37 protein-coding genes and 1 riboswitch (1 of these 38 running past the window's edge) are annotated in these 41,096 nt (G+C 71.1%); of the genes, 15 read left to right on the forward strand and 22 right to left on the reverse strand.

Going from position 1 to position 41,096, the window contains the following annotated elements; genetic code table 11:
- Nucleotides 1-571, forward strand: the 3' portion of a protein-coding gene (locus JUB10_RS02950; protein ID WP_207454113.1) for a hypothetical protein. It extends 434 nt beyond the left edge of the window; the window shows 571 of its 1,005 coding nt (coding positions 435-1,005); its start codon lies beyond the left edge, outside the window; its stop codon occupies nucleotides 569-571.
- 50 nt (nucleotides 572-621) lie between these two features.
- On the opposite strand, the gene JUB10_RS02955 is transcribed toward JUB10_RS02950, so the two are convergent.
- Entirely contained in the window at nucleotides 622-1,770 is a 1,149-nt protein-coding gene (locus JUB10_RS02955) for a hypothetical protein (RefSeq protein WP_207454114.1), read from the reverse strand.
- Nucleotides 1,771-1,864: 94 nt separating this feature from the next.
- Nucleotides 1,865-4,180 (reverse strand): transglycosylase domain-containing protein, encoded by a 2,316-nt coding sequence (locus JUB10_RS02960; RefSeq protein ID WP_207454117.1) that lies wholly within the window; start codon nucleotides 4,178-4,180, stop codon nucleotides 1,865-1,867.
- 197 nt (nucleotides 4,181-4,377) lie between these two features.
- Here JUB10_RS02960 and JUB10_RS02965 point away from each other — a divergent pair, with 197 nt between their 5' ends.
- The 3 genes from JUB10_RS02965 to JUB10_RS02975 all read left to right on the forward strand — a co-directional run bounded on the left by JUB10_RS02965 (nucleotide 4,378) and on the right by JUB10_RS02975 (nucleotide 6,623).
- The gene (locus JUB10_RS02965; RefSeq protein ID WP_207454118.1) at nucleotides 4,378-5,526 is read left to right on the forward strand and encodes a zinc-dependent alcohol dehydrogenase; all 1,149 of its coding nucleotides are present in this window, start codon (nucleotides 4,378-4,380) and stop codon (nucleotides 5,524-5,526) included.
- Between the two features lie 11 nt (nucleotides 5,527-5,537).
- A complete protein-coding gene (locus JUB10_RS02970) occupies nucleotides 5,538-6,098 on the forward strand; it encodes a hypothetical protein (protein WP_207454119.1) in 561 nt (186 codons plus the stop codon).
- A gap of 93 nt (nucleotides 6,099-6,191) precedes the next feature.
- The gene (locus JUB10_RS02975) at nucleotides 6,192-6,623 is read left to right on the forward strand and encodes a hypothetical protein (RefSeq protein ID WP_207454120.1); all 432 of its coding nucleotides are present in this window, start codon (nucleotides 6,192-6,194) and stop codon (nucleotides 6,621-6,623) included.
- Here the strand turns inward: JUB10_RS02975 and JUB10_RS02980 are convergent.
- Nucleotides 6,620-7,978, reverse strand: a complete 1,359-nt coding sequence (locus JUB10_RS02980; protein WP_207454121.1) for a PP2C family protein-serine/threonine phosphatase — start codon at nucleotides 7,976-7,978, stop codon at nucleotides 6,620-6,622. The genes JUB10_RS02975 and JUB10_RS02980 overlap by 4 nt on opposite strands.
- Nucleotides 7,979-8,174: 196 nt before the next feature.
- Between JUB10_RS02980 and JUB10_RS02985 the strand changes: the two genes are divergently transcribed.
- Nucleotides 8,175-9,563 (forward strand): FAD-binding oxidoreductase, encoded by a 1,389-nt coding sequence (locus JUB10_RS02985; RefSeq protein WP_207454125.1) that lies wholly within the window; start codon nucleotides 8,175-8,177, stop codon nucleotides 9,561-9,563.
- Between the two features lie 34 nt (nucleotides 9,564-9,597).
- On the opposite strand, the gene JUB10_RS02990 is transcribed toward JUB10_RS02985, so the two are convergent.
- Complete coding sequence (locus tag JUB10_RS02990) at nucleotides 9,598-10,920, reverse strand: chromate transporter (protein WP_207454127.1); 1,323 nt, start codon at nucleotides 10,918-10,920, stop codon at nucleotides 9,598-9,600.
- The gene (locus JUB10_RS02995; protein WP_207454129.1) at nucleotides 10,917-11,831 is read right to left on the reverse strand and encodes an aldose 1-epimerase family protein; all 915 of its coding nucleotides are present in this window, start codon (nucleotides 11,829-11,831) and stop codon (nucleotides 10,917-10,919) included. The genes JUB10_RS02990 and JUB10_RS02995 overlap by 4 nt, the downstream gene beginning before the upstream one ends.
- A gap of 75 nt (nucleotides 11,832-11,906) precedes the next feature.
- Here JUB10_RS02995 and galT point away from each other — a divergent pair, with 75 nt between their 5' ends.
- Entirely contained in the window at nucleotides 11,907-13,007 is a 1,101-nt protein-coding gene (gene galT / locus JUB10_RS03000; protein ID WP_207454131.1) for a galactose-1-phosphate uridylyltransferase, read from the forward strand.
- The gene (gene galK, locus JUB10_RS03005; protein ID WP_207454133.1) at nucleotides 13,004-14,164 is read left to right on the forward strand and encodes a galactokinase; all 1,161 of its coding nucleotides are present in this window, start codon (nucleotides 13,004-13,006) and stop codon (nucleotides 14,162-14,164) included. The genes galT and galK overlap by 4 nt, the downstream gene beginning before the upstream one ends.
- 416 nt (nucleotides 14,165-14,580) lie before the next feature.
- Here the strand turns inward: galK and JUB10_RS03010 are convergent, their stop codons facing one another.
- The 3 genes from JUB10_RS03010 to JUB10_RS03020 all read right to left on the reverse strand — a co-directional run bounded on the left by JUB10_RS03010 (nucleotide 14,581) and on the right by JUB10_RS03020 (nucleotide 18,066).
- Nucleotides 14,581-15,456 (reverse strand): bifunctional methylenetetrahydrofolate dehydrogenase/methenyltetrahydrofolate cyclohydrolase, encoded by an 876-nt coding sequence (locus JUB10_RS03010; RefSeq protein WP_207454398.1) that lies wholly within the window; start codon nucleotides 15,454-15,456, stop codon nucleotides 14,581-14,583.
- A complete protein-coding gene (gene glyA / locus JUB10_RS03015) occupies nucleotides 15,453-16,751 on the reverse strand; it encodes a serine hydroxymethyltransferase (protein WP_307859063.1) in 1,299 nt (432 codons plus the stop codon). Before glyA ends, JUB10_RS03010 begins: the two co-directional genes overlap by 4 nt.
- Before the next feature lie 31 nt (nucleotides 16,752-16,782).
- Nucleotides 16,783-16,866: riboswitch (ZMP/ZTP riboswitch) on the reverse strand.
- Nucleotides 16,867-16,869: 3 nt separating this feature from the next.
- Nucleotides 16,870-18,066: an MFS transporter gene (locus tag JUB10_RS03020; protein WP_207454136.1), complete on the reverse strand. Its 1,197-nt coding sequence runs from the start codon at nucleotides 18,064-18,066 to the stop codon at nucleotides 16,870-16,872.
- A gap of 133 nt (nucleotides 18,067-18,199) precedes the next feature.
- Here JUB10_RS03020 and purU point away from each other — a divergent pair, with 133 nt between their 5' ends.
- From purU to JUB10_RS03035, 3 genes are all read left to right on the forward strand, one after another.
- Complete coding sequence (purU, locus tag JUB10_RS03025; RefSeq protein WP_207454139.1) at nucleotides 18,200-19,066, forward strand: formyltetrahydrofolate deformylase; 867 nt, start codon at nucleotides 18,200-18,202, stop codon at nucleotides 19,064-19,066.
- Nucleotides 19,063-19,407, forward strand: coding sequence for a YrdB family protein (locus tag JUB10_RS03030; RefSeq protein WP_207454141.1), 345 nt, complete (start codon nucleotides 19,063-19,065; stop codon nucleotides 19,405-19,407). Before purU ends, JUB10_RS03030 begins: the two co-directional genes overlap by 4 nt.
- 214 nt (nucleotides 19,408-19,621) lie before the next feature.
- Complete coding sequence (locus JUB10_RS03035; protein WP_207454143.1) at nucleotides 19,622-20,062, forward strand: Hsp20/alpha crystallin family protein; 441 nt, start codon at nucleotides 19,622-19,624, stop codon at nucleotides 20,060-20,062.
- A gap of 209 nt (nucleotides 20,063-20,271) precedes the next feature.
- On the opposite strand, the gene JUB10_RS03040 is transcribed toward JUB10_RS03035, so the two are convergent.
- Nucleotides 20,272-21,486 (reverse strand): NADP-dependent isocitrate dehydrogenase, encoded by a 1,215-nt coding sequence (locus JUB10_RS03040; protein ID WP_207454144.1) that lies wholly within the window; start codon nucleotides 21,484-21,486, stop codon nucleotides 20,272-20,274.
- A 119-nt stretch (nucleotides 21,487-21,605) separates the two neighbouring features.
- Between JUB10_RS03040 and JUB10_RS03045 the strand changes: the two genes are divergently transcribed.
- From JUB10_RS03045 to JUB10_RS03055, 3 genes are read left to right on the forward strand one after another with little or no spacing between them, the layout of a single operon-like run.
- Entirely contained in the window at nucleotides 21,606-22,058 is a 453-nt protein-coding gene (locus tag JUB10_RS03045) for a GNAT family N-acetyltransferase (protein WP_207454146.1), read from the forward strand.
- Nucleotides 22,059-22,102: 44 nt separating this feature from the next.
- Nucleotides 22,103-22,588 carry a GNAT family N-acetyltransferase gene (locus JUB10_RS03050; protein WP_207454148.1) on the forward strand — a complete coding sequence of 162 codons (486 nt, stop codon included), beginning with the start codon at nucleotides 22,103-22,105 and terminating at the stop codon, nucleotides 22,586-22,588.
- Nucleotides 22,585-22,923, forward strand: a complete 339-nt coding sequence (locus JUB10_RS03055) for an MGMT family protein (RefSeq protein ID WP_207454149.1) — start codon at nucleotides 22,585-22,587, stop codon at nucleotides 22,921-22,923. The genes JUB10_RS03050 and JUB10_RS03055 overlap by 4 nt, the downstream gene beginning before the upstream one ends.
- On the opposite strand, the gene JUB10_RS03060 is transcribed toward JUB10_RS03055, so the two are convergent.
- From JUB10_RS03060 to JUB10_RS03120, 13 genes are all read right to left on the reverse strand, one after another.
- Nucleotides 22,869-23,858, reverse strand: a complete 990-nt coding sequence (locus JUB10_RS03060) for a hypothetical protein (protein WP_207454150.1) — start codon at nucleotides 23,856-23,858, stop codon at nucleotides 22,869-22,871. The two genes, JUB10_RS03055 and JUB10_RS03060, sit on opposite strands and share 55 nt — an antisense overlap.
- Before the next feature lie 2 nt (nucleotides 23,859-23,860).
- Nucleotides 23,861-24,673 carry an LLM class flavin-dependent oxidoreductase gene (locus JUB10_RS03065; protein ID WP_207454152.1) on the reverse strand — a complete coding sequence of 271 codons (813 nt, stop codon included), beginning with the start codon at nucleotides 24,671-24,673 and terminating at the stop codon, nucleotides 23,861-23,863.
- A 128-nt stretch (nucleotides 24,674-24,801) separates the two neighbouring features.
- A complete protein-coding gene (locus JUB10_RS03070; RefSeq protein ID WP_207454154.1) occupies nucleotides 24,802-26,619 on the reverse strand; it encodes an ABC transporter ATP-binding protein in 1,818 nt (605 codons plus the stop codon).
- On the reverse strand, nucleotides 26,616-28,472 hold the full coding sequence (locus tag JUB10_RS03075) for an ABC transporter ATP-binding protein (RefSeq protein WP_207454156.1): 1,857 nt from the start codon (nucleotides 28,470-28,472) through the stop codon (nucleotides 26,616-26,618). The genes JUB10_RS03070 and JUB10_RS03075 overlap by 4 nt, the downstream gene beginning before the upstream one ends.
- 366 nt (nucleotides 28,473-28,838) lie before the next feature.
- Nucleotides 28,839-29,438, reverse strand: coding sequence for a hypothetical protein (locus tag JUB10_RS03080; protein ID WP_207454159.1), 600 nt, complete (start codon nucleotides 29,436-29,438; stop codon nucleotides 28,839-28,841).
- A 105-nt stretch (nucleotides 29,439-29,543) separates the two neighbouring features.
- Complete coding sequence (gene purH / locus JUB10_RS03085; RefSeq protein WP_207454161.1) at nucleotides 29,544-31,160, reverse strand: bifunctional phosphoribosylaminoimidazolecarboxamide formyltransferase/IMP cyclohydrolase; 1,617 nt, start codon at nucleotides 31,158-31,160, stop codon at nucleotides 29,544-29,546.
- Nucleotides 31,161-31,172: 12 nt separating this feature from the next.
- Nucleotides 31,173-31,754, reverse strand: coding sequence for a phosphoribosylglycinamide formyltransferase (purN, locus tag JUB10_RS03090; RefSeq protein WP_207454162.1), 582 nt, complete (start codon nucleotides 31,752-31,754; stop codon nucleotides 31,173-31,175).
- 32 nt (nucleotides 31,755-31,786) lie between these two features.
- Nucleotides 31,787-33,028, reverse strand: a complete 1,242-nt coding sequence (locus JUB10_RS03095) for a cell division protein PerM (RefSeq protein ID WP_207454164.1) — start codon at nucleotides 33,026-33,028, stop codon at nucleotides 31,787-31,789.
- Nucleotides 33,029-33,289: 261 nt separating this feature from the next.
- Complete coding sequence (gene sucD / locus JUB10_RS03100) at nucleotides 33,290-34,177, reverse strand: succinate--CoA ligase subunit alpha (RefSeq protein WP_207454166.1); 888 nt, start codon at nucleotides 34,175-34,177, stop codon at nucleotides 33,290-33,292.
- Between the two features lie 10 nt (nucleotides 34,178-34,187).
- On the reverse strand, nucleotides 34,188-35,351 hold the full coding sequence (gene sucC / locus JUB10_RS03105) for an ADP-forming succinate--CoA ligase subunit beta (protein WP_207454168.1): 1,164 nt from the start codon (nucleotides 35,349-35,351) through the stop codon (nucleotides 34,188-34,190).
- Between the two features lie 174 nt (nucleotides 35,352-35,525).
- Nucleotides 35,526-35,780, reverse strand: a complete 255-nt coding sequence (locus tag JUB10_RS03110) for a zinc-ribbon domain-containing protein (protein WP_207454169.1) — start codon at nucleotides 35,778-35,780, stop codon at nucleotides 35,526-35,528.
- A 35-nt stretch (nucleotides 35,781-35,815) separates the two neighbouring features.
- Entirely contained in the window at nucleotides 35,816-38,182 is a 2,367-nt protein-coding gene (locus JUB10_RS03115) for an ATP-dependent helicase (RefSeq protein ID WP_207454170.1), read from the reverse strand.
- Between the two features lie 6 nt (nucleotides 38,183-38,188).
- A complete protein-coding gene (locus tag JUB10_RS03120) occupies nucleotides 38,189-39,223 on the reverse strand; it encodes a glycerophosphodiester phosphodiesterase family protein (protein WP_207454171.1) in 1,035 nt (344 codons plus the stop codon).
- Nucleotides 39,224-39,260: 37 nt separating this feature from the next.
- On the opposite strand from JUB10_RS03120, the gene JUB10_RS03125 reads away from it, so the two are divergent.
- Nucleotides 39,261-39,809, forward strand: coding sequence for a DUF4190 domain-containing protein (locus tag JUB10_RS03125; protein ID WP_207454172.1), 549 nt, complete (start codon nucleotides 39,261-39,263; stop codon nucleotides 39,807-39,809).
- A 104-nt stretch (nucleotides 39,810-39,913) separates the two neighbouring features.
- Entirely contained in the window at nucleotides 39,914-40,729 is an 816-nt protein-coding gene (locus JUB10_RS03130) for a Bax inhibitor-1/YccA family protein (protein WP_207454173.1), read from the forward strand.
- Nucleotides 40,730-41,096 lie beyond the last annotated feature (367 nt).

The following is a 41,096-nucleotide window of genomic DNA, read 5'->3' on the forward strand; positions in this document are numbered from 1 at the left end:
CACCGGCGGGTACGGCAGTGCCAATCACGGCACCCTCGACCAGTGGCGCACCGCCTTCCCCGAGGCGAAGGTCATTGCCTTCGGCTTCTCGCTCGGCTCAGGCGTGAAGGGTGACGGCATCCTCAACGCCATCAACTTCGCGGGTACGCGCTACACCTTCCGTGCACCCGCGGCCGTCGTCCCGGCGGTTCCCTCGGCGGAGGCCGACATCAGCTGCGGCAAGGTCGAGCTGACGCTCGGCAACGTCACCGCTCAGCCGGGCACGACCGTAAACGAGGCGGCTTCCTTCCAGTTCGTCGTCGACGACCAGCCCGCCGGTTCGGCAGACATCGCGGCAGACGGCACGGCGAGCAAGGTCTTCGAATTCGCAGAAGACACCGGCACCCACGCGGTCAGCGTGCTGAGCGGAGGCGCAGTCATTCTGTCCTTCGCCGTCGAGTCCGATTGCCTCCCCACCGTGCTCAAGAGCAAGGACGAGTGCAAGCAGGACGGTTGGAAGACCAGCACCGCGCCCGTCTTCAAGAACCAGGGCGAGTGCGTGAGCTCGTTCGCCTCGGCGAAGAAGAGCTGATCGACCGATCACCGTGGAGGGCGTCGCCGAGAGGCGGCGCCCTTCGTCGTTCAGGCGGTGGTCAGAGGTGCGCTCTTCGTCGCGACCACGGGTGCGAACGGCATCCGGGCGTCTCCGCTCCAACGATGCAGCGTGACGTCGCTCGTCTGCAAGCCCTCACGGACGGATGACTCGGACAGGTAGAACAGCCCCTCGCCGACCGCCGCGATGCCGACGTCCGCGTGCTGGTACCAGCCTCGGACGCCCGTGTTCTCGTCCCACAGGCCGTCGTCGGCGAGCGCCAGGGTCAGCCCCAGTTCGCCGCCGAGTCCGGCGAGCGGGCCGAGGGTCGGAAGCGCCGCGGCGTCGACCGCGAAGAGGGTGAAGTTCGGGAAGTCCGGCTTCTCCCCCGCGTAGACGCCGAGGAACCAGCGCTCGGCGTGGGCGTCGAACTCGAGGTTCTGCACGCCGAAGCGGGTGTTGCCGGTGCGCACGAAGTACTTGCCGTCCGGATGACTCGGGCCGCTGCGGTGCGGGTCGAGCTCGTTCAGCGGGCGGGCGAGGTGCTCCCACCAGTCGTCCGTCGCGTACTGGAGCAGCACCTGGTGGTCGTTGTCGTCGCGGGCGAGGTCGGAGAACACGCCATAGGCGACGGTGAGGAGGAGCGGTCCGTCGGTGGAGCCGAAGCGAGGGCCGAAGGCGATGCCGTCGATGCCGCTGCAGCCGTAGCGGTGGCGGAGGGGTGAAGTGTCCGCGAGGGTGCTGAGGCCCCGATACGCGCCTTCGGCGCTACTCGACCGCCGAGAGTCGGCGCTACCCGACGCAAGGGACGGCTGCGCCGCGACCGCCGAGCTCCACGTGTAATCGGCCACCACCTCCGCGAGGTGCACCGTCCGCACGACGGATGCGTCCACGGCGAGCAGTCCCTCGCGGTCGATCGCGTCGACGTCGAAGATCGCCACGTAGAACGCGGCCGCCGCCTTGTACTCGAGCGATCCGTAGAGCCGGCGCGCGACGGGGTCGAACGTGATGTCGCCCAGGTGTCCGGAAAGGCCGCCGACGGTCCCGAGCAGGGTGCCGTCGAGGGCGGTCTTCACGAGCAGCGTCGTGAACGAGTAGTAGACGTGGCCGCGGTCGAGGTCGACGGCGACGCCCTGCACGTGACTGGTGGGCCACCGGCCCCCGTTGAGGCGGAGCGGTAGATCGGCGAGGAACTGCATCGCCGCCCAGCCCAGCCGCGCCGGGAGAACTCCGCGTCGCGCCCGGGTTGCCCGCGGGCGAACAGCACCGGTCGGCTGGGTTGCCGACCGTCAGCTACTCGTCCTCTTCCTCCTCCTGGCCCGGGAGCGGCGGGAAGAAGCCGCCGTTGCCGTTTCCGTTCCCATTGCCGTTGCCGTTCCCGTTGCCCTGATCCTCCTCGGGCTGCTCGGGCTGCGGCTGCTCGGGCGCGGGCGCCTGGGTCGGCGCCGGCGACGGCTCGGCGGTCTCGTCGGGAGCCGGGGCGGGCGCCGGAGCAGGCGCGGGAGCCGGGGCCGGCTCGGGCTCCGGGGCGGGCGCGTAGGTCAGGCCGGATGCCGGCGCGGCGAACGCCTCGCCCCCGTACTGCCCGATGGCGGCCTCGAGCAGCGCGCGCGTCACGCGGTGCCGCATCGTCGTGCCGCCCGAGACGTCCTGCAGGGAGTAGGCCCCGGTGATGTTGCCGACCCAGGTCGCGGTCGCCACCTCGGTGGTCGCGGCGACCATCCAGGTCTGCGCCGCGTCATCCGTCGTTCCGGTCTTGCCGAGCACGGGCGCCGAACCGCCAGGGTTCGAGGCCGTGCCGGTGCCGTTCGCGACGACCTGCTCGAGCGCGTACGCCACGGTGTTCGCCACCTCGGGCTCGATCGCTTGGCGGCACGACGGGGTCTGCCCGCCGAGCTCCTCGCCGTCGGCGCTCACCACGCGGTCGACGATGATCGGGTCGCAGAAGGTGCCCTCGTTCGCGAACGCCGCGATCGCCGCCGCCATCGTCAGAGGCGCGATCGTGTTGGTGCCGAGCGTCGCGGCGGGGTTCGTCTCGAGCGGCTCGCCGCCGGCGGTGTGCACACCGAGCGACTCGGCGGTCGAGCGGATGTCGCAGAGGTCGAGCTGCCGGGTCATGTCGATGTACGCGGTGTTGACCGACTGCATCGTGGCCTGCAGCACGCTGATGCGGCCGAAGGTGGCGCCGCCGGAGTTCTCCGGTGCCCAGGTGCCCGAGTGCCCATCGGTGCAGGAGTCCTCGAAGTCGGACAGGTCGAACGTCTGGTTGCGACCGTTGACGGTCTCGTAGAGGGTGTTGCCCGCCGCGAGCCACGACGCCAGCGTGAAGACCTTGTACGTCGAGCCGGTCTGGAAGCCGCTCGAGCCGCCGTAGGCGTTGTCCGTGGAGTAGTTGACCGCGGTGGAGGTCGGGTCCTCGGCGTCGCGGCCGGGGTCGTAGTCCTTGTTCTGCACCATCGTCAGCACGCGCCCGGTTCCGACCTCGACGGAGACGTTCGCGCCGCCCAGCTCCAGCTGAGTGCTGTCGTTCGGCACCGCCGCGTCCATCGCCTGCTGCGCCGTGGTGTTCAGGTCGGTGTCGAGGGTCGTGTAGACGTCGTAGCCGCCGAGGCGCCAGTTGGCGCGGCGCTCCTCGGGCGTCTCGCCGAACGCGGGGATGTCGGCGACGCTGCGCTGCACGTAGTCGCAGAAGAACTGCGCATCCGACGTCGCAGCGACGCAGCCGTTCCTAGGCTCGCTGAGCGTCGTCTCGATCGGCGTCGCGATCGCCTCGTCGTACTGCGCCTGGTCGATGTAGCCCTCGTCGAGCATCGAGTCGAGGATGAAGTCGCGCCGCTCGCGGTTGGCCTCGTAGTTGTCCTCGGTCGAGAGGTTGCGCGAGGCGGGGTACTGCACGATCGCGATCAGGCTGGCCGCCTGCGCGAGCGTCAGGTCCGCCGCGTTCACCGAGAAGTAGCGCTGGGCCGCGGCCTGCACGCCGTAGGTGGCGCGCCCGAAGTTCGCGATGTTGAGGTAGGCGAGGAGGATCTCGTCCTTCGTGTACGTCTTCTCGAGCGCGAGGGCGAGCCGCATCTCCTCGATCTTGCGGCTGGCGGTCTGCGCGACCGCGTCCTCGTACGCCTGCTCGTCGCCGGACTGCTCCGCCTCGACAATCCAGATGTTGCGTACGAGCTGCATCGTGAGCGTCGACGCCCCGGAGGTGACCTCGCCGGCGCTGAGGTTGCCGAGGATGGCCCGGGCGACGCCCGCCATGTCGACCCCGTTGTGCGAGTAGAAGCGCCGGTCCTCACCGGCGACGGCGGCGTCCTTGAGGAACTGGGAGACCTCGTCCCAGCCGAGCTCCTCGCGGTTCTGGTTGTAGACGGTCGCGATCTGCACGGGGCCGTCGGGACCATTCCCCCAGATCACGTTGCGCTGCGGCAGGGCGCCGACCTCGAGGTAGTCGGGGATGTTGTTGATCGCCGCGATGCCCGTGTTGGCGGCGACGCCGGTGACGGCGACCGCCGGCGCCATCATCGCGGTGACGAGCACCCCCGCGATCGCGCTCGTTCCGAGGAGGCCGAGCACCCCCGAGAGCACGCCTCGGCGGCGGCGATTCTCCGTAGCCATGCGGAGGAAGGTAACAACGAGTTACAAGAGAACGCTGGTAACGGCCACAAACCGGATGACTCGAAGCCGACGCACCTGGAGACATCCGGAGCCCTTCTGGACGCTCCGCCGAGAGGCCGCTGCGAAAGCGCGCCCGGTCCCTTGAGACTCCCAGCCAGCCGAATGAGCATGGCGAGGAGGACTCATTTGGAGGTCGCATGCGCGCGATGACGTATCGCGGCCCGTACAAGGTGCGGGTCGAAGAGAAGGACATGCCGAAGATCGAGCACCCGAACGACGCCATCGTGCGCGTCGATCTGGCCTCGATCTGCGGCTCGGACCTGCACCTGTACCACGGCCTGATGACCGACCTGCGCATCGGGCACACCTTCGGCCACGAGTTCATCGGCACCGTGCACGAGGTCGGCCCGTCGGTGCAGAACCTGAAGGTCGGCGACCGGGTGATGGTGCCGTTCAACATCTACTGCGGCTCGTGCTTCTTCTGCGCGCGCGGCCTGTACTCGAACTGCCACAACGTCAACGCCAACGCGACCGCGGTCGGCGGCATCTACGGCTACTCGCACACGACCGGCGGCTACGACGGCGGGCAGGCGGAGTTCGTGCGGGTGCCCTTCGCCGACGTCGGGCCCACGATCATCCCCGAGTGGATGGACCCCGAGGACGCGCTCATGCTGACCGACGCGTTCTCGACCGGCTACTTCGGCGCCCAGATCGGCGACATCCACGAGGGCGACACCGTCGTCGTGTTCGGCGCCGGCCCGGTCGGCCTCGCCGCCGCCCGGTCGTCGTGGCTCATGGGTGCGGGCCGGGTCATCGTCATCGACCACCTCGACTACCGGCTCGAGAAGGCACGGGAGTTCGCGTTCGCCGAGACGTACAACTTCAACGAGTACGACGACATCGTCGTGCACATGAAGAAGATCACCGGATTCCTCGGCGCCGACGTCGCGATCGAGGCGGTCGGCGCGGAGGCCGACGGCAACCTGCTGCAGCACATCACCGCCGCGAAGCTCAAGATGCAGGGGGGCTCCCCCGTCGCCCTCAACTGGGCGATCGACAGCGTGCGCAAGGGCGCGACGGTCTCGGTGATCGGCGCGTACGGACCGATTTTCAACGCGGTCAAGTTCGGCGACGCGGTGAACAAGGGGCTCACGCTCCGGATGAATCAGGCGCCGGTCAAGCGGCAGTGGCCCCGCCTCTTCGAGCACATCAAGAACGGCTACATCAAGCCGAGCGACATGATCACGCACCGCATCCCTCTCGAGCACATCGCCGAGGGCTACCACATGTTCTCGTCCAAGCTCGACGACTGCATCAAGACGGTCGTCGTCCCCAACGCTTCCTGAGAGGAGCACCCGTGGCCTACACCGCCGAGAAGCCGGTCCCCCCGCCCTCCTCCGACGAGCTGCGCGCGCGCATCCCGGGTTGGGGCGCCGACCTCGACCCTGCCGACCGGCCGTCGTTCCCCCGGGAGAGCCTCGACCTGCGCCCCGAGGGCGCGCACTGGGACTTCCCGGAGCGCCAGGAGCCCGACGGCCCCCGCGAGCGCTCGGTCGAGCACAAGTTCCTCACCCCCGTGTTCGGCACGGCGCAACCGCTGACCGGGATCTCCGGCGTGATCCGCCGCTACGCCTACGACCGCTTCAGCGAGGGGCGCGCCGCCCACTGGCTGCTCCTCATCGCCGGCGACCGGGTCGATGCGATCGAGTCGCACCTGAAGTCGTTCGCGACGTTCCGCCCCGACAATCCGATCACCGAGACGGGCCTGATGGCGGAAGTGAAGCGTCATCCGATCCGCTCCCGGTTCGGCCGCGGCCGTGCCGACCTGCGGCACACCTGGATCGACCCGATCCTCGTCGCCGGTCCGTGGGTGCTCACCGGATGGCTCGTGCTGAAGGTGCTGCGCCCCAAGCGGTGAGTTCGACCGATGGTGCGCCCCACGCCGGTCGGGCGGGACGCACCACCCGTTGTGGGGCGCGCCGCCCGGGCGGCTGCCGCTTAGCATGACGAGGTGATCGAGACGGTGGCGCAGCCCGGCGACGAGCAGCGCCCCGTGGTGCGGCGCACCTCCGTCTGGTTCGAGGTGATCGCCTTCGGGCTGCTCGCGGCCTGCGGCATCGCGATCACGGCCGCGGCGAGTCATCCGATCGACGCGCGGTTCACCCTCGCCCTCGACCAGTGCGGGGTGAACGACCGGCTGCGCGCCGTCGTCAGCGCGCAGGGGCGCTCGCTCTACCTCGACACCGCCGGCGAGACGATGGGCAACCCCGGACTCGAGATCGCCGAGACGCAGTGCGTGCTGGAGGCGCTCTCGGTGCCCGACAGCGTGCAGCAGCGCATGGCGTCGGAGAACGACGGCGAGCACAGCGCCATGTGGGCGGGGCTCGAGGCGAACTGGACGCACCGGCCCGGCACGGGCCTCGACGTGCAGCTCAGCTTCTAGGCGCTGCGCCGCAGCGCGACGACGGTCACGTCGTCGGGGTGATCGACCGAGCCGGTCAGGGTCGAAACGCGGGCGACGAGCTCGCGGGCGGAGCGCGACTCGGCGCTCATCGAGGCGACGGCCTGCAGCGCCGCCTCAGTCGTCGGGTAGAGGTCGAGCACGCCGTCGCTGACGCAGACGAGCGTCTCGCCCGGGTTGAGGGTCAGCGTCTCCGTCGTCCAGTCCAGGTCGAGCCCGAGACCGATCGGCGCACCGGTCGCCGGGAGGCTGCGCCAGCTGCCGTAGGGGCCGACGACGAGGGCGAGGCCGTGCCCGGCGTCGGCGTAAGTGATGCGCCCCTCGTCGGGCCAGAGCCGGGCATGGAACGCGGTGCCGAAGGTGGTGGCGTCGGCGAACTCGGAGGAGATGCCCTCGTCGGCGCGGCGGAGCGCGGCGACCGGGTCGGGCTCGTTCCGCGCGCTGCGCAGCAGCGAGCGGGCGGTCGCGGCGACGATGCCGGCCCCGACACCCTTGCCCATGACGTCGACGAGGGTGAACGCGTAGCCGCCCGCCACCGGATACCAGTCGTAGAAGTCGCCGCCGATGACCTTTGCGGGGAGGCACTCACCGACGAGCTCCCAGCCCGGCAGCGGCGGCTCGTCCTGCGGCAACAGCGCCTTCTGCGTCTCGGCCCCGCGCAGCAGGTTCTGCTCGTAGTCGCGCTCGCGCACCTCGAGCTTCTCGTACCGGCGCCGCGCCTGCGACGCGACCTCGTTGATGACCAGGGCGACGATCGTGTAGATCACCGCGGTGAAGAGGCTGCGGAGCAGCTCCGTCGGCGACGTCAGCCACGCGCCCGACGTGAGGATCGGCAGCAGCACCGTGATGAAGGCGCCGATCGCGGAGTACGCGATGTAGCGCCTACCTTCGTTCAGCGCGAGCCAGACGACCACGAGGATGACGATGCCGGCGTAGATCGAGCCGTTCGGGCCCGTGCCGGAGCGCAGCAGCGCGAGCGCGACGATGTCGAGGGCGAGCACGACGTTGTGCCAGTGCGCGAGGCGGGGAACGCGGTCGACGACGACCGCGAGCACGGTGGCGAGCACGAGCACGCCGAAGCCCCAGTACGCGGCATCCGGGAACGCGAAGCCGGCCGACGGCACGATGATCACGAGCACCGACGCGACGGCGATGAGCGCGAGCACCGGGATCTGCCGCAGCAGGCTGTAACCCTCGCCGCGCAGCGCCGACCGGATGACTCGCGCGATCACCCGATCGGACTTGCGGGCCGGAGCCTGCAGCGGGTGCGGCGGTGCCGGCGGAGCGGGCTCCGCCGAGGACGCCGAGTCGCGCGGCGCCTCGTGTTGCAACGCCATCCCCACCTCCGACGTCCTGGCTACCCGCCCGATCGTATCGGGCGCGCCTCTGAGGAACCGCCGCTTGACGCGGCGCACTACTGAATGTGTCGAGCGCAAGGGGATGTTGCGAAGTCCGCGGTACGCGGCAAAGTCCTCCCCAGAACCCCGAGGCCGGCCTCCTCGCGGCCGGCGCAACCCGAAACGAAGGATCGCCATGACACTCGACACTCCCCTCGCCGCCGGGCCCGGCGCGCTCAAGCAACGCTTCTCCGATCTCGTTTTGCTGCCGGGCGACGCCGGCTTCGACGAGGCCAACTCACCCTGGGACCTCTCCGCCCTGCAGCAGCCCGCCGCCGTCGCCGTCCCGCGCACACCGGACGACGTCGCGGCGATCGTCCGCGCCGCCGTCGAGGCCGGACTGCGGATCGCACCGCAGGGCACCGGGCACGGCGCCACTCCCCTCGCCCGCCGGGACCTCACCGACGCCGTGCTGCTGCGCACGACCGCGCTCACCGACGTCGCCATCAACCCCGAGCGCCGGGTCGCCCGCGTCGGCAGCGGCGCGATGTGGGACCAGGTGGTGAGCGCCGCGGCACCGCACGGACTCACCGCGCTGCACGGCTCCTCCCCCGACGTCGGCGTCGCCGGCTACTCCCTCGGCGGTGGCATCGGCTGGTACGCCCGCAAGCACGGGCTCGCCGCCGACAGCATCCTCGCCGTCGAACTCGTCACCGCCGACGGGCGCGAGGTGCGGGCGGATGCCGAGAGCAACCCCGACCTGTTCTGGGCGCTGCGCGGCGGGGGCGGTAACTTCGGCGTCGTCACCGCGCTCGAACTGCGCCTCTTCGAGATCCCCGACGCCTACGCGGGCATCATGCTCTGGCCGCTGACCCGGGCCGAGAACGTGCTGCGCGAGTGGGTCGACTGGACGCGCGCCGCGCCGGAGGAGGTCACGACGTCGCTGCGCTTCATGCGGATCCCGCCGCTGCCCTTCCTGCCCGACTTCCTGCGCGGCCGGGAACTCGTCGTGCTCGACGGCGCGGCCCTCGGCGACGACGCGTTCGGCGCGGAGCAGTTCGCCCGGCTGCGGGCCCTCGACCCGGAGATCGACACCTTCGGCGGCATGCCAGCCGCGGCGATCACCCGGCTGCACATGGACCCGGAGGAGCCCAGCGCCGCGATCGGCAACTCGCTGACCCTCGGCGAGCTCGATGCCGAGGCGCAGCGCACCCTGCTCTCGCTCGTGGGGCCGGGCGCCCGGTCGTCGCTCGTGTTCGCGGAACTGCGGCAACTGGGCGGCGCGCTCGCCCGGCGCAGCGAGAGCGCCGGCGCGCTCGGGTCGCTCCGCGGGCAGTACGCGGGCTTCTTCATGGGCATGGGGGTGACGCCCGAGATGGCGGCCGCCGCGGAGGCGGATGCCGCGGCGATCGTGCTCGCGATGGCGCCGTGGGCCGCGGGTGGGTGCTACCTCAACTTCGCCGACGAGGAGCTCGACCCGCGCAACGGATTCGACGAGCAGTCGTGGGACCGGCTGCGGCGCGTGCGTGCCGAGTGGGACCCGCGGGAGGTGTTCGTCGCGAACCACCTGATCCCCGCCGCCTGAAGCGCGGCTCGACGCTGCAGGGGTGGCCGCACGGTCACCCCTGCAGCGCGAGCAGCACCGCGAGGCTGAGGGCTCCCCCGGCGAGGATGATCGCGATGTCGGGCAGCCGGCCCGTGCGGTGCACGAGGGCCGCGAGGAGCGCGAGTGCGAGCACCCCCACGATCGCGAGAGGCCCCGGCACGCCCGCCTCCCCGGCGATGCGCAGTCCCGAGTGCACGATCGAGACCGCCACCGAGGCGAGCAGCCCGCAGATGACCGGGAGGATGTAGTCGCCGAGGTTGCGCACGAAGAGCGAGTTGCGCGCGCGGTCGTAGCCGGCGAGCGCCCCCAGCGCGACGACGCAGCACACGCCCGTCGTCGTGAGGAACGCGGCCGCCGCGAGCGCGATTCCGAGCGCCGCGCCGCCGACATCCGAGCCGACCGCGTACGACACCGCGGAGGCGAGCTTCACGAGCGTCGGGCCCGGCAGCGCGTTCGACACCGGCACGATCTGCCCGTAGAACACGCTCTGCTCGACGAGGCCGCCGCTGACGAAGAAGCCGTCCGCGACGCCCGTGTAGGCCTCGCCGCCGCCGAACGACGACAGCGTCGAGAACCCGACGAGCCCGAGCAGCGCGCCCGGTTCCGCGCCGAGCAGGAACGCCCCGCCGATCGCGACGACGACGAGCGCCGCGGCGAGTCCCGCGCCGACGAGCGCGCGTCGCGGGTCGGACGGCCGCCCCTCTTCGCGCTCCCCCGGCCCGCGGCGCAGCCGTTGCACGGCGGAGACGACCGCGATCACCGCGATCGCGAGCACGACGAGCTGCAGCGCCGAGAGTTCCGGCACGTCGGCAAGGCGCCGCCCGGTGACATCCGTGACCAGCAGGAGCACCTTCTCCGTGCCCGTCAGCGCGAACGCGGCGAGCGCGATCAGCGCGTATGCGACCCCTCGGCCGCGCAGCACCTTGGCGACGTAGCGGTAGAGCAGCACGAGGATGAACGCCGTGATGCCGATCGAGGCGTACTCGATCGTGCGGATGCCGGTCGGCCCGAGCGCCGCGAAGAACGCGAGCAGCGCGACGGTGAGCGCGGCACCCGGCAGGCTCACGAGGATCGCGCCGAGCACGGCCGTGACCGGACCGCCGACCTGCACCCCGGAGAGCGCCGCGAGCTTGGTCGGCAGGGCGCCGGGCGTGATGTTCGCGATGACCGTGTCCTGCGTGAACGTGCGCTCGTCGAGGCCGCCGCGACGGCCGACGAGCTCGCGCTCGAGCACGGGGATCAGCGCGCTGCCGCCGCCGAAGCCGATGACGCCGACCTTGAGCATGCTCGGCAGGTGGCGGTGGCGCGGACCCGTGGCATCCGCGCCCTCGGTCAAGCGGAGTACCGCACTCCCCACGAGCCCGACCACGAGTCGCCGGTGCGGAGCCAGCGCAGACCGAGGCCGCTGACGAGCGCGTTCGGCGGCGCGGTCATCGGCTCGATCGCGACGGCGAGGCCGCGGCCGTCGTGGCGGGGCCAGAGGCGCGTCGTGAACACCTGCATCCACGGCCACTCGGTTGGGTCCTGCAGCAGCGACACGCGACGGCCGTCGGGGGCCTCGAGCCAGGCGGTCGCGCCGTCCTCGGCGTGCACGTCGGCGAAGGCGGTGTCGAGGATGACGCCCCCGAGCCGCCTGCCCTCGCGCAGGTCGTACTTCGTGCCGTCGACCGGAGGCACCTCGCCGGTCGGGTTGAGCCGCTCGTCGACTTCGATGACCGAGTCGGCGAGCACCGTGAGCGTGAGGTCCTCGGTGCGCACGTCGCCGATGCGGAAGAACGGGTGGGTGCCGACCGCGAAGGGGGCCTCGACGTCGCCGGGGTTGCTCGCGCCGTGGGTGACGCGGATGCCGTCGTCCGTCAGCTCGTACGTGACGGTCGTGTCGAGCAGGAACGGCCAGCCGGCCTGCGGGTAGATCGTCGCGGCGAGGGTGACGGATGACTCGGTGCGCTCGACCTGCGTGTAGGGCGCGTAGGTCAGCAGCCCGTGCAGGGCGTTGAGGCGCGCCGGCTCGGTGAGCACGAGCTGCTGGTCGATCCCGTCGAGCTGCCACTTGCCGTCGCGCACGCGGTTCGGCCAGGGCACGAGCACCGTGCCGTTGCCGAAGGGCGGCGTCGACGTCTCGGGATGCGGCTCGATCACGTCCACGCCGCCGACCTGGAGGGTGCGGAGAGCCGCACCGACCTGGGACACGATCGCGCGGACGTTGCCGCGAGTGAGTTCGAACTGTTCGCCGGTGAGTGCCGTCACCCTTCGACCTTAGGGCCCGAGTCATCCGCACAGAACCGGTGCTTGCGTTTGCTTTCGTTTCGCTACGCTTGCCGCATGACCACGAACGGGGTGCGCAAGCTCGCCACCCGCCTCGCCGACGGCCGAGAGCTCATCTATTACGACGACGCCGACACCCAGCTCGGCGCCGAGCGGCGGGTCGACGCCCGCACCCTCGACCCGCGCCCCGCCACTGCGACCATGCGGCAGGACGTGCTGACGGGCGACTGGATCTCGATCGCGAGCGCCCGGCAGAATCGTGCCTTCCTGCCGCCCGCGGAGTTCGACCCGCTCGCGCCCCAGACCGAGACCAACCCGTCGGAAATCCCCGATCTCTACGACGTCGCCGTCTTCGAGAACCGCTCGCCGTCGTTCGGGCCCGACCTCGGCGACATCGACCCCGCCTACCTCGCGAGCGTCGGCTTCGAGCGCACCGCGCCGTCGTACGGCCGCACCGAGGTCGTCTGCTTCAGCCCGCAGCACGAGGGCTCGTTCGGGTCGCTGTCGACCTCCCGGGCCCGCACCGTGATCGAGGCGTGGGCCGACCGCACCGCCGAGCTCTCCGCGCTGCCCGGCATCCAGCAGGTCTTCCCGTTCGAGAACCGCGGCGAGGCGATCGGCGTCACCCTGCACCATCCCCACGGGCAGATCTACGCCTACCCCTACATCACGCCCCGCACCCGGAGGCTGCTCGAGTCGATCCGCGAGGTCGGACCCGACCTCTTCGAGCGGCTGCTCGAGCGCGAGCGCGCGTCCGAGCGCGTCGTGCTGCAGGGCGAGCACTGGACCGCGTTCGTGCCGTTCGCCGCGCGCTGGCCCATCGAGGTGCACATGCTGCCGCACCGCCACGTGCCCGACTTCGCGGCGACGAAAGCCGAAGAGCGCGCGGAGCTCGCCGAGCTGTACCTGCGCCTGCTGCGCGGCATCGACCGGCTCTACCCGACGCCGACGCCGTACATCGCGGCGTGGCACCAGGCCCCCGTCACCGAGGGCCGCGACGACGTGCGGCTGATGCTGCAGGTCACCTCTCCGCGGCGCGCGGAGACCAAGCTGAAGTACCTCGCCGGCTCGGAGGCCGCCATGGGAGCCTGGATCGGGGACCTTGTGCCCGAGGCATCCGCGGCCCTGATCCGCGAGGCCGTGGAGGGAGTGCGATGAGCGACGGGATCGAGCGGGCGACCGAGGGGTTCGTCTCCGCGTTCGGTTCGGCGCCCGAGGGCGTCTGGTCGGCGCCGGGGCGCGTCAACCTGATCGGTGAGCACACCGACTACAACGAGGGCTTCGTGCTGCCGTTCGCGATCGATCGCCGCACCGTCGCGGCGCTCGCGCAGCGCGACGACTCGCTGCTGCGGGTGGCGTCGAGCTTCACCGACGAGGTCGCCGAGATCGACCTGCGCTCGCTGACCGCCGACGCCGTCTCCGGCTGGTCGGCCTACCCGCTCGGCGTCGCGTGGGCGCTGTCGGCGTACGGCGCCGACCTCGCGAGCGCGCCGGGCGCCGACATCTACATCGACTCGGACGTGCCCGTCGGCGCGGGCCTGTCGTCATCCGCCGCCATCGAGAGCTCCGTCGCCCTCGCGCTCGACGAGGTGTGGGAGCTCGGACTCAGCCGCGAGACCCTCGCCAAGGTCGGCCAGAAGGCCGAGAACGAGGCCGTCGGCGCACCCACCGGCATCATGGACCAGTCCGCGTCGCTGCTCGGCCGCGAGGACGCGGCGGTGTTCCTCGACTGCCGCAGCCTCGACGCCGAGGTCGTGCCGCTCGGGTTCCGCGAGGCGGGGCTCGAACTCGTGATCATCGACACCAACGTCAAGCACGAGCACTCGACGGGCGGCTACGCGTCGCGCCGGGCGAGCTGCGAGCGCGGCGCCGCCGCGTTCGAGGTGCCGTCGCTGCGCTACCTCTCGGTCGACGACCTCGACCGGGCGCAGCAGATCCTCGACGACGAGACCTTCCGCCGCGTGCGCCACGTCGTGACGGAGAACCAGCGCGTGCTCGACACCGTGCGCACCCTGCGCGAGCAGGGGCCGCGGGCGATCGGCGCGTTGCTGGATGCCTCGCACGTCTCGATGCGCGACGACTTCGAGATCTCGGTGCCCGAGCTCGACCTCGCGGTCGAGACCGCTCAGGCGAACGGCGCGATCGGCGCGCGTATGACCGGCGGCGGCTTCGGCGGTGCGGCGATCGCGCTGACCCCGGCGGAACTCGTCGCGGACCTCACGACCGCGGTCGTCGACGCGTTCGCCGCGAAGGAGTACGCGGTGCCCGCGATCTTCGTGGTGAACGCGGCGGAAGGCGCGCGCCGGGACCGCTGAGGCGGGGCAGGGGCCCGGGCTGGGCTTGCTCGGACGTTGGGATCGGGCGGTCTCTTGATCGTCGCGCCGCGCGGCACCGCTCGACCGCCGCGCGCGACCCCGCCGTCGAACGGCGCGCCCGCCAACTGTTGGTGGCGGGGCTGCGGGTTCGATGCGGGGGTAGACGGCGCTGCGGCATCCGATCGCGGAACACGCTGGCGATCGCGTGCGTGTCGCGCGATCGGGTGCGTCTTGGGTCCCCGATAGGCACCGGGTCTCGATACGCGACGCGATGCGCCGCTACTCGACCGCCGGGTGGGGCCGACACCCGCCACCAGACTGCGACCCCGCCACAAGACTGCGACCCCGCCACAAGACGGCGACCCCGCCACCTGGTGGTGACGGGGTCGCGGGTCGAGTGCGGGGGCGAGGAGGCGCTACAGCCGCTCCGCCGCCTGCACGACGTTGGCGAGCAGCATCGCGCGGGTCATCGGGCCCACTCCCCCGGGCACGGGCGAGAGGTGTCCCGCGACCGTGGATGCCTCGGGGTCGACGTCGCCGACGAGGCGGGCCTTGCCGGTCGCGCGGTCCTCGATGCGGCTGATGCCCACGTCGAGCACGGCCGCGCCGTCCTTGATCCACGAGGCGCGCACGAGCCCCGGAACGCCGACCGCGGCGATGACGATGTCCGCGCGGCGGACCTCCGCCTCGAGGTCGACTGTGCGCGAGTGCGCGAGCGTGACGGTCGCGTCGAGGCCCTTGCGCGTGAGCAGCAGCCCGAGCGGACGCCCCACGGTGAGGCCGCGGCCGACGACCGTGACGTGCTTGCCGGCGATCGGCACCTCGTAGCGCTGCAGCAGCTCCACGATGCCGGCGGGGGTGCACGGCAGCGGAGAGGTCAGTTCCCCGCCCACGCCGAGCACGAGGCGGCCAAGGTTCGTGGGGTGCAGCCCATCGGCGTCCTTCGAGGGGTCGATGAGCTCGAGCATCTCGTTCTCGTTGATGCCGGCGGGCAGCGGCAGCTGCACGATGTAGCCGGTGACCCGCGGGTCGGCGTTCAGCTCGGCAATCGCACCGCGGATGTCGGCGGCCGACGCGGTGGCGGGCAGCTCGGCGCGGATCGACTCGATGCCGACCTCCGCGCAGTCACGGTGCTTGCCGGCGACGTACGACTGCGACGCCGGGTCCTCACCGACGAGCAGTGTGCCGAGCCCGGGCACGATGCCGCGCTCGCGCAGCGCCGCGACGCGCACCGCGAGCTCCTGCTTGATCGCGGACGCGGTCGCCTTGCCGTCGAGGACGACGGCCATCAGGCCCACGCCCCGTTCGCGCCGAGACCCGGGTAGAGCGGGAAGTCGTCGGTGAGCTTCTGCACGCGGGCGCGCAGCGACTCGATGTCGGCGCCCGGCTTGAGGGCCTGCGCGATGACATCCGCCACCTCGGTGAACTCCTCGTCGCCGAAGCCGCGCGTGGCGAGCGCGGGGGTGCCGATGCGGAGGCCGGAGGTGACGCGCGGCGGACGCGGGTCGAACGGCACGGAGTTGCGGTTGACGGTGATGCCGACCTCGTGCAGCGCGTCCTCGGCCTGCTGGCCGTCGATCGGGCTGTTGCGGAGGTCGACGAGCACGAGGTGCACGTCGGTGCCGCCCGTGAGCACGGAGACGCCGGCATCCGTCGCGTCCTTCTCCATCAGACGCTCGGCGAGGATCTTCGCGCCGCGGAGGGTGCGCTCCTGGCGGTCCTTGAACTCCGGCTCGGCCGCGAGCTTGAACGCCGTGGCCTTCGCCGCGATGACGTGCATGAGCGGGCCGCCCTGCTGGCCGGGGAAGACGTTGGAGTTGAGCGCCTTGCCGACCTCCTCGGTGCCGAGGATGAAGCCCGAGCGCGGACCGGCGAGGGTCTTGTGCGCGGTCGACGAGACGACGTCGGCGTGCGGCACCGGCGAGGGGTGCAGACCTGCGGCGACGAGACCTGAGAAGTGAGCCATGTCGACCCAGAACTTCGCGCCGACCTCGTCGGCGATCGCGCGGAACGCGGCGAAGTCGAGCTGGCGCGGATAGGCCGACCAGCCCGCGACGATCACCTGCGGGCGCTCGGCGAGGGCGCGCTCGCGCACCGTGTCCATGTCGATGAGGTAGGTGTCGGGGTTCACGCCGTAGGAGGTGGCGTTGTAGAGCTTGCCCGAGAAGTTGAGCTTCATGCCGTGGGTCAGGTGACCGCCGTGGGCGAGCTCGAGGCCGAGCATGGTCTCGCCCGGCTTGATCAGCGCCGACAGCACGGCGGCGTTGGCGGATGCCCCGGAGTGCGGCTGCACGTTGGCGAACTGCGCACCGAAGAGCGCCTTCGCACGGTCGATCGCGAGCTGCTCGGCGACGTCGACGTACTCGCAGCCGCCGTAGTAGCGCTTGCCGGGGTAGCCCTCGGCGTACTTGTTGGTGAGCACCGAGCCCTGCGCCTCGAGGATGGCGCGCGGGACGAAGTTCTCGCTCGCGATCATCTCGAGGTAGTCGCGCTGGCGGCCGAGCTCCTGCTCGAGCACGCGGGCGATCTCGGGGTCGACCTCGGCGAGCGGGGACGTGAAGGTCGATGGAAGGCGTGATTCGGACACGGATGACTCCTCAGCTGCGGACAGTGTGTTCCGTCGTGGCCCAGGCGCGCGGCCACCAACCGTGTCAGTCGCTTCCCGATGGTGACCCATCCGAACGCCAGTCGCGACGCCCGCCATCCTAGCGAACGGCGGCGACCTCGCGGGGCGCGCGGGCGGGCGCGAACGTCGTGACGAGCACGAAGGCGAGTGCGGTCACCCACAGGGCGACGTGCACCCAGGGCAGCGCGGGCACGCCCCAGCCGTCGATCACGATGCCGCCGATGAGGGCGCCACCGCCGATACCGACGTTGAAGGCGACGGTGAGGAACGCGGCCGCCTGGTCGCGGATGCGCGGCGACGCCGACGACAGCACGCGGGCGTGCATGAGGGCCGGGATGCCGCCGAAGGCCAGCGTCCACAGCAGCAGACCGCCGATGACGACCGGCTGCACGCCGCCGAGCAGGCCGAGCCCGACGATGCTGACGAGCACGCCCGCCATCGCGACCGGCAGCGTCGCTCGCGGATAGCGGTCGCCGAAGTAGCCCGCGATGAAGAGGCCGACGGCGCCCGCGATGCCCTGCATGAGCAGCAGTCCGCTGATCGACGTCTCCGGGAAGCCCGGTACGTCGAGCAGCCACGGCACGATGTAGGTCGAGTAGATGTTCTGCCCCGTCATGAACAGCAGCACGGTGAGACAGGCCACGATGACGATCGGCACGGAGCGGTCGTGCTTGATCGGCAGCGGGATCTCGCCGGTCGCGAGCTGCTCGCGGTGCTCGACGTGCGGCAGCGTGAGCGCGACCACGGCGGTCAGCGCGAGCACGATGCCCGCGATGACGAGGAACGCCAGCCGCCAGTCGAGCGCGTGACCGAGCGCCGTGCCCGCCGGGATGCCGAGCACGAACGCCGCCGTGCCGCCGAAGTTGGTGACGGCGACGCCCTTCGCGAGCTGGCTCCGGTCGACGAGCAGCGCCGTGTACGGGCCGATCACCGCCCAGAAGAGACCGTGCGCGGCACCGCCCAGGATGCGGGCGCCGGCGAGCACCTCGTACGTCGGCGCGACCGCGGCGAGCGCGTTCGCGGCCACGAAGACGAGCAGCACCGTCACGAGCAGCGCCTTGCGCGACACGTTGCGCGTCACCGCCGTGAGCGGGGCCGTCGTGATGACGACCGTCGCGGCGAAGAGCGTGACGAGGAAGCCGACGCGCGACTCGGAGACGCCGAGGCCCTCGGCCATGTCGGGGAGCAGCCCGGTGGGGAGGAATTCGCTCGTGACCGCGACGAAGCTGGTGGCGGTGAGCGTGAGCAGAGGGACCCAGGGGAACGCCTTGGTCACGGGGGCAGCCAAAAGAGGATCTCCCGGAGATGTGTCGATGCGTGAAGCCGCCGCTGGACCCTCAGGAACGTGAGGTCTCTTCGAGAGTAGTCCAGATGCGTCCGTGACCACAGGGTCACCATAAAGTTGTGCGGTGACCTCCCCCGTCGTCGACCCGACCCACTGGGTGCTGACCCTCGTCTGCCCCGATCAGCCCGGCATCGTGCACGCCGTCAGCGGGGCGATCGTCGAGGCGCGGGGAAACATCACCGAGTCGCAGCAGTTCTCCAGCGCCGACACGGGCCGCTTCTTCATGCGCCTGCAGGTCGAGTCATCCGCCTCCCGGGAGGAGTTCGAGGCTGCTCTCGCTCCCGTCGCCGAGCGCTACGGCGCCCAGATCGCGCTCGACGTGGTCGGCCGGCCCCTGCGCACCCTCGTGCTCGTCTCGAAGGCGGGGCACTGTCTCAACGACCTGCTGTTCCGCCAGCGCGGCGGCTCGCTCTCGGTCGACATCCCGCTCGTCATGAGCAACCACGCCGACCTCGGCGAGCTCGCGTCGTTCTACGGCGTGCCGTTCGAGCACCGTCCGATCGTGTCGCCCGAGGACAAGGCAGCGTTCGAGCGGCGCATCCTCGAGGCCGTCGAGGAGCACGGCATCGAGCTCGTGGTGCTCGCCCGCTACATGCAGATCCTCTCGCCCGAGCTGTGCGACGCGCTCGCCGGCCGGGCGATCAACATCCACCACTCCTTCCTGCCGGGCTTCAAGGGTGCGAACCCCTACCGGCAGGCGCACGCCCGCGGCGTGAAGATCATCGGCGCGACCGCCCACTTCGTGACGAGCGACCTCGACGAGGGGCCGATCATCGAGCAGAACATCGTGCGCGTCGACCACACCCACTCTCCCGCCGCGCTCGTGTCGATCGGTCAGGACGAGGAGTCGCGCACGCTGACGCAGGCCGTGAAGTGGTTCTCGGAGCACCGCGTGCTCCTCGACGGCGCGAGGACGATCATCTTCCGATGAGCGACGAGCGCCGCCTCACCGCGATCGACGTCGTCACGTTCGTGCTCGAGGTCGTGGCCCTCGTCGTGATGGCCTGGTGGGGGTTCGCCTCGTGGCCCTTCCCCGTCAACGTGCTGCTCGGCATCGCGACGCCGCTCTTCGCGGCGACGGTCTGGGGGCTGTTCCGCTCGCCGAAGGCCCGCTTCCCGCTCGACCCCATCGGCAAGGTGCTGATCGAGGCGGCCGTCTTCGGCTCGACCGCGGTCATGCTCGCGACACTCGGGCTGCCGATCGCCGCGGTCGTCTTCGGCATCGTCGCGGCCGTCGTCCGGTTCGTGGGCATCCGGCGCGAGATCGCCTGAGCCGAGCCCTGAGGCAGCCTTGGAATCGGGCGCCCGGCACCATCACGCCCGGCGGGAATCTGACCCGCGGATCTGCGGCCGAAGCACCTCTCATCAGCAATTAGCGCGCGGTTGACTCTTGGCACTCTCCTACGCAGAGTGCTAAAATCGGTACCGGTCGGAGCCGCAAGGCACGACTCTCGAGACCAACAGCAACCACAGACCGAAGGAGTGAATGGACATGTACTTCGACCCGTTCCGTGAGCTCGACCGCGTCGCCTCGTCGCTGCTCGACCAGGCTCAGGGCCCGCGCCTCATGCCGATGGACCTGTTCCGCGACGGAGACCACTACGTGCTCAACGCCGACCTGCCGGGGATCGACCCGGGCTCCGTCGACGTCGACGTCGACGGTCAGCTGCTGACGATCCGTGCCGAGCGCACCCCGCGCAGCCAGGAGGGCGTCAAGTGGCTCGCCCACGAGCGTCCCACCGGCTCGTTCCTGCGCCAGCTGACCCTCGGTGAGGGCATCGACTCCAGCCGCATCTCGGCCACGTATGAGAACGGCGTGCTGAGCGTCACGATCCCGGTCGCCGAGCGGGCCAAGCCGCGCAAGATCGAGGTCACGACGAGCACCCCCGCGCACAGCCAGGAGCAGCGCGAGGTCACGCAGGGCTAGCGTCAGCCTCACTCACGCAGAAGGGCCGGAGCATCGCTCCGGCCCTTCGTCTGTTCTCGGAGCCGTACTCAGAGCCGCTGTCAGCGCCGTTCTCAGAGCCCCTGCCAGTGCGGCTTCTCGCGGCACTCCGCGTTAGCGCCACCGGCGTTGCCACAAAAACCGAAAGGACCCCGCCTCCGAGCGGAGACGGGGTCCTTCGAACCCGTGGATCAGGCCAGGCGGGCCTTGAGGTTCTCGTCGAGCGTGCCGAGGAACTCCTCGGTCGTCTGCCAGGCCTGCTCGGGGCCGACGAGCAGCGCGAGGTCCTTCGTCATCGCGCCGGCCTCGACCGTCTTGATGATGACGTCCTCGAGCGTCTCGCTGAAGCCGATCAGCTCCTGGTTGTTGTCGAGCTTGCCGCGGTGCGCGAGGCCCCGGGTCCAGGCGTAGATCGACGCGATCGGGTTCGTCGACGTCGGCTTGCCCTGCTGGTGCTGGCGGTAGTGCCGCGTCACAGTGCCGTGGGCCGCCTCGGCCTCGACCGTACGGCCGTCCGGGGTGGTGAGCACGCTGGTCATGAGGCCGAGCGAGCCGAAGCCCTGGGCGACGGTGTCGCTCTGGACGTCGCCGTCGTAGTTCTTCGCGGCCCAGACGTAGCCGCCCTCCCACTTGAGGCTCGCCGCGACCATGTCGTCGATCAGGCGGTGCTCGTAGGTGAGGCCGGCGGAGTCGAACCGGTCCTTGAACTCGGCCTCGAACACCTCCTGGAACAGGTCCTTGAAGCGGCCGTCGTACGCCTTGAGGATCGTGTTCTTGGTCGAGAGGTAGACCGGGTAGTTGCGCGACAGGCCGTAGTTCAGCGACGCGCGGGCGAAGTCGCGGATGGAGTCGTCGAGGTTGTACATCGACAGCGAGACGCCGGGGCCGGGGGCCTTGAAAACCTCGTGCTCGATCGGCTCGGAGCCGTCCTCCGGCACGAAGCTCACGGTGAGCGTGCCGGGGCGGTCGAAGACGAAGTCGGTCGCGCGGTACTGGTCACCGAACGCGTGACGGCCGACGATGATCGGCTTGGTCCAGCCGGGCACGAGGCGCGGCACGTTCGAGATGATGATCGGCTCGCGGAAGATCACGCCGCCGAGGATGTTGCGGATCGTGCCGTTCGGGCTGCGCCACATCTTCTTGAGGCCGAACTCCTCGACGCGCGCCTCGTCGGGCGTGATCGTCGCGCACTTGACGCCGACGCCGTGCTTCTTGATCGCGTTCGCCGAGTCGATCGTGACCTGGTCGTCGGTCGCGTCACGGTTCTCGATGCCGAGGTCGTAGTACTCGAGGTTCACGTCGAGGTACGGGTGGATCAGGCTGTCCTTGATCTTCTGCCAGATGATCCGGGTCATCTCGTCGCCGTCGAGCTCGACGACGGTCCCCTCGACCTTGATCTTCGCCAATGAAAACTCCCTCAAGTGTCCGGAATTGGGCCGTCGTCAGCCTACTCCCTGCTCCAGGTATCTCGACATCGAGACAAATCCCGCTGTCCCCCGGATGCCGAGCCCATTAGCCTGAGTCCATGTCGGACCTCAGACTCGAAGACCTCTCCGCGAAGACGATCGTGGCGGCCAACAGTCTCACTCTGCGTCCCGGTCAGGAGCAGTTCGTCGTTCCCCCGTCCTACGCCCTCGCGGACGCCGCGATCAACCCCGCCACCACCTGGGGTCGCGTCGTGCTCGAGGACGACGAGGTCGTGGGCTTCATCCGCGGCAACTTCGACCCGGACTCCGACAAGCCCGAATTCCGCAGCGCCCTCTGGCGAATCAACGTCGCCGCCGACGCGCAGGGACGCGGTGTCGGCCGTTTCGCGATCGAGGAGCTCGCCAAGGAGGCCCGCCGCCGCGGCTTCGACCGGCTCACGTCGATCTGGGAGCCGGGCGAGGACGGCCCCGAGGCCTTCTTCCTCAGCGTCGGCTTCGAGATCGTCGGCGAGACCGAGTACGGCGAGCGCATCGGAGCACTGGCCCTCTGATCAACAGCACCGTCGAGATCCTGCGGGCGGATGACGCGGGCAGGATGCTTCCGGAGGTCGCGGCGCTCTACGCGGCGACGTTCGTCGAGCCGCCCTACCTGCGCACGCCCGAGTCGATCCGCGCCTTCACCGGCGACACCCTGTACCGCCACGCGTCGTACCCCGAGTACACGCTCGTCGTCGCGCGCGACGAGGGCGGCCGGTTCGCGGGCTTCGCGTACGGCTACGCGGGCGCCCGCGGCCAGTACTGGACCAACATGGTCACCGGTCTCGTCGACACCGGCACCGCGGAGCACTGGAACCTCGGCCGGCACCGCGAGGTGGCCGAGGTCGCGCTCGCCCCGTGGGCGCGCGGCTCGGGGCTCGGCCGCCGCGTCGTGACGACGCTCATGGAGCAGGCACCGCCCGGCACCACCCACCTGCTGAGCGCGCACGAGGACGCCACCCCCGCCCGAACGCTCTACGAGTCGCTCGGTTTCCAGTCCTTCGCCCGCACCGGCAGCTACCTCATCATGGGCCGCCGGCCGTGACCGAGACGCCGTCGCGGTCCGACGAGGACTTCGGCGCGCGGGTGCTCTCGCTCGTCGAGACGATCCCGCCCGGGCGCGTGATGACTTACGGTGACGTCGCCGCGGCCCTCGGCAGCCGGGCCGCCCGCGCGGTCGGCCAGACCATGGCGTACTCCGGGGGCGAGGTGCCGTGGTGGCGCGTCGTGCGGGCGAGCGGTCATCCTCCGCTGAACCACGAGCAGCGCGCGCTCGAGCAGTACCGGGTCGAGGGCACTCCCCTGCTCTGGTCGCGCGACGGCGTCTACCGGGTCGACTTCGCCCGTGCCCGCTGGTCGCCGGGCAGCGACACCGAGTAGAGCCACCGCTTCCACGGGAACTCGGTCACCGACCACAGTTCCCCGCGCTCGGGCCACACGGCGATGTCCTCCGGTCCCGGCGGCAAGGCGCCCGGCATCCGTTCGAGTGCCCCTTCCGGCCCGGTCCAGAGGTCGCCGTTCTGCTTGTCGCCCCGGCTCGCGGTGACGTGCCAGCGGCCCTCGTGCAGCACGGCCCCCTGCATCTCGCGAATGCCCGGCGCGAACGCCCCCTCGACCGCGAACCCGTCCTCACGCGGCACCAGCCGGACGAGGCGACCGCGCTCGTCCTTGCGGTACTCGCCCGCGGTGACGTCCTCCCCGACGGAGGCGAGGAAGGAGTAGCGCATCCGCTCACCCTCCTCCGGCTGCGTCGCCCTCGCCGTCTGCGGCAGCACGTAGCGGTGCCCGAACAGGCCGGGAGCGGGCACGGGCACGACGTCGTCGAGCACGAACTCGCGGATGCCGCCGAAGGTCGCCGCGACGAGCAGCGAACCGCCCACCCAGGCGAGCCCGCCCGCGTGCACGACGACCGGCTCGAGCGCGACCGACCCCGACCGCACCACGGGCTCGACGAGGAGCACGTGCCGGTAGCGCGGGCGCCGGGGATCGGAGAGGTCGACGACGCTGATCCGCGATCCCCTCTCGACGCCGCCCCGCTTCTGGGCGAACCAGCTGACGAGGGCGACCGGGCGCCCGTCGTGCTCGCCGATGGCGATGCCCTGCGGCCACCAGACCTGCGACCAGACGTCGCGCCAGCGCCAGCGGAAGGCGTGGGTGACGGCTGTGCCGCGACGGCGCGCCCGTCGCATCCGGTGTCCGCGCTCGGCCAGCAGGCCGCCGAGGCCGAGCCGCGCGCCCGCACCGGGCAGGCCGTGCAGGGGCGCGGCCGTCAGCCGGTCGGCGGTGAGCGCGGTCGGGGTGCGGGTGAGGTGCACGCTCAGCTCCCCCGCACCAGCGGCGCGACGTCCGCCGCGACGAAGCGGACGAAGCCCTCGGGGTCGCCCTCGTGCTCGTGGGGCTCGAGCACGACCCGCTGCGCGCCGGCGGCGTGCCACCGCCGCACCAGCTCCGCCGTGGCTGCGGCGTCGCGGCCGGCTGGGGTCAGGAAGATCGTGAAGACGTGCTCGCCCCCGCGACCGCTCGCCTCCCGGCCGCGGGCGACGAGCTCCCGGGCGCTGGCGAAGTCGTCGAGGGTCGTGCTCGAGACGAGGATGGTGCCGTCGCCGACCTCGCCGCTCGTCTCGAGGCTGCGCGGCCCGGTCGCCGCGAGGTGCAGGGCGGGCGTCGTCGACGGGGGCCACTCGAGCCGCACCCCGTCGAGTCGCACGTACTCGCCGTGCGCCGTGACTGTCTCGCCGGCGAGCAGCACGCGGAGCGCGGCGACGTATTCGCGCTCGAGCGTCAGCACCGAGCGCGGACGCACCCCCGCCTGCCGCATCCACTCCTGCACGCCGTGCCCGAGCCCCGCAACGAATCGACCGGGGAAGGCGCGGTCGAGCGCCGCGATCTCCATCGCCGCGAGGGCGACGTTGCGGAGCGGGAAGGGCATGACGCCGATGCCGACGCGCAGCCGCCGGGTCGCGCCGAGCAGGGCGCCGGCCATGGCGATGCCGCCCTCGTAGAACGAGTCCTCCCAGACCCACAGCTCCTCGAGGCCGGCCTCCTCGGCGGCGCGGCCGACGGAGAGGATGCGTTCGGGCGGCAGCTGCGGACGGGCGATGGCACCGAGCAGGGGCGTTCCGTGCGACATGACCCGATCGTCTCAGGCATCACTGACAAGGTGCCAGCCGCGGAGCGCCGGCGCGGCGAGGGGCCCTTCGAAGGCGAGGGGCGGGGCGCCGCGCACCATCCGCCCCTCCCCGACTCGAACGCTCCAATTCACACGAGCGAGTCGCGCCAGGCCGCGTGCAGCTGGGCGAAGCGCCCCTCGCCGCCGATGAGCTCGGCGGGCGAGCCGTCCTCGACGATGCGCCCGTGCTCCATCACGAGCACGCGGTCGGCGATCGCGACCGTCGACAGGCGGTGCGCGATGATCACCGCGGTGCGGTCGGCGAGCAGCGTCTGCAGCGCCTCCTGCACGAGTCGCTCGCTCGGGATGTCGAGCGATGCCGTCGCCTCGTCGAGGATCAGCACGGCGGGATCGGCGAGGAACGCGCGCGCGAACGAGACGAGCTGCCGCTGACCGGCCGAGACGCGGCCGCCGCGCTTGTTCACGTCGGTGTCGTAGCCGTCGGGCAGCGCGGCGATGAACTCGTGCGCCCCGACGGCCTTCGCCGCGGCGACGATCTCCTGCTGCGTGGCATCCGGCTTGCCGAGCGCGATGTTCTCGGCGACCGTGCCGCTGAAGAGGTACGCCTCCTGCGTGACCATGACGATCGCGCGGCGCAGGTCCTTCGGGTGCAGGTCGCGCAGGTCGACGCCGTCGAGCGTGACGCGGCCGTCGCTCGGGTCGTAGAACCGCGCGATGAGCTTCGCGAGGGTCGACTTGCCCGCACCGGTCGAGCCGACGAGCGCGATGGTCTGGCCTGCCGGGATGTCGAGCGTGAACCCCGGCAGCACGACGCGGCCCGACGTGTACGCGAACTCGACCTCGTCGAACCGTACGTGGCCCTTCGCCTTCCACAGGTCGACCGGCTTGATGGGGTCGGGCACGCTCGGGCGCTCCTCGAGCACGCCCGAGATCTTCTCGAGCGCGGCGGAGGCCGACTGGTACGAGTTGTAGACCTCGGCCATCTCCTCGGCGGGGTCGAAGAACCGGCGGGCGTAGAGCACGATCGCGAGCAGCGAGCCGACTGCGAGGGCGCCGTCGATCACCCGGAAGCCGCCGACGAGCAGCACGGCCGCGACGGTCATGTTGCCGATCAGCACGAGACCGGGGTCGTAGGTGCCGAAGAGCTGGATGACCTTCGTGTTGGCGTAGCGGTAGTCCTCGGTGAGCTGAGCGAACTCGCGCTCGTTGCGCTTCTCCTTGCGGAACGCCTGCACCGCCCTGATGCCGGTCATCGTCTCCACGAACTGCACGATGAGGCGGGCGGATGCCACGCGGGTGGCCCGGTACAGCTTCTGCGAGCGCACCTGGAACCAGCGCGTCAGGGCGGCGAGGGGCACGAGGGCGACGGCGAGCACGAGCCCGCTCACGGGGTCGAGCAGCACGAGGGCGACGGCGGTGAACACCATGTAGAGCAGGCCCTGCACCAGGTTGTTCAGGCCGGCGTCGAGCAGCTCGCGGATCGAGTCGAGGTCGCTCGTCTGCCGGGCGATGATCTTGCCCGACGTGTAGCTCTCGTGGAACTCGAGGCTCAGCCGCTGGGTGTGCAGGAAGACGCGCTTACGCAGGTCGATCAGGATCGCCTGACTCACGCGTGCGGCGAGCACCTGGTACCAGGCGATGAGCACGGCACCGATCGCCCCGGTCACGAGGTAGGCCGCGACGATCAGCGCGATCGGCATCCAGTCCTGCTCGTCGACGAGCGCGGGCAGGCCCTCGTTGATGCCGAGCGCGATGAGGGCGGGCCCGGCGACGCGGCCGGCGGTCGAGACGACGATGACGAGCATCGTGAGCACGACCTGCCAGCGCAGCGGATGCAGCAGCGACCCGAGCAGCCGCAGCGACCGCCGCCGCAGCGCGCGACTCTCCTCCTTGGTGAGGTCGTCGCGCTCCTCGCCCTGGACTCCTTCGACGGTGCGCGGGGTCATCGGCCGACCGTCCTCTCCGCGTCACGGGAGAGCTGTCTCTCCTCGCGTTCGCTCTCGCGGCGCTCGCGCGCCTCCTCGTCCTCGAGGGACGACAGCACGTAGCGGTAGTGCTCGTTCGTGGCGAGCAGCTCCGAGTGGCGGCCGACCGCGGTGATCCGCCCGTTCTCGAGCAGGGCGACGCGGTCGGCGAGGGTCACCGTGGACGGGCGGTGCGCGACGATCAGCGCGGTCGTCGTCGTGAGCACGCGGCGGAGGGCCGCCTCGACGAGGGCCTCCGTGTCGACGTCGAGGGCGGAGAGCGGGTCGTCCAGCACGAGCACGGCGGGGTTCGCCGCGACGGCGCGCGCGAGGGCGAGGCGTTGCCGCTGGCCGCCGGAGAGCGAGAGCCCCTCCTCGCCGATGAGGGTGTCGAGCCCGTCCGGCAGCTCGCGCGCGAATCCGGCCTGTGCGATGTCGAGGGCCTCGTCTAGCACGCGCTGCGCCTCCTCGCCCTCGAGCCCCGGGCGACCGAGCAGCACGTTGTCGCGGACGCTCGCCGAGAACAGCGTCGCGTCCTCGAACGCCATGGCGATGTGCGTGCGCAGCTCCTCCCGGGTCATGTCACGGATGTCGACGCCGTCGAGCGTGATGCGCCCGCCGGTGACGTCGTACAGCCGTGTCGTGAGGGCGGTGAGCGTCGACTTGCCCGACCCGGTGAGCCCGACGAGCGCCATCGTCTCGCCCGGTTCGATCTCGAGCCGGATGCCGTCGAGCAGGTCGGGGAACTGGGCGGGCGAGTCCTGGTAGCGGAAGTGCACGTCCTCGAACACGAGGCGGCCCTCCCGGGTGCCGAGCGACACGGGGTTCTCGGGGTCGGTCACGGTGTTCTCGGTGTCCATGACCTCGAAGAAGCGGTCGATCGCGGTGCGGGTGAGGAACGTCATCGACAGCAGGAAGCCGATCGACTCGATCGGCCAGCGCAGGATTGCCGCCGTGGCGAAGAACGCGAACAGCTGCCCGACGGTCAACTGGTCGGCCGCGGCCAGCCACACCCCGCCGAGCAGGCAGAGCGCGAAGGCGATGTCGGGCACGAGCAGCAGCCACAGCCAGATGCCCGCGATGGCCTTCGCCTTCTCGATCTCGGTGCCGCGCAGCGTCTCCGCCTGCTTGGCGAACTTCTGCAGCGAGAACTTGCCGCGCCCGAACGCCTTGAGCACCCGGATGCCGTGCACGCTCTCCTCCACGGCGGTGGCGAGGTCGCCCTGCTGGTCCTGGCTCAGCCGCGCGACCTTCGAGTAGCGCTGCTCGAACACGTAGCCGTAGATCCACACCGGGATGCAGCTCACGAGGAACACGACGCCGAGCAGCGGATGCCAGTAGAACAGCACCGCGGTGCCGATGACGATCGTCACGATGTTGACGACCAGCAGCACGATGCCGAACGCGATGTACCGGCGGATGAGGCTGAGGTCGCTGATGACGCGCGAGAGCAGCTGCCCGCTCTGCCAGCGGTCGTGGAAGGCCACCGGCAGGTCCTGCAGCTTGCGGTAGAACGCGTTGCGCATGTCCGCCTCGATGTGCGTGCTCGGGGTGAGCACGAACAGGCGGCGCAGCGCGATGAACACGGCCTCGGCGACACCGAGGGCGAGCACGATCAGCACCGCGGGCCAGAGCCGCGAGACGTCGCCCGAGCGCATCGGCCCGTCGACGATCCACTGCAGCACGAGCGGGATCGCGAGCGCGACCACGCCGGCGAGCAGGGCGGAGACCCCGCCGAGGATGATGCGGTTGCGCGCCGACTTCGCGAACGGATAGACGCGCATCAGCGTGCGCGCGGTGGAGAGCTTCTTGTTCTCGCGGGTGCGCGAGGTCATGGTCGTCCCTGTGATCGATCGCCCCGGGGTCGCCGGGGCAGGGCGTGCGTGGTGGAGCGCCCCTCGTGGGGCGTGGTCCGCCGCTGGCGGTGGCCGTCGGGCGGATCAGGGACGCGGCGCGGTCAGCGCCCGTCGCGGGAGGCGGAGCGGCGCGGGCGGGCGGCGAGCGCCACCGGGGCCGCGGGGATGAAGACCGCGTGGGTGTCGAAGCTCGTCATGATGTCCTCCCGGTTCCGTGCATCCGTCGTGCCGCTCGCGCAGCCTTTCACCGTAGTCCCGCTCCGACGAGCGGGGCAAGGGGTTCTGGTGAGGTGTGCCGGAACCAGCAGGCCCGTGCGCGCGGCGCCGACCGGGCCGGGAGCGACGTCACGCTTGGCGGACGGACGCCGGCGTCGCCTTTCCGGGCTGCGGCGGTGAGAGGGCCGTCCGGACGCCGAGCACGACCCAGGCGAGGCCGATCGGCAGATCCAGCAGCACCCGGTGGTCCTGCACGTTCACGAACAGCCCGACGGCCGCCGCCCCGAGGAACAGCAGCGCGAGCCGGCGCGACGCCTCCCCCCACAGGGCGAGGCCGGCCGCGAACGCGCCGGCGACGGGCAGTAGGCGCCCGAGGGTGTCGGAGTCATGGAGCCACCACAGCGGCGAGCCGTCGGAGGCGCCGCGATTGACGAACAGCCCGACCACGAGCAGGGCAGCGCCGGCCAGGAGAAGCAGCAAGCTCGCCGTCCATCGCCGTCGGGCCCGACCCGAGCGGGCCGCGACGCCGGCGGCCGCCGCCAGGAGCAGCACCGCGACGAGCAGCAGCCAGGCGATGTCCTCGCTTTCCCGGTGCCTCAGCACGCCGGCGAAGCACGCCCCGCCGACGCAGCCGAGCGGCCGCACGGCGAGCAGCAGCGCGTGGACGACCCAGGCCAGCCCGCCGAGCAGCGCCGCCGCACCGGGCAGGATTCGGAGGGAGGACCGCACGGGCCCATGATGCACCGGTCGGGCGGACCGCCGCGACGGCAGCGAGCCCGGCACCCTGATCGGTGTGCCGGGCTCGCGTCGCGTCGAGGACACAGCGGCGCTGCGTCAGTGGAAGAAGTGCCGCTCCCCGGTGAAGTACATCGTCACGCCCGCCTGCTGCGCCGCGGCGATCGTCTCGTCGTCGCGGAGCGAGCCGCCCGGCTGCACGATCGCGCGGACGCCGGCCTCGATGAGGATGCCGGGGCCGTCGGCGAACGGGAAGAACGCGTCGGATGCCGCGACGCTGCCCTTCGCACGGTCGCCGGCACGGCTCACGGCGAGCTTGCACGAGTCGACCCGGTTGACCTGTCCCATGCCGACGCCGACCGAGGCGCCGTCGTCGGCGAGCAGGATCGCGTTGCTCTTGACCGCGCGGCAGGCCTTCCACGCGAACTCGAGGTCGCGCCGGGTGACCTCGTCGGCCTCCTCCCCCGCCACGAGGGTCCAGCTCGACGAGTCGAAGTCCTCGAACGTGTCGGGCTGCTGCGCGAGCAGGCCGCCGGAGATCTGGCGCACCTCGAGCTCGGCGCGGGCGAAGTCCGCCGGGAGCGTGAGCAGGCGGATGTTCTTCTTCGCCGTCAGCAGCTCGACGGCCTCCGGCGCGAAGCCGGGCGCGACGACGACCTCGGTGAAGATGTCCTTCACGGTCTCCGCCATCTCCCGGGTCACCTCGCGGTTCGCGGCGATGACGCCGCCGAACGCCGACAGCGGGTCGCAGGCGTGAGCCTTCGCGTGCGCCTCGGCGATCGAGTCGGCGGTCGCGATGCCGCACGGGTTGGCGTGCTTGATGATCGCGACGGCGGGGGTGTCGAAGTCGTAGGCGGCGCGCACGGCGGCATCCGCGTCGACGTAGTTGTTGTACGACATCTCCTTGCCGTGCAGCTGCGTCGCCTGGGCGATGCCGCGGCCCGCCGGCTCGCGGTAGAGCGCCGCGGCCTGGTGCGAGTTCTCGCCGTAGCGAAGCGTCTGCGCGAGCTCACCGGTCAGCTCGAGGCGCTGCGGCAACGCGGATGCCCCGCCGTCGGCCGCCTTCGCCGCCTCGTGCTCGGCTCGGACCCCGATGTTCTCGGCGAAGTACTCCGCCACGGCGGTGTCGTAGGCGGCGGTGTGCGCGAAGGCCTCGCCCGCGAGACGCTGCCGCTGGGCGAGCGTCGTGCCGCCGAGGGTCAGCGCCTTGATGATCTGGGGGTAGCTCGCGGGCGACACCGCGATCGCGACGTTCGCGTGGTTCTTCGCCGACGCGCGCACGAGCCCGGGCCCGCCGATGTCGATGTTCTCGATCACCGCGGGGGCGTCGGCGCCCGAGGCGACGGTCTCGACGAAGGGGTACAGGTTCACGACGACGAGCTCGAACGGCGCGATGCCGAGCTCGGCGAGCTGACGCTCGTGGTCCTCGAGCCGCAGGTCGGCGAGCACGCCGGCGTGGATGGCGGGGTGCAGCGTCTTCACGCGTCCGTCGAGCGACTCGGGGAAGCCCGTGACATCCGCGACCTCGGTCACGGCGTGCCCGGCGTCGGCGATCGTCTTCGCGGTGGAGCCGGTCGAGACGATCTCGACCCCGGCGTCCGCGAGCGCGGCGGCCAGCTCGAGCAGGCCGGTCTTGTCGCTGACGGAGATGAGGGCGCGCTTGATCGGCACGGCGTCGCGGTCGCGGTAGAGGCTCGGGTCGATGACGTGGGCCATGGGCGTTCCTTCTTACTGGCGGGCGGAGAGATCGATGGTGCCGTCGGCGATGCCGCGCACCACCTCGGCGAGGAGGCGACGCTCGACGACCTTGACGCGGTCGTGGAGGGTCTCCTCGGTGTCATCCGGTTCGATCGACACGCGCTCCTGAGCGAGGACCGGGCCGGAGTCGACACCGTTGTCGACGACGATGACGCTGGCGCCGGTCTCGCCGACGCCGGCGGCGAGGGCGTCGCGGATGCCGTGGGCGCCGGGGAACTCGGGCAGGTAGGCCGGGTGGGTGTTGATCATCCGGGGCGCGAGCGCGTCGACGACCCGCGGCGGCAGCAGGCGCATGAAGCCGGAGAGGATCACGAGGTCGGGTTCGCGGCGCTGCAGCTCGGCGAGCAGTTCGTCGCCCCACTCCTCGCGCGGCGTGCGGAACGGAACGACGAAGGTCTCGATGCCGTGGTGCTCGGCGTGAACGAGGCCCGGGGCGTCGCGATCGGCGCCGACAGCCGTCACGGTCGCGGGGAAGTCGGGCTGCTGCGTCTCGTCGAGGAGCGCCCGGAGGTTGGAGCCGCCGCCGGAGATGAGCACGACCACCGAGAGCACGCGCTCAACCCTAGCCGGGTCGCCCGGTGCCCCTAAACGCGTTCGCGCACCTTCGCCCCGGCGAGCATGCCGAGCGCGGCGGGCAGGCCGATCTCGACGGTCGCGAGCAACCCGACGAGCAGGGCGTTCGGCCCGACGTCGACGAGGCGGCCCGGCCCGGCGGACCCGGCGGATGCCGCGGCGAGCAGCCCGAGCACGAGCCCGGCGACGACCCCGATCCCGACCCCCGCGGCGACGCGGAGCGGCACGCCGACCTCCTCGCCGAGCGCGCGCGTGAGGGCGGGGCGGAGCACGGCGCCGAGCAGGAACCCCGCCACGACGGGCACGAGCAGCCCGAGGAAGCCCCAGGCGAGGTCGCCTGTCGGCAGGGCGCCGAAGAGCGGAACGGCGGGGATCGGCCCGAGTTCGGTACCCAGCGGGGACACCGACGAGCCCGTGCCGATCGCGAAGCCGGGGCCGACAAACCACGAGGCCGCCCAGACCACGAGGTCGGGCAGCAGCGCGAGCTGGGCGAGGGTGAGCGCCGCTCCCCCGAGCGCGCCGGCGTAGACGGCCTCGTACAGCGCGATGATCGAGGCGTAGCCGAGCACGATGAGCACGGCGACCGCGATCGCCGCGACGCCGAGCACGGCGGCGGAGGCCGCGGCACCGCCGCGGAGGGCGACCGCGAGCACGGCCCGCACCTCGCGCGGCCACGACAGCACGAACTCGTGCACGCGGCGCTCGAGCGCGTTCTCCGGCACCGCCTGCTCGGCAGAGCGGCTGCGCCGCATCCGGCCGGTCTCGGCGCCGATTCCGAGACCCACCGCGAAGAACAGCGTCGGCAGCAGGATGCCCTGCCACAGCGACGGCGACACGACCGGGTGCAGCGCGGTCAGCGTGAGAGCCGCGCTCATGAGCGCGAACATGCCGAGGGCGACGAGCGTGCCGGCGGTGCGGTGCGGGGTCTCCGCGATGCGGAGGCCCGTGCGCACGGCGAGCAGCACGGTCAGCAGCGCGAAGCCGAGCACGGCGATCGAGACGACGAAGGGCTGCTCCGCTCTGGCGACGCCGAGGCCCGCCGCGAGCGCCGGGTCGAGCGCGAGGCTCAGGTCGACGCCGAAGCCGAGCAGCCAGATGTCGACGGCGGCGCGCCAGAACAGCAGCCAGTCGGGGCCGAAGCCGAACTGGACGGCCCAGAGGAGAGTCAGCGGAACCAGCGGGATCGCGACCCCGATCGCGACGACGAGGAGGGCCTCGAGCGACGAGAAGAGCATCGTGATCTTGCGGTTCATACGGCTCCCCACGCTAGCCCCGGGGTGCGCCGGCGCCCGGGCGCACCGCCGCGGCCCGCGGCATCCGTCTCGTGTCCGGCGGGCTGCCCTCCCGGTTTGCCAGCGGGGCGTCTGTAGGAGCGACGCCGCGACACGCCGGGGGGAACGAACATCGGCCCGGCGCGTCGCCCGCCCGCTCCTACAGACGCCACAGGTGGCCGGCGCCGGAACGAGGAAGCGCCCCGCCGGAGTCATCCGACGGGGCGCTTCGACGAGCGGAACTCAGAGGTTCGCGAAGACCTCTCGCATGAGGGAGGCCGTCTCGCTGGGGGTCTTGCCGACGCGGACGCCGGCGGCCTCGAGGGCCTCCTTCTTCGCCTGGGCGGTGCCCGACGAGCCCGACACGATCGCGCCCGCGTGACCCATGGTCTTGCCCTCGGGGGCCGTGAAGCCCGCGACGTAGGCGACGACCGGCTTCGTGACGTTCTCGCGGATGAAGTCGGCCGCGCGCTCCTCGGCGTCGCCGCCGATCTCGCCGATCATCACGATCGCCTTGGTCTCGGGGTCCTGCTCGAACGCGGCGAGGGCGTCGATGTGGGTCGTGCCGATGATCGGGTCGCCGCCGATGCCGACGGCCGTCGAGATGCCGATCTCGCGGAGCTCGAACATCATCTGGTAGGTCAGCGTGCCCGACTTCGAGACGAGGCCGATCGGGCCGGCGCCGGTGATCGTCGCGGGGATGATGCCCGCGTTCGACTTGCCGGGGCTGATGATGCCGGGGCAGTTCGGCCCGACGATGCGGGTCGCGTTGCCCTTCGCCTTGGCGTGCGCCCAGAACTGCGCCGAGTCGTGCACCGGGATGCCCTCGGTGATGACGATGGCGAGCGGGATCTCGGCGTCGACGGCCTCGAGCACGGCGCTCTTGGCGAAGGCCGGCGGCACGAAGATGACGGAGACGTTGGCACCGGTCTCCTGCATGGCCTCGGCGACCGTGCCGAAGATCGGGAGCGTCGCGCCATCGATCTCGACCGTGGTGCCGGCCTTGCGGGGGTTCACGCCGCCGACGATGTTCGAGCCGCTCGCGAGCATGCGGGTCGCGTGCTTCGTCCCCTCGGAGCCCGTGAGCCCCTGGACAATGATCTTGCTGTTCTCGTCGAGGAAGATCGACATTCTTCTTTCCTTACGCGTTCGCGAGCTCGGCGGCCTTGGCGGCCGCGTCGTCCATGGTGTCGACGACCGTGACGAGGGGGTGGTTCGCCTCGGCCAGGATGCGGCGGCCCTCTTCGACGTTGTTGCCATCGAGACGCACGACGAGGGGCTTCGTCGCGGTGTCGCCGAGCTTGCCGAGCGCGCCCACGATGCCGTTCGCGACGGCGTCGCAGGCGGTGATGCCGCCGAAGACGTTGACGAACACGCTCTTGACCTGCGGGTCGTTCAGGATGACGTCGAGACCGGCGGCCATGACCTCGGCCGAGGCGCCGCCTCCGATGTCGAGGAAGTTGGCGGGCTTGACGCCGCCCTGCTGCTCGCCGGCGTAGGAGACGACGTCGAGGGTCGACATGACGAGGCCCGCGCCGTTGCCGATGATGCCGACCTCGCCGTCGAGCTTGACGTAGTTGAGGTCGCTCTCCTTGGCCTTGGCCTCGAGCGGGTCGACGTCGCCCGCCTCGACGAGCGCGCCGTGGTTCTCGTGACGGAAGTCCGCGTTCTCGTCGATCGTGACCTTGCCGTCGAGGGCGATGATCTGGCCCGACTCGGTGAGCACGAGCGGGTTGACCTCGACGAGGGTCGCGTCCTCGTCGCGGAAGACCCACCAGAGGCGCTCGATGACGGGCACGATGCGGTCGAGGAGGTCCTCGGGGAAGCCAGCGGCGTCCGCGATCTCGCGGGCCTTGGCCTCGTCGATGCCCGTCGCGGGGTCGACCTCGATGCGGGCGAGGGCCTCGGGCTTCTCGACGGCGAGCTGCTCGATCTCCATGCCGCCCTCGACGCTCGCGAGCGAGAGGAAGGAGCGGTTGGCGCGGTCGAGCAGGATCGAGAAGTAGAACTCCTGCGCGATGCGGGCGCCGGCCGCGACCATGACGCGCTTGACGACGTGCCCCTTGATGTCGAGGCCGAGGATCGCCTGCGCGGCCTCGTACGCCTGGTCGGGGTTGTGGGCGACCTTGACGCCGCCCGCCTTGCCGCGTCCGCCGGTCTTCACCTGGGCCTTGACCACGACGGTCCCGCCGAGCTTCTCGGCGGCCGCGCGCACCTCCTCAGGGGTGTCGGCGACGATGCCCGGCAGAACCGGGACGCCGTAGGACTCGAAGACGTCCCGCGCCTGGTACTCGAAAAGATCCACGCTGCTACTTCCAATCCGCGTGTCGTTGGCTGCTCGCCCGTCCCGTCGCCGGATCGATTTCGCTCGGCGTCGAGATTGTGGGCCACCTATGACCCTACCGTTTCCGCGGCGGTTCTCAGCACGGCCGACGCGGACGGGAAAGCACTTTCCCTCAGCAGTGGCGCGGAAAGGACGTCAGTGCTGCGGATGCCTCGCGGCCCAGTCCTGGGCGTGCGTCGCCTGGTCGCGGGTGAGGTTCGTCACGCCGCCGCAGTTCGAGCACTCGTTGAAGTACCGGGTCGACACCGAGAACAGCGGGATGAAGAACAGGGAGAACCGGTTCGACCGCTTGATCACGTGCTGGGGCACGTTGCGTCCGCAGAAGTGGCACACGAAGGCCACCGAGACGAGCAACTGCTCCTTAGGACTGAGGCCGAAGAGGAGGAACACTCAACTCACGCTAGGCATCGCGCCTGGGCGTGGCGTCAGAGTTTCTCGATCGGCGCGACCTTGATGAGCAGTCGCTTGCGTCCCGCCGGGCCGTCGAACTGCACCTCGGCGATCCGCTTCGGACCCACACCGGTCACGCCCGTGACCCGTCCCTCGCCGAAGTCGACGTGGCGGATGCGGTCGCCCGCTGCAAGCTCGAGGTCGCCGTTGTCGCGGACCGTGCCGGTCACCTGACTCGTCCACTGCGTCTTCTCGCGCTTGGCCGGGGCCGGCGGCAGCGAGTCCCGTATCGACCACGAGCGGGAACTCCCGCCCTCGCGGCGGGCGTTGAGCGCGCGCGGCTGCGTGCCGCCGCGGCTCGTCGCCATGCCGGGGCTCTGCCGCCAGTCGATCAATTCGGCCGGGATCTCCTGCAGGTAGCGGCTCGGCATCGCCACGGAGGCCTCGCCGAACGTCGCCCGCGTCATGGCGAGCGAGAGGTACAGCCGCTTGCGGGCGCGGGTGATGCCGACGTAGAACAGGCGCCGCTCCTCGGCGGGCCCGCCGGGCTCCCCCGCCGACATGCGGTGCGGCAGCAGGTCCTCCTCGACGCCGGTCAGGAACACCGCGTCGTACTCGAGGCCCTTGGCGGTGTGCAGCGTCATGAGCGAGACGGTGCCGCTCGAGTCGTCCAGTTCGTCGGCCGCGGCGACGAGCGAGACCTCGGTGAGGAAGTCGAGCAGCCGCCCGTCGGGGTTGTTGCGCTGGAACTCGCGCGTCACCGCGACGAGCTCCTCGACGTTCTCGGCGCGCGCCTCGTCCTGCGGGTCGCGGCTCGCCCGCAGCGACTGCAGGAAACCGGTCTTCTCCAGCAGAGCCGTGAGCACGTCGGCGACGGGCGCCTCGTCGACTGTCTGCCCGACCTCGTCGAGGATCGCGGCGAGTCCGAGGATCGCGCCGGTCACCTTCGGGCCGAGCCCGAGCGTGTCCGCGTTGCGCAGCGCCTCGCGCAGGGTCGTGTCGTGCTCGTCGGCCCAGTTGGCGAGCGCCGTCTCGGTCGCCGGGCCGATGCCGCGCTTGGGGGTGTTCAGGATGCGGCGCAGGGCGAGCGCGTCGGCCGGGTTGGCGACCGCGATCAGGTACGCCATCGCGTCCTTGATCTCGGCTCGCTCGTAGAACTTCGTGCCGCCGAGCACCCGGTACGGCAGTGCCGAGCGGATGAAGATCTCCTCCAGCGCTCGCGTCTGCGAGTTGGTGCGGTAGAAGACCGCGATGTCCTTATAGTCGACGCCCGACTCGTGCAGCTTGACGATCTCGTCGGCGACGAACTGCGCCTCGTCGTGCGCGGAGTACCCGGTGAAGCCCGTGATCTTCTCGCCGGCCCCGACGTCGGTCCACAGCTTCTTGTCCTTGCGGTCGAAGTTGTTGGAGATGACGGCGTTGGCGGCGCTGAGGATGTTCTGGGTCGAGCGGTAGTTCTGCTCGAGCAGCACGACCTTGGCCTGCGGGTAGTCGCGCTCGAACTCGACGATGTTGCGGATGTCGGCGCCGCGGAACGCGTAGATCGACTGGTCGGAGTCGCCGACGACGGTGAGCGAGGCGCCGGGGATGCCGCCCGAGGCATCCGTCTTCATCCGGGTGTCCGGCGGCACGTCGTGCGGCTTGACCGGGCGGGTCAGCTCGTGGATGAGCGCGTACTGGGCGTGGTTGGTGTCCTGGTACTCGTCGACGAGGATGTGGCGGAACCGCCGCTGGTACAGCGCCGCGACGTGCGGGAACGCGCGGAACAGATGCACCGTCTGACTGATGAGGTCGTCGAAGTCGAACGCGTTGGCGGCGTTGAGAGCCCGCGTGTACTGACGGAACACCTCGACGAACATCGCCTCCTGCGGGTCGCCGAAGTTCGCCTGGCGGGCGTAGGAGTCGACGTCGGTCAGCTCGTTCTTGAGCTTGGAGATCTTGTTCGAGACGCTCGCGACGGTGAGGCCGAGGCTGTCGGCCTCGCTGTCCTTGATGATCCGCTTGAGCAGCGCGCGCGTGTCGGCCGCGTCGTAGATCGTGAAGCTGCGGGTGAAGCCGAAGTTCTCGGCCTCGCGGCGCAGGATGCGGACGCACGCGGAGTGGAACGTCGAGATCCACATGCCCTCGGCGGCCTGGCCGACGAGGTGCTCGACGCGCTCGCGCATCTCCGCGGCGGCCTTGTTGGTGAACGTGATCGCGAGGATCTGGCTCGGGTAGGCCTCGCGCGACGCGATGAGGTTCGCGATGCGGTGCGTGAGCACGCGGGTCTTACCTGAGCCGGCACCGGCGACGATGAGGAGCGCGGGGCCCCGGTACTCGACCGCCTCGCGCTGCTGGGGGTTGAGCCCGTCGAGCAGGGAGTTGTGGGGCTGCTCGCTGCGCGGGTCGAGGACGATCGTCATGAGGCGTTAAGTGTAGGTCGGGCCTCCGACGTCGGCCGGGTCGCCGGTCGGCCGTTCGCCCTCGGCGCGACCGAGTCCGCCGCGCACGGCGAGTGCGAGGTCCGGATGATCCGCGAAGACGCCGTCGACGCCCGTGTCCATGATCTCGGCGAACTCGGCCGCCCACCGGCCGAAGTCGGCGGGCTCGCCGGTGCGGTGGCGCTTGGCGAGGAACCGGTTTTCGGGGCGGAGGGTCCACGTGAAGACGGACAGCCCGGCGGCGTGCGCCCGGGGGACGAGCGGCGGGTTGACATCCGCCAGCAGCACGCCCTTGTCGACGCTGATGCCGTCGACCTCACCCGCGAGCGCGGCCAGCGCCTCGTCGGTGCGCTCCTGCTCGTAGGTGGGCGCGTCATCGCCGAGCGACGCGACGAGGTCCGGCGCACTCCCCCGCCGCTCCTGCAGGTAGACGATGGGAGCGACGACGCCGCGCGTGCGGATGTCGCGCAGCACGCCCCGCTCGAAGCACTCGACCGTGAGCCGCGGGTCGGCCGCCCAGCCCGCCTCGGCGAGCTCCGCGGCGAACAGCTCGCCGAGCGGAAGCCCGACGGAGTCGAAGTAGGTGGGGTGCTTGAGCTCGGCGACGAGCCCGACCGACCGCTCGGCGTCGTCGAGGATCGCGAGCAGATCCGCGAGACGCTGCATCGGCTGCGGCGGAAAAGTGGTGTTCGCCGGGCGGATGCCGGGCAGCCGCTCCCGCAGCGTGAGGGTCTTCAGCTCCGCCCAGTCGAAGTCCTCGGTGAACCATCCCGTCAGCTCCACACCGTCGACGGTCTTCGTGGTGCGGCGGTCGGCGAACTCGGCGCGCTCGGAGACATCCGTCGTGCCGCCGATTTCGTTCTCGTGACGCAGCACGAGCACGCCGTCGCGGGTGGGCACGATGTCGGGCTCGATCGCGTCGGCACCGAGCGTGACGGCGAGGTCGTACGCGGCGCGGGAGTGCTCCGGGCGGTAGCCGCTCGCTCCGCGGTGGGCGATGACGAGCGGCCGTGGAGGGGTCACGCGCCCACGCTACGCGAGCCGCTATGGTGGCCCCACCATGGCCAGCTGCCGTTCATGTGCCCGCGGACTCGACCCGTCGTGGAAGTTCTGCGTGTACTGCGGCACCCCGGTCGCCGGCGCCGCGGATGACTCCGGGCCCGCTGCCCACGACGGCGCCCCGCTCGCCGCCCCGGCGCTGGTTCCCGCGCTGCACGGCGAGCCCCGGCCCGCCGGAGCGGAGCCGTACCGGTGGACGAGCGCCCAGCCGTCGACCTGGCCCGGTGCGCCGATGCAGCCGGCGATCCCCACTGCGATCCGTCCGGACACCGCCGCGCCGGACCGGCCCTTCAGCGTGCTCGCCATCGTCGCGTTCGCGCTCTCGCTCGTGGGCTTCGCTCCCGCCTTCGCGCTCGGCCACATCGCGTCCTCGCGGGTGCGCGCGCACGGGCTGCGCGGGGGCGGGCTGGCCCTCGCGGCGACCGTCATCGGCTACGCGCTGCTCGTGTTCTGGCTCGCCGCGATCGTCGCCGCGGCGGTGTGGCTGCTGCGCTCGGAGCCCGCGGGAACAATCCAGCAGGCAACTGCGTTACTCCTGATGAGGCCGTAGTTCTGCACTCCGTGCAACCTCTTCCGCCCTGGGCTCAATTCCCAGTTCGGTGAGCGAGTGCTCCACTAGGCTTCAGCCACCGATTCATTGGAGGAATCACTTTCATGGCATCCAACCCCGCCTTCTCGAACTCCCCCGCGTTCTCGCAGCGCCCGGGTGCGGGGGCCCCGTTCGCATCGGCTCCGTCCGGTGCGCTCTCCGCTGAGCAGCTCGACGAGCTGTACGGACGCCCGTCTGCGACGCCCGTCGACACCGGCCGGATGACCTACGAGGACACGATCGTCAAGACGGCCGTGACCTTCGCGGTTCTGATCGCCGGCGCCGTCGTCGGTTGGTTCGTGCCGATCCTGGCGCTGCCTGCCGCGATCGTCGCGCTCGTTCTCGGTTTCGTGAACGTATTCAAGCGCCAGCCGTCCAAGGGTCTGATCCTGACCTACGCCGCCTTCGAGGGTGTCTTCGTCGGTGGTATCTCGGTGCTGTTCTCCCAGCTGTGGGAGGGCATCGTCACGCAGGCCCTCATCGGCACCCTCGCCGTCGTGGGTGTCACTCTCGCGCTCTTCGCCTCGGGCAAAATCCGCGAGACGAAGCGTGCGACGCAGATCTTCACGGTCGCGATCCTCGGTTACGCCGCGTTCTCGCTCGTGAACTTCGGTCTCATGCTCTTCGGCGTGACCGACACCCCGTTCGGTCTGCGCGACGTTCCCGTGCTGGGCATGCCGCTCGGCTTCTGGCTCGGCATCCTCGTCGTGCTCCTCGCCGCGTACTCGCTGGTGATGGACTTCGAGGACGTCAAGCGCGGTGTCCGCAACGGCGCTCCCCGCATCTACGGCTGGCAGGCCGCGTTCGGGATCATGGTCACGGTCGTCTGGCTGTACCTCGAGATCCTGCGCCTCCTCGCCATCCTGCGAGGCGACGAGTAACACTCCTCACACGAAGGGCCGTCCCGGAAGGGGCGGCCCTTCGTCGTAACGGGTCGAGTGCGCGGGCCTCGATACCTCGCTCCGCGGCTACTCGACCGCCGGGTAGAGGCGCCCCAACCGCCTGGACGCGAGCATCGACAACGGAGGCGAATTGCCCCGCCCACGTCGACATTGACCCACCAAGGGCACAATCGCCTCCTTTATCGATCTCGCCGGGCGCGCGCCTCAGATTTCACTCACGCAAGAGCTGGGGCGGGGCGTGGCGACCGACTTGCGAGTTTCAAGACGAGGGGCCGGGTGCCATCGGCATCCCGCCCCCCGTCTTGGTGTCTGTGCTGGGGGGCGCTACGCCCCCCACCCACGGGAC

Source organism: Desertivibrio insolitus, from assembly GCF_017355965.1.
Taxonomy (GTDB): domain Bacteria; phylum Actinomycetota; class Actinomycetes; order Actinomycetales; family Microbacteriaceae; genus JAFIQW01.

Coding starts and splice junctions, on each gene's coding strand:
- JUB10_RS02955 (WP_207454114.1), bottom strand. CDS start 1,770: ATGCAGTTCCTCGCCGATCTACCGCTCCGCCTCAACGGGGGCCGGTGG.
- JUB10_RS02960 (WP_207454117.1), bottom strand. CDS start 4,180: ATGGCTACGGAGAATCGCCGCCGCCGAGGCGTGCTCTCGGGGGTGCTC.
- JUB10_RS02965 (WP_207454118.1), top strand. CDS start 4,378: ATGCGCGCGATGACGTATCGCGGCCCGTACAAGGTGCGGGTCGAAGAG.
- JUB10_RS02980 (WP_207454121.1), bottom strand. CDS start 7,978: ATGGCGTTGCAACACGAGGCGCCGCGCGACTCGGCGTCCTCGGCGGAG.
- JUB10_RS02985 (WP_207454125.1), top strand. CDS start 8,175: ATGACACTCGACACTCCCCTCGCCGCCGGGCCCGGCGCGCTCAAGCAA.
- galT (WP_207454131.1), top strand. CDS start 11,907: ATGACCACGAACGGGGTGCGCAAGCTCGCCACCCGCCTCGCCGACGGC.
- galK (WP_207454133.1), top strand. CDS start 13,004: ATGAGCGACGGGATCGAGCGGGCGACCGAGGGGTTCGTCTCCGCGTTC.
- JUB10_RS03030 (WP_207454141.1), top strand. CDS start 19,063: ATGAGCGACGAGCGCCGCCTCACCGCGATCGACGTCGTCACGTTCGTG.
- JUB10_RS03035 (WP_207454143.1), top strand. CDS start 19,622: ATGGACATGTACTTCGACCCGTTCCGTGAGCTCGACCGCGTCGCCTCG.
- JUB10_RS03045 (WP_207454146.1), top strand. CDS start 21,606: ATGTCGGACCTCAGACTCGAAGACCTCTCCGCGAAGACGATCGTGGCG.
- JUB10_RS03050 (WP_207454148.1), top strand. CDS start 22,103: ATGCTTCCGGAGGTCGCGGCGCTCTACGCGGCGACGTTCGTCGAGCCG.
- JUB10_RS03065 (WP_207454152.1), bottom strand. CDS start 24,673: ATGTCGCACGGAACGCCCCTGCTCGGTGCCATCGCCCGTCCGCAGCTG.
- JUB10_RS03070 (WP_207454154.1), bottom strand. CDS start 26,619: ATGACCCCGCGCACCGTCGAAGGAGTCCAGGGCGAGGAGCGCGACGAC.
- JUB10_RS03075 (WP_207454156.1), bottom strand. CDS start 28,472: ATGACCTCGCGCACCCGCGAGAACAAGAAGCTCTCCACCGCGCGCACG.
- purH (WP_207454161.1), bottom strand. CDS start 31,160: ATGGCCCACGTCATCGACCCGAGCCTCTACCGCGACCGCGACGCCGTG.
- JUB10_RS03095 (WP_207454164.1), bottom strand. CDS start 33,028: ATGAACCGCAAGATCACGATGCTCTTCTCGTCGCTCGAGGCCCTCCTC.
- sucD (WP_207454166.1), bottom strand. CDS start 34,177: ATGTCGATCTTCCTCGACGAGAACAGCAAGATCATTGTCCAGGGGCTC.
- JUB10_RS03115 (WP_207454170.1), bottom strand. CDS start 38,182: ATGACGATCGTCCTCGACCCGCGCAGCGAGCAGCCCCACAACTCCCTG.
- JUB10_RS03125 (WP_207454172.1), top strand. CDS start 39,261: ATGGCCAGCTGCCGTTCATGTGCCCGCGGACTCGACCCGTCGTGGAAG.
- JUB10_RS03130 (WP_207454173.1), top strand. CDS start 39,914: ATGGCATCCAACCCCGCCTTCTCGAACTCCCCCGCGTTCTCGCAGCGC.